The following is a 57,671-nucleotide window of genomic DNA, read 5'->3' as shown; positions in this document are numbered from 1 at the left end:
TATCATTAAAATATTTTGGACCATAAGTTTGAGAAGAAATCACCAACGGAACGCATTGTTAATACGAACCAATTTGCTTTTTCTACTTCTTCTGTCGTTTTTGCAGCAACTTTCATACTTTTATTTCCATCTAAAAATCCGTATTTATCAGTTGGTTCTAAAACGATGGAACCGACCTTTGCATCTTTCTTAATAGGAGCAACTAAATGTCCATCTTCAGCGAGTGACTTATCCGCTTCAGTAGAAATTTTATAAGGTGCTTTGTTACCTTTTGCAGTAACTACTGTCACTTCTTTTTCTGGTGCAACTGTTACGTAGTCTTCTTTACCTTTTACTACAGAAATTTTGTTATTTTTATCTACTTTTAATTTCTGTTTTTCGAAGTTATTAAACCCATATTCAATTAATGCACGAGATTCTGTGAAACGCTCATCCATTGATTTTGTTTTAATAATAACTGAAATAAGGCGTAAATCACCACGTTTTGCTGTAATAGTGAATCCATATCCAGCAGTATCAGAACTTCCTGTTTTTAAACCATCTGATCCTTCATAAGCAAAAGCAGCACCTGGTAACATCCAGTTCCAGTTTTCCATACGAATTGGTTTCGGATGATTATCTGGGAAGTTTCTAAATCTTTGCTTTGTATCCTCTAGCATTTCTGGATACTTTGTAATAATTGTTTTTGAAAGAATACCCATATCACGAGCTGACATAGAGTTTTCTCCATTCGGATCCGTTCCTTCAGGATGTTTCCCTTTTAAATCAGCGTTATTCAACCCAGTAGCGTTTACAAATTTATATTTCTTTAACCCTAGTTTTTTTGCATGTTCATTGGCAAGATTTAAGAAGTTTTTCTCACTGCCTGCAAGTAATTCTGCTAAAGCAATACTAGATCCATTCGCAGAGAAGATAACGATAGAATGATATAATTCTCTTACAGTATATTGGCGTCCCTTTTCGAACGGTACGTTAGAGAATTCATTATTACGTGAAACTTCATAAGCGTAATCAGAAATGTTTACTTTCGTATCCCAAGTAATTTTTCCTTCTTTAATTGCTTCTAATACGGCATAAACAACAATTAATTTTGACATACTAGCGATAGCTAGTAATTCATCTGGATTTTGTTCATGCAGTATTTTTCCTGTATCTGCATCAAATAGAAGTGCAGCAGCTGCCTCTATATGTATTTGTTCTTCTGCATGGGATGTTATTACTCCTGAGGAAGAAATTGACAATAGAAACGCTAGTAAAATAGACAAGATTTTCTTCATATACATTATCACCTTCGCATCGTTATTAGCATATAGCTCGTACCATTTTAGCATAAATTTGGATGTGAAAAGGTTACAATCTTACAAGAAATTTGAAAAGGATTTGTCGATTTTTGTTCAAATTTGCGGAGAAAAGAAGTTTTTTGATAAGAAATATAGAGGATAATAAAAAAAGGAACGAAATTCGTTCCTTTTTTACTATTATATGTGTAAAAATTTCTCTACTTTTTCGTCTGGTAAAATGTTCCCAACGAAGAATGTACCGAATTCACCGTAACGAGCACTTACTTCATCGAAGCGCATTTCATATATAAGCTTCTTAAATTGAAGAACATCGTCAGCGAATAATGTTACGCCCCACTCGAAATCGTCGAATCCGACTGATCCTGAAATTACTTGGCGTACTTTCCCTGCGTATTGGCGACCGATTTTACTGTGACTGTACATCATTTTTTTACGTTCTTCCATAGGAAGCATGTACCAGTTGTCATCACCTTGGCGACGCTTGTCCATTGGGTAGAAGCAAATATGATTTGCTTTTGGTAACTCAGGATATAAGCGAGCTAAGATTTGTGGGTTTTGGTATGGATCTTCATCAGCTGGAAGGTAGTTGCTTAGTTCAACAACAGATACGTAAGAATATGCAGGAACTAAATATTCAGCTAATGTTGTTTTATTTAATTCTGTTTCGATTTCATTTAATTCTTCCATTGTTGGACGTAAGATCATAAGCATAATATCTGCTTTTTGACCAACAACTGTATACATTGCATGACTGCCTTTTTTCGCAGCAGCTACTTCGTTCCATTTTTCAACGACATTTAAAAATTCAGACACTGCTTGTCCGCGTTCGTCACTAGATAATGTTTTCCATGCTGCCCAATCAATAGAACGTAAATCATGTAAACAATACCAGCCATCTAACGTTGTTGTTGCTTCACTCATTCTATTCACCTCAGTTAATGATATTTTACACGTTAACTATAGCATATATAGGGTTAAAAACATCTACATAAAGTTTCGGCGCATAAAATTGTCACATTTAAATTTACTTGAAAATAGGAGGAGATAAGGCTTAAAGGGGCTTTATTTCTATGCTGAATTTTATGAAAATATAATCATTTTCATTTTATCTATTTTTTGGGAGCTATAAGTTTAAAATATAGAGGAAAAGCAGTATTCTTAAAGATAGAGTTTTTTAACATATGTAGGAGGGTTTATTCGTGAGCAACTTATTTACAACAGTAAAAGAAAAAGTTCAAGGAAAAGGCATTACTATCGTACTTCCTGAAGGAACTGATGAAAGAATTTTAGGCGCTGCAGAGCGTTTAGCAAAAGAAGAGTTAGTAAAACCAATCTTAGTTGGTAATAAAGAAGAAATTAGCGCAAAAGCTGCTAGCATGAACTTAACATTAGCAGGCGTTGATATTTATGACCCAGCTACATACGAAGAAATGGATGCAATGGTAGCATCTTTCGTTGAACGCCGTAAAGGTAAAGCAACAGAAGAAGATGCTCGCAAAATCCTTAAAGACGAAAACTACTTCGGTACAATGCTTGTATACATGGGCAAAGCACAAGGTTTAGTAAGTGGTGCAGCTCACTCTACAGCTGATACAGTTCGTCCAGCACTTCAAATTATTAAAACAAAACCAGGCGTTACAAAAACTTCAGGCGTATTCATCATGGTACGTGAAGAAGAGAAGTATGTATTCGCTGATTGCGCAATTAACATTGCACCAAACAGCCAAGATTTAGCTGAGATTGGTATCGAAAGTGCGAAAACTGCTGAACTATTCGGCATTGACCCACGCGTTGCTATGTTAAGCTTCTCTACAAAAGGTTCTGCGAAATCTCCAGAAACAGAAAAAGTTGTAGAAGCAACTCGCATTGCGAAAGAAATGGCTCCTGAATTAACTTTAGATGGAGAATTCCAATTCGATGCTGCATTCGTACCATCTGTAGCTGAGAAGAAAGCTCCAGGTTCTACAATTAAAGGTGATGCTAACGTATTCGTATTCCCAAGCCTAGAAGCTGGTAATATCGGCTACAAAATCGCTCAACGCTTAGGTAACTTCGAAGCAGTAGGACCAATCTTACAAGGTTTAAACATGCCTGTAAATGACCTATCTCGTGGATGTAACGAAGAAGAAGTGTACAAGTTAGCTTTAATTACAGCAGCTCAAGCACTTTAATTCTATAACGAATTGAAATAAAGACCGTCGCTATAATAGCGACGGTCTTTATTGTTCTAAGCCAAGTGCTTTATTGTTACGATCAATAATACGTTGTAAATTCGTCTCATATAAAGGTATTTCATCTATTGTTAATTGAGATGGTGTTAGCTTTGGAGCGAATTGTTGTAATGTTTTTAAAAGGCGCATCATTAAATCTTGTACTGTAATCGTTTCGCCAAGTAATTCAGAGAGTGAAGCCATCGTACTCGGTACAATTTCAGGGTACGTAAATCGCGTTTCTTCTCCTTGAATTGCTACGTTGTAGAAATCACGAACGAGTGCGGCACGCTCAGAACCGCTTCCTGTCGCACATAAGTAAATTTGTACAGCAACGCCTCCGCGAATACGACGCTGAGAAATACCAGCAAATTTTTGATCACGAATGCTCAAATCATAGCTACCAGGACAATAAGAACCAACAATCTCTTTTGCCTCGATAGTAACGTCGTAATCTTTTAACATTTCCTTAATTAAATGCCACATCGTATCGTATCCAAGATCAATATCGATACCCTTTTCTGTTTCTTGGAATAAAAGTGATACGTTTAAAACACCTTCATCAAGTACGACCGCAAGTCCACCGGAATTACGAACGATAACATTGAAGTTGTTTTCTTTTAAAAAGGAAATACCTTCTTCTAAATGTGGTAGGCGCGAATCTTGAATGCCAAGAACAATTGTATTGTGATGAACCCAAGAACGCATTGTTGCAGCTGATTTACCATTTCCGATACTTGTGCATAATGTGTCATCCATTGCGAATGACTGAAGTGCATGGAATGTTGGTCCTAAACTAGACTGATCTACAATACGCCACTCTGGCTGAGATAAAATTGAACGGGAACTGCTCATATAACTAACCCCTTATTTATAAAATGACAACCTCTATTATAGCAAAAAATGAAGAAAGGGGTTTTCTCGGATATAAAGTGAAAGAATAAAAAGGATGCATGCAATGCATCCTTTTTATTCTGCAATTTTTTCTAAGTTACCGTTTCGATCCATGCGGAAAGATGTTTGTGAGCGTTCCTCATCATCCATTACTGCTAATTTACGAGCACGGTTCATAATATTCATAAGTGTTTCGTAATCCTCTTGTACAGTATGAGATTGTTGTTCTAATTTTTCTAGTTTCTTTTCTAGTTCTTCATTTCGGAGTATTTGCGCTTTAATTTCTTGTTTCAATCTCGTATTCTCGTTTTCAAGAGCTGTTACTTTTATATTTGAAGATCCGACTGTTTGTAAGAAGTAAATAACATCTTGCATTGTTATTGAACTTTTTGAAGCGGGAACAGTCGGTTCTTGATATGGACTAGCTTCTTTATATTGGACAGCTGTTTCGTGTGGCACTAGTTCCTCGTAATCAGTTATTGCTCCTGAGGTTGTTGGTGTATAAAGTAAACGTTTTTTCGCTTGTTCACCGCTCGCAGCACGCATTTTATCTTTACGGTGTTTTTTTGCTAGTTGAAGAGCCTGCTCATAACTATAACGAACGACAGCGTTCCAGCGGAAACCACAAGCAGCAGATGTGCGGTTTAACTGATCTCCTACTTCTTCAAATGCATTTAATTGAGTACTTCCTTCTCGAACATGGCGAAGCACCGTTTCAGCAAGTAATAAATCGTCCTCGTCTGTCCAAGCATCTTGTCTTACTTTCATAGATTCAACTCCCTTTCTTTTTATGAACTTCCTATTTTTATAATGGGCAAAAAAAAAAGCTTTTATACAAAGCTTTTAAAAATATGGTAGATTTCGATGAAGAGAAGAAACTTTTGCTATGAATGGTGGAAGCTTTTGAAGGAGAAAATATAAAAAATAGGTAGCCTTATATAGGAATAGAGCTATGCCTGGAGACTTGCAACAAGCTTCAAAGAGCGGTAAAATACCATTTAGTGTTTATTTTTAAATGTACTTGTGAAAAGTTTAAAATAGAGGAAGTGTTATATATAATGGGAAACGAATTTCGTGTGTGCGATGATTGTCAGGCGACGAACGTTAAAACGCTGATTCCGAAGTTGAAAAAAGTAGATTCATGTGCAACGATTGAGGTTGCATGTCAGTCTTACTGTGGCCCTGGTCGTAAAAAATCATTCGCGTTTGTAAATAATCGTCCAGTTGCGGCTCCAACAGAAGACGAATTAATTGTAAAAATTGAAGCAAAGTTAAATAAGTAAGAAAAAGAAGAGTGAACAGATTACTCTTCTTTTTTATGTCCATAAGATAGCGTTTTGTATGAATTCGTATTTCAAAATAATGGTTGACAGCCTTTTGAAGCGGTAGGTAAAATAGAAAGTGTCTGATTCTGAGAATCATTATCAGGAAAATATCAATTCATCTAATTTTTTTATTACTATTTGAGAATAAATTTCATTTTATTAAATATATGTTGTTGGTTAGGATGGTTGAGGGATGGAAGCGAGCGCAAGGAGTATAGAACAGCAAGATGTGAATGTTAAAGAGATTAAGAGCAGACCGCTCGTTGCCTCTATTATTTTAATAGCAGGCACAATTTTGTTAGCTTTAAGCATGGCAGTTTCTATTTCGTTTGGTGCTGCAGATATTAGTTTAAAGACCGTTTGGCAAGCTGTATTTCAGTTTGACGGGTCTATAACGCATCATAACGTAATTCAAGAACTTCGCATGCCTAGAGCAATAGGGGGCGTAGTTGCAGGTGCCTTTTTAGCGGTATCAGGAGCAATTATGCAAGGGATGACACGGAATCCACTTGCATCACCATCGTTAATGGGGATTACAGATGGTGCGGTATTCGGGATTGCAATTATGTATGCATTCTTCCCTAATTCACCTTATTTAATGTTTGTTATCGCATCTTTTATTGGAGCTGCGTTTGGAGCGAGCATTGTATATGGTATTGGGTCTTCTTCACCAGGTGGATTAACGCCTGTGAAATTAGCTTTAGCTGGAGCTGCAATTAGTGCTTTATTAGGGGCAATTTCATCCGGAATTGCATTGTATTTCAATCTTGCCCAAGAGGTGAGTATGTGGAATGCAGGCGGCGTTGCTGGAGTGAAATGGCAAAGTATTAATATGTTAGTACCGATTGGTCTTGTTTGTCTCATTATAGCAATTATGATGTCGAGATATATTACCATTTTAAGCTTTGGTGAAGAAATTGCGATTGGGCTAGGTCAAAATACTACATTAATTAAATTCATTGGAACAGTACTTGTTCTTGTATTAACGGGTTCTGCGGTTTCTATGGCAGGATCAGTTGGATTTGTTGGTCTTGTAATTCCACATATGACTCGTTTCCTTGTAGGCTCAGATTATAGATGGGTTATTCCATGTTCTGCGGTCTTAGGTGGATTGTTAATTGAATGTGCAGATATGTTATCTCGCGTTATTAATCCACCATTTGAAACACCAATTGGAGCAATTACAGCGCTAATTGGAGTTCCATTCTTCCTCTACTTAGCACGTAACGAAGGGAGAGGAAAAATGTGAGGACGAGCGTCTTAACAAAAAAGAACGTTTCTATTTTAACGATTTTAGTAGGATTAATCGTTGCTGTATTTTTAGTAAGCTTAAATACAGGAACATTTAAGATACCTCCAATGGATGTATTAAAGTCATTGGTTGGATTAGGTGCAGAAGATCAATCTGTTATTTTATTTGAATTTCGTATGCCACGTATGGTTATTGCTATATTAGTTGGTTCTGCATTAGCTATGTCAGGAGCAATTTTGCAAGGGTTATCACGAAACCCACTGGCTGATCCAGGTATTATCGGCATTAACGCTGGAGCGGGATTAACGGTTGTTGTATTCGTCTACTTTTTCTTCGGAAAAGTTGGAACAGGTACATTTTTATCTGTATTTATCCTTCCATTCTTCGCGCTAGTTGGTGCGATATTGGCAGCGGTTATAATTTATTTACTAGCATGGAAAGACGGCGTTTCATCAACTCGATTAATTCTTGTTGGTATCGCTGTTGCAGCCGGATTTGGTGCTGTTAGTTTAATTTTTTCTATGAAGATGACATCTAACGATTTCCGTTTTGCAACGATTTGGTTGGCAGGAAGTTTATGGGGAACAGATTGGAAGTTTGTACTAAGTGTACTCCCATGGATGGTTATTTTCTTACCACTTGCCATTAGTAAAGCACACATATTAAATGTAATGAATTTAGGCGACTCTACAGCAGTTGGCCTTGGTGTAAACGTAGAAAAGGAAAGACGTAAATTATTATTTATTGCAGTTTGTTTAGCTGGTGCATCTGTTGCTGTTGCGGGCGGCATTGGTTTTATCGGTTTAATGGCTCCTCATTTAGCGAGACGCCTCGTTGGTGGTAAACATCAAATTATGTTACCAACGGCTGCGTTAATAGGAACGTTCTTACTTTTATTTGCAGATGTAATTTCAAGAAGTGTGTTACCAACTTCAGAAATACCGGTCGGTCTTGTTATTTCTGTAATTGGCGCACCATATTTCATATATTTACTTATGAGGACAAAATAAAGGGAGGCTTTTTGTATGGCAACTTTAGCAGTTGATGCGGTATCTGTTGGTTATAATGAAGGGTTAATTATAGATGGATTAACAGTTGAAATTCCGGAAGGGCAAATTACAACGATTATTGGACCAAATGGTTGTGGGAAATCCACATTATTAAAAACGGCTTCTCGTATTTTGAAAGCAAAACGAGGTACTGTTTATCTTGATGGAAAAGCAATTGAGAAACAGCCAACGAAAGAAATCGCAAAGAAAATGGCGATTTTACCACAAACTGCAGAAGTGCCAACAGGCCTTACTGTGTTTGAACTTGTTTCATATGGACGTTTTCCTCACCAAAAAGGATTTGGAACATTGAAAGAAGAGGATTATCGCTACATTCATTGGGCACTTGAAGTGACGGGGATGACAGAATTCGCAAATCGTCCAGCAGAAGCTTTATCAGGTGGGCAGCGTCAACGTGTATGGATTGCGATGGCTCTTGCACAAGGAACAGATTTACTTGTGTTAGATGAACCAACAACATACTTAGATATGGCTCATCAACTTGAGGTATTAAACTTACTGAAGAAGTTAAACAAAGAAGAAGGCAGAACGATTGTTATGGTTATTCACGATTTAAATCATGCTTCTCGTTTCTCTGATCATATGATTGCATTAAAAGCAGGTAAGTTAATGAAACAAGGAACGCCAGATGAAGTTATGACGAGTGAAACACTTCGTAACGTATTTGAGATTGAAGCGCAAATCGTTCCATGTCCAGTAAACTGTAAACCGATTTGTTTAACATACGATTTAGCGATGATTAATAATCAATTGCGTAAAAAAGCATAAGTAGAACCCCCCTCGTAAAGAGGGGGACTTCTAATGGACGTTGAGCTTCTTACTTACAAATGGGAAGTTGAACGCCCGTTAGAATGGGTCATTAACAACGGTTAATAAATATATATTAATTAGTTGTTATTTTCGTTTCTTATAGTTCATTGTAACTTATAAGATAAATACAGCCAGAAGGAGTGGGAACATGAAGAATTTTAAAATGGCACTATTAGCAATGGTACTAGTTGTTACTTCTGTACTATTTGCAGCTTGCTCTAACAAAGAAGAAGAGAAGAAAGCAGATGCGAAGGTTGAAGAGCGCACTGTACAGCATGCAAAAGGGGAAATTAAAATTCCTGCAAATCCAAAGAAAATTGCTGACCTTAGTGGTTCAACAGAAGAATTATTAATTTTCGGTATGAAACCGATTATTACTGCAAATACAACACAAGAAAAAATTGATGGACATATTGCGAAGAAATTAGAAGGTGTAAAACCAGTTGGTTCTGCTTGGGGAGATAAAATTAACATTGAAGCAGTAGCTGCTGCAAAACCAGATTTAATTATTGTAAACAATCGTCAAGAAAAGATTTATGATCAATTATCTAAAATTGCACCAACAGTTATGTTAAAAACTCCATTAGACCAATGGCGTCCAAAATTCGAAGAAGTAGGTCAAATCTTCGGTAAAGAGAAAGAAACAAAAGAATGGTTCAAAAAGTACGATGAAAAAGCAAGCAAATTACATGATAAAATCGTTGCTAAAACTGGTGATGCAACATTCATGAAAATGGCTGCATATCCAAATGCTTTCCGCGTATATGGTGACTACGGTTACGGTAGCGTAATCTTTAATGACTTAAAGTTACCAGCAGTTAAAGGTACACCAACTGATAAACCGCTAGTACAAGTACAAAAAGAAGCTTTAATCGATTACAATCCAGATTACTTATTCGTATTTACAACTGGTGACGGTTCTCAGCGTCTAAAAGAATTCCAAGAAGAATCAATTTGGAAAAACATGAACGCTGTTAAAAACAATCACGTATTCACAATTAGCAATGAAGACCTAAACAAAGGATACTTCCCACTAGGTAAAGAAATGATCTTAGACGAAGTTGCTGAGTTTGTTTTAGGAAAATAATATATAAAGAAAAATCACTTTTACGTCGGTAAAAGTGATTTTTCTTTATATAACAGGAATTAATATAGTCTTTCATTTCTTTCTGTTTCTTATTTCGTTTATAATATAAAGTAAGAATGTAGTAAAGGAAGGAGGATGTCGGAAGGTGGTATATTTAAACGACAAACTCAGCGAAACAAAAGTGTTTAAAGACCCAGTACATAAATATGTGCACGTGCGTGATCGCGTTATTTGGGATTTAATCGGAACGAAAGAATTTCAACGCTTGCGCCGTATTAAGCAGCTTGGAACGACATTTTTTACATTTCACGGTGCAGAGCATAGTCGCTTTACTCATTCGTTAGGTGTATATGAAATTATTCGTCGTATGATTGATGATGTGTTTGATGGCAGACCGAACTGGAATGCTGAAGATAGATTATTATGTTTATGTGCGGCATTACTTCATGATGTCGGTCACGGTCCATTTTCTCACTCGTTTGAAAAAGTATTTTCGTTAGATCATGAGAAATTTACGCAAAAGATTATCGTTGGTGATACGGAAATTAATCGTGTGTTAAGCCGTGTTGATAAGGATTTCCCGCAAAAGGTAGCAGATGTCATTGCGAAAACATCTACTAATAAATTAGCGATTAGTATGATTTCAAGCCAAATTGATGCCGATCGTATGGATTATTTATTAAGAGATGCATATTTTACTGGTGTAAAGTATGGGAACTTTGACATGGAGCGCATACTGCGTGTCATGCGCCCATACGGTAATCAAGTTGTCATTAAAAATAGTGGTATGCATGCTGTAGAGCATTATATTATGAGCCGTTATCAAATGTATTGGCAAGTATATTTCCATCCGGTAACACGTAGTGCAGAAGTTATTTTAACGAAGATTTTACACCGAGCAAAATCACTGCATGAGAAGTATTATGCGTTTAAAAATCATCCTGTTCATTTCTATTCTTTATTTGAAGAAGAAGTAACAGTAGAGGATTATTTAAAGCTAGACGAGAACGTAATGTATTATTACTTCCAAGTGTGGCAAGACGAAGAAGATCAAATTTTAAGTGATTTATGCCGCCGCTTTATGAACAGAAATCTATTTAAATATGTAGAGTTTACTGATAAGCACGGTTTAGATAATTGGATGGAATTAAGTAGCTTATTTAAAAAGATTGGACTCGATCCAGAGTATTATTTAGTTGTTGATTCAACATCAGACTTACCGTATGACTTTTATCGTGCAGGAGAAGAAGAAGAACGTCTACCAATCTTACTTCTTATGCCGAATGGGGAACTTAGAGAGCTTTCGCGTGAATCGGATATTGTTGAGGCGATTACAGGTAAGAAGCGAACGGATCAAAAACTATTCTATCCGCATGATTTAATCTATGAAGATGGAAGAAGAGGAAAATATAAAGAGAGAATTATCGAGTTGTTAGAGGGAAAGAAATAAGAAGCAGCTAAGAGCTGCTTCTTATGAAAAAATTTGAGATTATTTGTCGCTTAAGCGTTTTCCGCCAACTGCATAATGGTTTTTAGACATTTCTTCGATGAAAACAACGATGTTTTCTTCAGGAGCACCAGTTGTTTCGCTTACTGCTGCTGTTACTTTCTCAGCAAGAGCTTTCTTTTGTTCTTCTGTGCGTCCTTCTAGCATTTTCACTGTTACGTATGGCATGTACAATCGCTCCTTTTATGTAAGTTACACTCTTATTATAGCGGATTATGGGGAAGAACAATCGAAAAAACAAATAATTTCTTTTTTTGACATATTGAAGAGGAGTTGGAGTATGGATCAGTTATTTAGATACCCGTTGCAACAAATTCCATTGGTAGCAATGGCGATTATTATCGCGCTATCTGTGCATGAATTTGCACATGCGTATGTTGCGTATAAATTTGGGGACGATACAGCGAAAAAGCAAGGACGGTTAACGTTATCACCGATGGCTCATTTAGATCCTATCGGGATGATTGCTGTATTAATTCTTGGATTCGGTTGGGCAAGGCCGGTGCCTGTTAACCCGTATAACTTTAAAAAACCGCGTCTTGCGGGAATATTAGTTTCTATTGCGGGACCGATAAGTAATCTTATCTTAAGTGCAATTGGTTTAATTATTTGGTATAGCTTAATAACGTTTGGTGTGTTAGATGCGATTCCACCTGCAGTAGCAGATACGCTGGGTCAGTTCTTCCAGATTTTTATTATGCTTAATATTGTTTTACTTGTATTTAACTTATTACCAATCCCACCACTTGATGGTTATCGCGTTGTGGAAGATTTAGCACCAGCAAATATTCGTGCGAAAATGACACAGTATGAAAAGTATGGAGCAATTGCGTTATTAATTCTTGTTATTACACCGCTTAGCAATTACACAATTCAGCCTATTTTCAATGTTGTTATCCCATATGTATTAGTATTTTTACAAAGTATCATTGCGCCTATTTTCGGGCTTTTATAATCATTAAGCGAGGAGGAATTTACATATGACAGAGAAAAAGAAAAAAATCGGTTTTAATATCGTGAAAAATGATTCAACAGATGGACATGGTGGTTTTGGTGTTGGGGCATTAAGCTTAGAAAATATTTCTCCTGTATTTGTTGATGTATTAGAGAAAACTGCGTTCGTTGATATCGGTGCGATGCATGCGCGTAGTACAGTAGAAAAAGGTATTAAATTTTTAACAAATAAAGATGAAGTTCCAAACGGAAAACCATTTTGGCTTGTTTGGGTAACCATTGAAAGAACACCAAATGGTGCTTATTACGCAGGTGTAACTGCTTGTGAAATGACAGTTGACCGTGAAATTCGCCGCGGATATAAATCACTTCCAGAGCATGTAAACAAAATGGATAAATCATTAAAGCGCCACATCATGATTGATCATATGGATGAATCATCTAAGAAAGTACTTGGTACATTCTTAAAAGAGCATAATGAAGCAATTTGGAACGAGTCTAGTGAAGAATTGCGTCATGCATTATTAGGTGAATAAAAATAGCTGACGGATTTCCGTCAGCTATTTTTTTTACCACGGGAGATATTTTTTCCACCAACCCGTCTTTTTCTTCTCTTCACTAACCTTTTCGAACTCTTCTTTATCATCAACGTGATCCATACAATACTCTGTTGGCTCTGTGCCCTTTGCGAAATACATTTTCACAGAAATGGGACAATTTTTTGTAGCGATCTTACCGTTTTCAGGGTTAACATCGACTGCAACAACATCTGTTGGTCGTTTGAACTCTTTTTTTGGCTGTCCATCCAATCCCTTTTCCATTGTATCCGTCCATATTTTTTTCGCGTATCCTTGTTCTGCTACATTTGAAATGGATTTAGGTTGATCGTATCCAATCCAAACCCCTGTTACAAGTTGCGGAGTAAATCCAATCATCCAACTATCTGTTTCAGTAGAACCAGATTTTCCGGCATACGTTCTTGATAGTTTGGATAACATCGATTGTCCGGTCACAGCGGCATAACTGCTTAGTTTTTTATTAAACATACCTGTCATCATTTCTTCCATTACAAACGTTTTGCTCTTATCAAGAACTTGCTTACTCTCCAAATGAGCATCGTATAACATATTTCCTTCATGATCCATAATGCGGCGAATAAACATCGGTTTTACTTCTTTTCCGCCGTTTGCGAACATGCTATAAGCGTTAACCATTTCAATTGGTTTTACAGGAGATGTACCGAGAGCGAGAGACGGAACATCTTTTAATGCGGTAGTAATACCGAATTGCTTCGCTGTTTTTGTAAGAATGTCTTCGCCTAAAAATAAATTGGTCTTCACGGCATATACGTTATCAGAGACCGCAAGAGCTTGCGCCATTGTTACAAAATCGTCTGCATAATAGTCTTTATAGTTTTTCGGTTTATACTTTGAAACACCGTCACCTAAAGTGAACACAGTGTATTCGCTTTTTAAGCGCGTAGCAGGGGTGAATCCTCGTTCTAATGCCGCATAATATAGGAATGGCTTAAATGTAGAGCCAGGCTGGCGAGCGGCTTGTGTAGCTCTGTTAAATTGACTTGTATTATAATCAGTTCCACCGACAAGGGCAGCTACTTCACCTGTTTTTGGATTCATGGAGACGAGAGCAGTTTGTATGTTTGTTGTGTCAGGTATGTAATCTTTTACAGCTTGTTCAGCAACCGATTGTAATTTAGGGTCTAGCGTTGTATAAATACGCAAGCCACCCTTTTGTAAGGCTTGCTCATCTAATCCGATATCACGAAGAAGAGAAGCTTGTACAGCATCTTGGAAATAAGGTGCAATCTCTGCGACTTTTTTCGTATCTAATGAGGCGAAAGTTAGTAGCTCTTTTTTTGCTGAAGTTGCTTGTTGCTTCGTAATATAACCTTGTTCTACCATTTCATCTAATATGAGAGATTGACGTCCTTTAGCGCGATCCTCTTTTAAAAAGGGAGAGTAGACACTAGGTCCTTTCGGGATACCTGCGAGCATACTAGCTTCCGCTAATGTTAATTCTTTTGCTGTTTTATCGAAATATAGACGAGATGCAGCTTCGATTCCGTAAGCACCATGCCCGTAATAAATTGTATTTAAATATCCTTCTAAAATATGATTTTTATTATAGTTCACTTCAAGGCGGATTGTGTACATTGCTTCTAATAGTTTACGTTTCCACGTTTTATCATGATCCAAGTATAGGTTACGAGCATACTGTTGTGTAATCGTACTAGCACCTTGGACTTTTGCCATCGCTTTTAAGTCGGCAACAATGGCACCAGCAATACGCTTCATATCAAAGCCATGATGTTTGTAGAATCTTTGATCTTCGATAGATAGTGTCGCCTTTTTTACATAAGGAGAAATTTCATTGAGAGATACATTGTAGCGTTTTTGCATTTCGTTACTTTGTCCGATAACAGTGTCATCATTAGCGTAAAAGACACTCGTCTGGGGGACAGCAACAGGAGGAGGTCCCATAATTTTTGCAACTATAATAATAACAAAAAAGGAAAAAACGAAAAAAAGAACAGAAGAAAACATTACGGTGAAGAAAAGACGTTTATATTTTTTAAGTTTCGGATTCATAGTTTGATCCATCTTTTTTCAGCCCCTCATTCATACAAACATTATTGTATTAGTATTGAGGGTTTTCGGTTATTTTAAACAATGAAATTTCGAAAACAAAAAGCTCCTTCAATTAAGAAAGGAGCTCAAAGGCACGTGCTGGCCAATCAGTAATAATGACGTCTACACCGTAATCAATCATAGTTTGTAAATCTTTATCTTCATTAATTGTGTAAGGGCGGAAAACATACCCTTGTTTTTGTGCAAATTGAACAAATTCTTTTGTTAGTAATTGAAAGTTTGGGTGTAAACCAGTTGCTTCTCTATTTTTTGCCTCAGCAATAGGGTCAGCAAGTGGTGTATCATATAAAATCGCCCTTGGGATTTCAGGGGCTATCTCTGCTAATAATGAAACAGAGTCATGGTTAAATGATGAGAATACAATTTGATTAGATAGATGGTATTCTCGAACAAGAGCAACAACTTTCTCTTCAATATTAGGATAGTGAATCACATCTGTTTTTAATTCAATGTTGAGCTGTAAATTTGTTGTAGATAGCCAAATGAACACTTCGCGTAACGTAGGAATTTTGGCTTCATGGAAAGAAGGGTCTTTATGGCTACCAGCATCTAAAGCTTGTAATTCCGCTACTGTTTTTTCAGAAACAAGTCCGATGCCATTTGTTGTACGATCCACTGTTTCATCATGGATTACGACAAGTTCACCATCTTTTGATAAATGAACATCAAGTTCAATCCCATGAGCGCCAATGCGCTCAGCTTCTTGGAAGGCAATCATCGTATTTTCAGGATGTGTTCCTTTTACCCCGCGGTGGGCGAAAATAAGTGGTTTATTCATACGGAAATCTCCTTATCGTTTCTTTTCTTTCATTATGAAACTGCTTTTGGAAAAATACAATTGAATAGGATAAACATTTACAAAAGTCTAACAGTTGCACAAAAGTTAACGTTAACGTAAAATGTAATAATTAAGTGAAGGGAGGAATAACATGTATAAAATTGATGAAGTCACAAAGCAAGTTGGTTTAACAAAACGTACACTTCGTTATTATGAGGAAATTGGTTTAATTCATCCCCCAGAACGTAGTGAAGGGAACATTCGCCTGTATACAGACGAGGACATCGCCAGAATTAAACGGATTGTGGAAGCAAAAGAAGTGTTAGGAATTACGCTTCAAGAAATGCAACATTTCTTATCGTTAAAAGAAAGAATGGAACAAAGAAGAAATAGCGAGAATCCTCGTGATCGCGAAGTGATTCAAGAAATTAAAGAGATGCTTGAAAAACAAGTGCAAACGCTAGACGAGAAAATGGAGCAAATGCAGCGTGTAAAGGCTGAACTCGAAGATAGCTTACATCGTGCAGTGACATTTTTAGAGAGTACAAAAGGAGAATGATCAAAAATGGAGAGCAAACAAAAATTAGGGAGATTGATTACAGTGGTGGCTACCTTCCTTGCCTTTTCGGGTATAGGGGTAGTCGACCCAATCTTACCAAGTATTGCTGAACAAATTGGTGCATCGCATTGGCAAGTAGAGATGCTATTTACAGCATATATTTTAACGATGGCAATTATGATGTTACCAGCTGGAATATTTGCATCAAGATTTGGTGATAAACGAATGATGACGATTGGTCTTGCGATTGTGACTGTATTTGCGTTTATATGCGGTATATCGCAAACGATTGCTCAATTATCTCTTTTCCGCGCTGGGTGGGGATTAGGAAATGCGATGTTCTTTGCAACGGCGATGACATTATTAATTGCATTAAGTAAAGAAGTTCATGAAGCAGTAGGATTATATGAAGCAGCTATCGGTTTAGGGATGGCAGGTGGACCTTTATTAGGCGGGATATTAGGTGGACATTCTTGGCGTTACCCATTTTTTGCGACGAGTATTTTAATTTTCTTAGCATTTATTTTAGTTTTCTTTTTTGTAAAAGAACCGGAGCGAAAAGTGAAGCGTAAAGCGGCAGGCGTAGGAGAATTACTTAATCTGGTGAAGTATAAACCGTTTATGCAAGGTGCTATTTCGGGAATGTTATACTACTACGGATTTTTCGTCGTGTTAGCATATTCACCACTGATTATGCATTTATCTGCTATTCAATTGGGATTTGTATTTTGTGGATGGGGATTAGCATTAGCTTACGGATCAGCAATTTTAGCGCATAAGTTAGAAGGTAAATATGAACCAAAAACATTGTTAAAAGGTAGTTTACTCGTATTTGCGATTTTCTTAATTGCACTATTCTTCGTTAAAGTCATGTGGTTACAAATCGTGTTAATCGTTCTATCAGGATTAGCATCAGGATTAAATAACGCGTTATTTACAAGTTATGTAATGGATATTTCACCTTATGAAAGATCTGTTACATCAGGTGTTTATAACTTCGTTCGTTGGTTAGGTGGCGCAATTGCTCCAATTTTATCAGGAATCATCGGCCATACAGTTTCACCACAAAGTCCGTTTTTAGTCGGTGGAATTGTTGTGTTAGTCGGTTGCGTAATGCTTTTAATTCCAATTCGTAAACCGGTAGAAGTAGAGACAAAAGCCCTTTCTTAAGAAAGGGTTTTCTTTCCTATTACAGGTCAATCCTTTTTCACATATATGTTAGAACCCTCTGACTAAAATATATTTTCGGTATTTTTGTACTTTTAGCTATACTTTTTGGATGTTTTGTTTTATTTTTGTTAGGGGACATTAATGATGTCCCCTATTATAAATTTGCATTGAAAGGCGTGATTGTACGATGGAACTATGGTTCACTGAAAAACAAACAAAACATTTTGGAATTACGGCGCGTATTAACCGCACATTACATACGGAGCAAACAGAATTCCAAAAACTTGATATGGTTGAAACGGAAGAGTTCGGGAACATGCTTATTTTAGATGGCATGGTTATGACAACAGAAAAGGACGAGTTCGTTTATCATGAAATGGTAGCGCACGTACCTTTATTTACACATCCAAACCCTGAAAACGTATTAGTTGTAGGTGGTGGCGATGGCGGTGTTATTCGTGAAGTGTTAAAACACCCAAGCGTAAAGAAAGCAACTCTTGTTGAAATCGATGGAAAAGTAATTGAGTACTCTAAACAATACTTACCATCAATTGCAGGCGCATTAGATAATGAGCGTGTAGAAGTAAAAGTAGGAGACGGTTTCCTACACATCGCAGAAAGCGAAAATGAATATGACGTAATTATGGTAGATTCTACTGAGCCAGTAGGCCCAGCAGTAAACCTATTTACAAAAGGCTTCTACGCTGGAATTTCTAAAGCGTTAAAAGAAGATGGTATTTTCGTTGCTCAAACGGACAACCCTTGGTTCACACCAGAACTAATTACAACTGTGTTTAAAGACGTAAAAGAGATTTTCCCAATTACTCGTTTATACACAGCGAACATTCCAACTTACCCAAGTGGACTTTGGACATTCACAATTGGATCTAAAAAACATGATCCACTAGAAGTAAGTGAAGAGCGTTTCCACGAAATCGAAACGAAATACTACACAAAAGAATTACACAATGCAGCATTCGCATTACCGAAATTTGTTGGCGATTTAATTAAGTAAGAAATCGAGTTTGAACAAATAAAGTGTAAGTAGCTCATTTAAGGTGTTTGTCCAGAAGACTTGAGCATGCTAGCTACTTACACTTCTGTAAAGAAAATTGTCTTCTTATCGTTAAAAAAGAAGACCCCGGTAAATCGAGAAAGAGGAGCAATGCGCTCCAAATTTGAGAAATAGTGAAAGGTTGGGATACCTTAAGTTCCACATAAGGAGGAAAAGAATATGCGTTTTGATGAAGCTTATTCAGGTAAAGTATTTATTAAAAGTCATCCAAGTTTTGAAGAGTCAGAGGCAGTTATTTACGGGATGCCTATGGATTGGACAGTAAGTTTCCGTCCAGGATCTCGCTTTGGCCCTGCACGTATTCGTGAAGTATCAATCGGTCTTGAAGAATATAGTCCGTATTTAGATCGTGAACTAGAAGAGGTAAAATATTTTGATGCGGGTGATATCCCATTACCATTCGGAAATGCACAACGCAGCTTAGACATGATTGAAGAGTATGTATCAAAACTTTTAGATGCCGGTAAGTTTCCACTAGGTCTCGGCGGTGAGCACTTAGTGTCTTGGCCAATTTTTAAGGCAATGGCAAAAAAATATCCGGATTTAGCAATCATCCATATGGATGCCCATACTGACTTACGTGAGTCATATGAGGGAGAGCCTTTATCCCACTCTACACCAATTCGTAAAGTGTGCGATTTAATTGGTCCGGAAAACGTATATTCTTTCGGTATTCGTTCTGGAATGAAGGAAGAATTCGAATGGGCAAAAGAAGTAGGTATGAACTTATACAAATTTGACGTATTAGAACCGTTAAAAGAAGTATTACCGAAACTTGCAGGACGCCCAGTCTATGTCACAATTGACATTGACGTATTAGACCCAGCTCACGCTCCTGGAACAGGAACGTTAGAGGCTGGAGGTATCACATCTAAAGAGCTATTAGATTCCATCGTAGCAATTGCAAATTCAAATATAAATGTAGTTGGAGCAGATTTAGTAGAAGTAGCTCCAGTCTACGACCATAGTGATCAAACACCAGTTGCAGCAAGCAAATTCGTGCGGGAAATGCTGCTCGGCTGGATAAAGTAAAAGCGGAAACGGCTCGTTCAGAATGTGAGGGGGATGGAGCTTCAGACGTAGAGGCGCTTTTTGCCTCGAAGGAAGAAGTGAAGCCACCGATCATTCTAGCCGTTGTAGCTGGATAAAGTAAAAGTAAAGGCCTCCTAAGTCTAGGAGGCCTTTATTTTTGTCGTTATGTGTTGGTAAGTCGATATTCTTTGTCGAATCACCGATATAATTTCACTTAACGTCATTTGACATAAAAAAAGAGCTATTCTCATCATTTGAGAATGGCTCTTTTTTCTTATGCAACTTTCTCTTCCGAAGTAATTCCGCGAATTTCATCAGCAGGACGGATTGGATATTTGCGGAATACAATTGATCCAATGTATCCAACAATAGTGGTAACGATTCCGCATAATACGGCAGCGAGCGTTACTTTTATTACATCATTGAATCCGAACAAGACGAGAAGTCCTGGAATTGGTGATGCTGTCCCTGGTGCATTATTAACGAGCTGGAATAGCGACGTAATAATACCGGCAAGCGCACCGCCAACAAAGTTGGTCATATAGATAGGGATTGGGTTTGCTGAGACAACATCGGCTTGTGTTAACGGCTCGATTGCTACAGCAATTGTATCTTTCTTTGAACAAATTTTTAGTCGTTTAAAGAAAATAAAGTTCATCGGGGCTGAGGCCGCAACGGCAAGACTGCCAATTGCCATTGGTAAACCTGTTAATCCAAGCATTGCAGTTAGTGCCATAGAACTTAATGGAGATGTAGAAATAACTGTTATTAATCCACCAAGCATAATACCCATAATGATAGGACTTTCTGTAGTTGCAACTGAAATCATAGAACCGATTTTACCGAGTGTTGCGTTAACGAGTGGATCCATAAGCATGGCCATTCCACGTGAAATTGGTGCAGCGATAAATAGGATTGCTAAAAACTCTACACCAGCTGGTAATTTCTTTTCGAGAAACTTCACGACGAAGGCACAAACGTATCCGGCGAAAAATCCTGGTAAAATACCGAATCCGCTAGTAGCGATACCGATTAAAACAGCGTATACGGGCGAGACACCGATTGCTAATGCGACTAAAATTGCCGCTGCGACACCGCTCATACTACCAGAAGCTTCTCCTACTGATTGTAAAAAGTCATTATGAAACATTTCTCCACCAATATAACGGTGAAATGCTTCAATAAGAAAACTTGCGATTGCTGCATTAGCTAAAGCGCCCATTGCTTTCATTCCGTAAGGCGCACGGTAACTAAAAAGTGTAAATAGACAAAGTACAACAAGTAATAGTGCTAAACCTTGCAAGATAGCCATTTGAAAACTGTCTCCTTTGATTTTTGTAATAAAAATTTGTATCATTCAATAATAATATAAAAGTTTGTTAAACGGAAAAATTTTTTATTGGGAAATTGCTGTAAGGTGAAAAACTCTTACAATAATGTAAGGAAAGTGTAAGGCATTTCGATAGAGTATAGTATGCTTTTTTTCGTATAATACAGGTATAGACATACGGTTAGTGAGAAAGAAGTGCAAACAGGAGGCGCATTTATGAAATTGGTAATTAAAGTTTTAGCTGTGTTCGCCATTATTTTAGGTGGAACAGCGTACTATTTAAACACAAAAACAGAAGGTGTGCATGCCTTTGTAGACAACTTCTTTTCCAATAAAGAAATCCAAGATTATTATGCTGTTATAGATAAAAGTGAGAAAAAAGACGATGAATATTTGTATACATTTAAAGGGTATACAGAAGACGGAAAGCTACAAGTTATTAAAAGAATGGTGAACCGTGAATTGCATACGGGTGCTTTTATAAAAATTTATGCAAAAGGTATGCAGGGAAAAGGATGGGCTGAAATTCCAAAAGAATCAATCCCGCAAAAAGCGTTGCAAAAAATAGAAAAAACATAAAAGGAGCGAATCGTTCGCTCCTTTTTTACTGCGTTACAATTGTAATGGATGTGTTCTTTTTATTAGAAGTGATTTTTGCTCTTCCGCCAATTGGGAAAGTAAAAATAGGAGTTGTATGTCCGAAACTTGCGTTTGCAATGATAGGTATATGTGTAAGTTCAGGCTTTGAAGCAATCATTTCTTGAATGTCTTCTATCGTACATTCTGCTCCTTTTTGCATTCTTCCTATAACGATGCCTTTTGCATGTTTAAAGTCAGGTTGCTGCATAAGAGAATGTAAATATCGATCAAAAGTTTTAAGGGTAGCTTTTCCGGTTAAACTATCCTCTTCAAGAAATAAAATTTTGCCCTGTAAGCTTGGCATATATGGTGTACCTTGCAGTAAATTAAATGTGCTCATATTACCACCAATAATATCTCCCGTCGCTTCCCCTTCTTGAATTGAAACATACCCTTCATTTTTAATAAATTCTCGATCTTTTTGATCTATATACCAAGAATCATCGCTCCACGTTTCAGATGGAAGGACTTCAATAGGCTCCTTAGAAGTTAAGCATTTTAAAAAGTAATCAGTCGTATACTCGAGGCCTTTCTCCATTCCAAATGAAGAGAAATGGGGACCTGAATATGTAACGAGTCCTGTTTTTGCGTAAATGGCATTATTTAAAGCGGTAATATCAGAATAGCCACAGAAAAACTTCGGATTTTCTCGAATTAAATCATAATCGAGATGTTTTAATAAACCGTTAGAGTTGTATCCTCCAAGTGTCGTCAAAATTGCTTTTACATTAGGGTCTTTAAATGCTTCATGAAAATCTTGAACGCGTGAAGAAATAGAAGAGGAAGCAAATTGATCTATCTCATCAGCATATTTTGAGAATGTAACTTGAAAGCCCATGTCGGTTAATCTTTTTACAGCAAGCTTTCTGTTTTCAGTGGAGACAATACTTAAACTACAAGATGGTGAAATAACTCTAAGTTCATCACCTTTTTTCAATTTTGTTGGTAGCACCAAATTCACCCCTTGAAAAGAAAGAATATTTAGATTTAAAAAACATTTTATCATATGAAATAAAGTGAAGGTGAATTATTTTTTGAAAAAGAGTTTTCCTGATTTTTCAGCAGACAGACAGCGTCTTTTTTTGATATGATAGGAAAAGTGATTTATTATAAGTAGTATTTAATATCTATAACATTTGAAGGGTGTGCAAGACGTGAAGAAACAACTTGCAGGCTTGCCGGTACACGTTCATTTCGTAACAGAAATCCGTGAAGGGGCGAGGAAGGAAACCGTTGCTTTTGAAGCAAATGGTCAATACTATGTAAAAGGTCAAGGTACATATATAACATTCCAGGAGCCGAACGAACAAGGCGAAGTGAAAACAATTATTAAAATTCAAGATGAACAAGTTCTCATTATGCGTTCAGGTGCTATCTCTATGCGTCAGACGCATGTGAAAGGTGAATGGACAACTGGTACGTATACGAGTGGACTTGGTACGTTTGCGTTGCAAACGAAAACTGATAACGTTCTTTTTAAATGGTCGGATGAAAAGAAAAAAGGACAACTCTTCTTAACGTACGCATTGCTTCTAAGTGAACAGGAAGCTGGCAGATATACAATTACAATTAATTTGAAGGAGGCAAAATAATGAATTCTTTAGAACAAGTAAAAGGATTGATTAAAGAAGAAATTCAAGCTGCTGTATTAAAGGCAGAATTAGCAACAGAAGAACAGATTCCAAACGTTATATTAGAATCTCCAAAAGATAAAACAAATGGTGATTTCTCTACAAATATGGCAATGCAACTTGCACGCGTTGCGAAAAAAGCACCTCGTATGATTGCAGAAGAATTAGTTGCAAACTTCGATAAAGCAAAAGCTTCTATTGAAAAAATTGAAATCGCAGGTCCTGGTTTCATTAACTTCTACATGGATAATAGCTACTTAACAGACTTAATCCCAACAATCGTTAACGCTGGCGAAGCTTACGGTGAAACGAATACTGGTAAAGGTGAAAAAGTACAAATTGAGTTCGTATCTGCGAACCCAACAGGTGACCTTCACTTAGGACATGCACGTGGTGCAGCGGTAGGTGACACTTTGTGTAACGTATTAGCAAAAGCAGGATACGATGTATCTCGTGAGTACTACATTAATGATGCTGGTAACCAAATTCATAACTTAGCTCTTTCTGTTGAAGCTCGTTACATGCAAGCTTTAGGCTTAGAGAAAGAAATGCCAGAAGACGGTTACCATGGTGCGGATATCATTGGAATCGGTAAACGTTTAGCTGAAGAGTTTGGCGATCGTTACGCAAAAGCTGATGCAGAAGAAAGCTATGAGTTCTATCGTTCATACGGTTTAAAATATGAGTTAGCAAAACTTCAAAAAGACTTAGAAAGCTTCCGTGTTAAGTTCGATGTATGGTTCTCAGAAACATCATTATACAAAAACGGAAAAATCGATGCTGCACTTGCAGTATTAAAAGAGCGTGATGAGATCTTTGAAGAAGGCGGAGCAACTTGGTTCCGTTCAATGACTTACGGTGACGACAAAAACCGTGTGTTAATTAAAAATGACGGTTCTTACACATACTTAACGCCAGATATCGCTTACCACCGTGATAAATTAGAGCGTGGTTTTGATAAGCTAATCAACATTTGGGGTGCTGACCACCACGGTTACATTCCTCGTATGAAAGCTGCTATTCAAGCGCTAGGTTACGATAAAGAAACACTTGAAGTAGAAATCATCCAAATGGTACAACTGTACCAAAATGGTGAAAAAATGAAGATGAGTAAGCGTACAGGTAAAGCAGTTACACTTCGTGAGCTTATGGAAGAAGTAGGCGTGGACGCAATGCGTTACTTCTTCGCAATGCGTAGTGGTGATTCTCATTTAGACTTCGATATGGACTTAGCTGTATCAAAATCTAATGAAAATCCAGTATACTATGCACAATATGCTCATGCTCGCGTATGTAGTATCCTTCGTCAAGGTGAAGAGTTAGGATTAGCTACAGGCGGAGACGTGAATTACAAACTTGTTACTTCTGAGAAAGAAGTAGAGTTACTGAAAAAACTTGGTGAATTCCCAGCTGTAGTTGCGGATGCAGCGCAAAAACGTCTGCCACACCGCATTACAAGCTATGCATTTGAATTAGCAGCAGCATTACACAGCTTCTATAATGCAGAAAAGGTATTAAACCAAGATAACTTAGAATTAAGTAAAGCTCGTTACGAATTAATGAAAGCAGTACGCACTACACTTCAAAATGCATTAGCAATCGTAGGAGTATCTGCACCAGAAAAAATGTAATTAAGAAAAGCAGAAGCGGCTCGCTTAGAATAGGAGTTGGATGGAGCTCCTAACAGAGAGGCGTACTTTGCCTCGGAGGAAGGCGCGAAGCCACCGAGTATTCTAGCCGCTGGACATAAAGAAAAGCGGAGCCGATTTTTCGCTTTAAGTAAAAGGCAATCACACGATGTTGTGATTGCCTTTTTATATGGAAATAATAAAAAATAAAATTTTTATCAAACAAAAGGAGAATTTGCATCGTCTTATATAAGTGACAGGAGGTTTACGATGGAAGAAAGGGTAGAAGAATTAATTGATATATATAAGCAGCAAATATATTCCTTATGCTATAAGTTAGCGAAAACGAAAGACAAGGGGAAGGGATAAAAGAGTTGAAGAAGATCTGTGAATCGAAAAAAGGTATTTTTACAGTTACATTAAAGGCAAATGAAAAGTATGTGTTTAATATAAGTGGTGTAATGGTGAAAGATGGATTTGTAAAAGTAAATTGGAAAGAGAAATAAAAGAGGCCCTGTAAAGGACCTCTTTTCTATTGAATAGTATAAGTAACAGAAAAGCTAACAGGACTATAGTAAACGTAAGGTGCATGAAATTGAACGTACATATTTCCATCTGTTTTTGCAGTGAAAATTCGGCCGTAACCATCAGAATAACGCCCAATAAGGTTATGATTTGAGTCATAAACACTGTAACTAGGAGTTTTGCTGTTAGGTTGAATTGTTAGCTCTTGTCCCTTTTGAAGGAAAATAGGTTCTTGTTCAGAACTAGCTCCAGTTTGCAAAGAATAAAATTTTGTAAAGCTTTGTTCTTGAGCGGCAGCAGCGACTTTTGTTTCAGGAATAAACGCGGTAGCGCCAGTAATTCCTGTTAAAGTTAATGCGCCGGCTAAAATCATATTTTTCATAGTAGAAAAGCCTCCTTATTAGTTGTAATCATTTTTGTTACAGTTAATATTGTATACGATAATGAATAGGAAAAAATATGCTTTTATGCATATATATTTTTTCTCAATAAAAGACCACTAATTAAATCAGTGGTCTTTTAAATGATTAAGCAGCTTTCTGTTCAGTTTGGGTAACAGGTTTTTGAAGGGTGTTATAAACACCAGTTCCGATAACTTCTAATGCCATTTTCATACGTTCGGGTGAAATGTTCTCAAATACATTATCTTGAGGCGTGTGATATACCTTTTCGATATGATAGATTAATGGATTCCAACTATTGACACCCATCCAAATAAATAGTGCAGAAGGAATACCCACTTCAGCAAATGGTACGTGATCACTAGAGCCAAATTTTCCTTGAAGAACGAGATCATTATTTAATTGTTTACCTGCTTGTAAGGCAGCATCTGTTACAAGGTTCGTTGATCCATCAGGAGTCATTGCGTATAAATTCTTTGCTTTATCGTAATTTGTTGCAACCATGTCTGCGTTAAAGACACCTAAAATTCGATCGCGTTCTTTTTGGGACAGACTATTAACATAATAATCAGAGCCAAGTAAGCCAGTTTCTTCAGAACCAAAAGCAATAAAACGAATTTCTTTATCAGTTTCTACATTTTGAAAAGCACGAGCTAATTCTAATACTAATCCTGTACCAGAAGCATTATCATTTGCCCCAGGTGCTCCGACGACACTATCATAGTGTGAACTTACAACAACAGCTTTTTCATTACCTGTACTATTTTTTGGTTTCTTTTTAGCGATGACATTTAGGGAGGTTAAATTAGATTCATGTCTCGCTTTTAGGGAAAGCATTGTTGTCTCTTTTTTAGCAATCTCTTCTTTAAACGCATTTCCTTGAGCATAAGCAAGACCAAAGACAGGGATAGACTGCTTTTTAGTTAAGCGAGGGTTGAAGGTTTGTCCGTAGTTTCCACGACCTCCAATTAAGCTATATAAAAGTACACCTTTTGCCCCTTTACTAACAGCATTTTCAACTTGTTTATTATAATCTGCTACTGTTGCACCTCTTTCGAATAAAACAATTTTCCCGTTTACCTCATTTGGAATATCGTCCAACTTTGTACCACCTTGAACAAAGATAAGCGGAGCTGTAACAGCTTCTGTAGAAATCAGTGCATTTGGAGCAGCACCAGCTTGCCAATTACGCTTTGTGGATAATGGTGATTCGATAAATCCAACGTATTGATCCGGCACTTGAAAGGGCTGATATTCTACCTCATATCCCATTGATTTAAGCTTCATACCAACATAGCGAGAAGCCCATTCTTCTGATTTTGTACCACCTGGTCGGGGACCGATTGTTTCGGATAAGAAACGGATATGCTCGATGGCGCGGCTTGCATCAACTTGTTTTGTAATAGATGGAGTTTGTGTAATTTCTGACGTGGAATCAGCTTTTGCTTGTCCGATTGGAGCTAAGCTAACGGCGAGTGATACAGCAAGCAAGGAGCTTACTATTTTTTGTTTCAGCGATTTTTTCATTTTTTCCTCTCCCATTCTTCTATTCTCTCTGACTGACAAAAGAAGACGGATAACGACTTAATTTTAACTTTATATATCTGAATTTTCAATAATTTGATGTTGAGAAATAAAAAACGCTATATGCACATTTGCATATTTTTAGCAGATATATGTATGCTATCATTTTAAATGAAGGATCGCTTTCAGTTCTGAAGGCTCCTACATTGCATGAATCTAGTGTACCCAAACTTTAGATTATGTGGAGAAAAGAGATCTGTCATAGGGTTTCTTTTCTTTTGTTTGAATCATGTGATGATAACTATGTTTCCGCATTTCATAATTATCATCAGTGATATATGTAAGGCATCCATATGAAAATACGAGGCTGTTCAAAGGTTTTCCGTACTTTTGGACAGCCTCACCCCGTTAAAAAGGTGATACTTTGATGTATCACCTTTTTATTTTTATAAGCTTTCTGTTTATGGGGATATTACATAATTAAAAATAATAAAAAACAGCCGCTTTAGTAGAAGGAATCTACAAAACGGCTATTTTTTTATTATAGTTGAGTTAAAATAATTGGCTCGCCACGAGTGACGACAACTGTATGCTCACATTGTGCAACAAGGCTTTTGTCTGGTGTAACGAATGTCCAACCATCATCACCGCGCTCAATGATGTGATCTGCTTTCATTGAGATGAATGGCTCTACAGCGATAACAAGACCGTCTTTTAGAAGTGCATTATCCATTGGATCATAGTAGCTTAAAATGTGGTTTGGAGCTTCGTGTAAACTAAGACCGATGCCGTGACCAGTTAAGTTTTGGATTACGTTATATCCACTTTTATGTGCAAAGTTAGAAACAGCACGACCAATTTGATTTTGTTTTGATCCAGCTTTTACTTTTTTCATTGCTTCCCAAAATGCATCTACTGCAGCTTGGCATAGCTTTTCTTTTTCTTCATCTTCTCCAAGAACAAATGAGATACCTGTATCTGCATAATAGCCGTCAAGTGCTGCCGATACGTCTACGTTTACTAAATCGCCTTCTTTTAATACACGATCGCCTGGAATACCGTGAGCAACTTCCTCGTTTACACTAATGCAAGTTACACCTGGGAATTTATATTCTTTTTCAGGCGCTGAAATAGCACCGTTCTCGTCTAATACTTTTTTACCAATTAAATCAAGCTCTTTCGTTGTCATACCTGGCTTCGCTTGTTTCTTCATTTCTTCGCGTGCAAGTGCAACGATGCGGCCGATTTTTCGTAAACCTTCTAAATCTTGTTCATTACGAATAATCATGAAAACCACTGTCCTTCCTCGAATATATGTCTTACCCGATTGTATCATGTTTGTTTTTGTACTGCTACTCGCGTGCGGTATGCGGGTTGATTCCTCTCATAGAGAATACATGACAATTGTCATATGGATGTCATGACGCATCATACTGTTTCCTAACTTTTCCAGAGCATACAATGTAAATATAAGAAAAGGCGGGGGTGGAGAGATGGAAAAGATTATTGAAGTAAATGGTGTTTCTAAAACATTTAAACATAAAAAAGCAGTAAATAACGTTTCATTTCATGTGAATAAAGGTCAAATAGTAGCATTACTTGGCCCGAATGGTGCGGGGAAAACAACGACAATTTCAATGATGCTCGGGTTAAAAGATCCAACAGAAGGGAATATCTCTATATTTGGAAAGAGTCCGAAGCATAGAGATGTTCGCAATAGCCTCGGTGCGATGCTGCAAGAAGTAAGTGTGATTGATAGCATCACGGTAGAAGAGGCAATCGAGTTATTCCGTAGTTATTATACGAATCCTGTAGAGAAAGAAACATTACTGCAGTTGTCAAACTTAGAATCAGAACGAAAGCAAAGATGTGAGAAATTATCGGGCGGTCAAAAAAGAAGGTTGAATTTTGCGCTGGCACTTGCAGGGAATCCAGACTTGTTATTTTTAGATGAACCAACTGTAGGGATGGACATTACATCTCGAAAAACGTTTTGGGAAACGATTCGAAAATTAGCAAGTGAAGGGAAAACGATTATTTTAACAACACATTATTTAGAAGAAGCGGATGCGTTAGCAGATCGAATTTTATTATTTGCGAATGGAAAGATTATCGCAGATGGCACACCGGATGAGATGAAAGCGACGATTTCTCGAAAAACAATCTCGTTTTATTCGAAAGAGAAAATTCCTAAGAGTTTACTAAAGGAATTACCGCATGTAACAGAAGTACAGTCAAATGAAGGGCGCTTCACTTTAACGACGGAAGATACAGATGCCACTTTACAAGCAATTTATCAGAGGAATCTACCTGTAACAGACGTTTCAGTTGAACGTGGAAGTCTCGATGAAGCATTTGAACAGTTTGTTGCAAATCAGAAGGAGGGAATCGCATGAGAGCATTATGGATGCAATGTAAAATAGAGGTTTTACGTACGTTCCGCAATAAATTATTCATCTTTTTCTCATTATTAATGCCAGTTATGTTTTATTACATCTTTACAAATGTTATTCAAGTCCCGCAAAACGGAGATGCATGGAAAGCACATTATTTAATTTCAATGGCGACTTTCAGTATTGTAGGGACTGCTCTTTTTAGTTTCGGTGTGAGACTTTCTCAGGAAAAAGGGCAAGGATGGACACATTTGTTAAAAATTACACCGCTTCCAGAGGGCGCATATTTAGCAGCTAAAATTATTGCTCAAACAGTAGTGAATGCTTTTTCAATTTTAGTTATTTTTATGGCAGGAATATTAATTAATAATGTTGAGTTAACGATAGGTCAATGGATTGGTGCAGGATTATGGTTATTACTAGGCGTGACACCATTTTTAGCCCTTGGAACAGTAATAGGTTCAATTAAGAAGGCGGATGCAGCTGCTGGCTTAGCGAATATTTTAAATATGAGTCTAGCTGTAATCGGTGGATTATGGATGCCAATTGAAGTATTCCCGAAAATTTTAAGATCTATCGGTGAGTGGACACCAACATATCATTTCGGAAGTGGTGCATGGGATATTGTAGCTGGAAAGTCGATTGGTTGGGAAAATATCGCGGTACTAGGAGGTTATTTCCTTATATTTGTTGTAGTATCAATATATATAAGAAAAAGACAGGAAGCGGTATAAATGATAGAGAATAAAAGATTTGAAGTTTTTCCGAAACAGATGGGTTTCTTCCCGTATATGTGGCTCGTGTATTTATTATTTCCAATCTATAATTTAACGCAAGTATCAGGATGGAAGCTTGTAATAGGGATCGGTATGTTGATAGTCTTCACCGTCACGTACCGGCAGCTTTATTTTGTTAAGAAAACGTTCATTTTGTGGGCGTGTATTCAAATGATGCTCACATTCTCATTTGCTCTATTTTATAACCCCTTCATGATATTGTTTGGATATTTCACGGCGAGTGCGATGGGATTTGCGCCAAGTAAGAAAGCGTTTCGTGTGCTGTTAGGTTTATTAGTTGTAATGCTTGGGGCTTTTATATTTGTAAATGTTAATCAACTAACAATCCCGAGTTTAGTGAATATCGTTCCGATGTTTATTTTAATGCTTCTTACGCCATTTGGAATGCGTAATTTTAATCAGAAAAAGATATTGAAAAATCAACTAAACGAAGCAAACGAACAAATTAAAGACTTAGTAAAACGCGAGGAACGACAGCGCATCGCAAGAGATCTTCATGATACGTTAGGGCATACGTTATCTCTTATTACTTTAAAAAGTCAGCTTGTGGAGAAATTGATTGTGAAGAATCCAGAACGCGCAAGTATAGAGGCGAAGGAGATTACACAAACATCTCGTACTGCTTTAAAACAACTGCGCGAATTAATTTCTGATATGCGTATGATTACAGTGGAAGAAGAACTTGAGCAAATAAAAGCAATTTTACAAGCGGCTAATATTGAATTAGAAGTAAAACAAGCAGCCAATTCTAGTGCGTTATCACCAATTGAACAAAATATTTTAGGAATGTGTTTACGTGAGGCAGTTACGAATATTGTAAAGCATAGTAGGGCGACGGAGTGCATTGTATCTGTATTAGAATCGCAAGGTGAACTGATTTTGAAAGTAGAGGATAATGGCGTAGGTTTGGAAAATCAAAATCATGATGGAAACGGTATTCGCGGCATGAAGGAGCGGATTGCTCTTATTGATGGAGTAGTTGAACTGGATACGATTAACCCAGGAACGTTGTTAACGGTGAAAGTTCCGATTGTAATTAGAACAGGAAAAGATGAGGTGAGGGCATGATTCGAATTATTATTGCAGAAGATCAACGAATGCTTCGTGGTGCATTAGGAGCCCTACTTGATCTAGAAGATGATATTGAAGTAGTTGGGCAGGCTGCGAATGGAGAAGAGGCGTTAAAATTAATCGAATCGCTAAAGCCTGATATAAGTATTATGGATATTGAAATGCCGATTCAAAGTGGTTTAGATGTTGCTGAAGCGCTGAAGAAGGAAAAGTCACCTTGTAAAGTAATGATTTTAACAACATTTGCACGACCAGGTTATTTTGAACGGGCAATGAAAACTGGTGTTCACGGGTATTTATTAAAGGATAGCCCAAGCGAGGACTTAGCTTCAGCAATTCGAAATGTCATGAAAGGGAAGCGAGAAATTTCGCAGGAGCTAATGTTTGGCTTATGGCAGGAACAAAATCCGCTATCAGATCGTGAAAAAGAAGTGCTGGTACTTGCGAAAGAAGGAAAGACTACAAATGAAATTGCTAAGATGCTCTATCTTTCGCCTGGTACAGTGCGTAATTATATTTCGGAAGTATTAGCGAAACTGGAAGCGAAAAATAGAATTGAGGCAATTACAATTGCAGAAGAAAAGGGATGGATATGAAAAGAAGTTTACCTACGAGTGGTAAACTTCTTTTTTCTTATAAACAAGTATTTCAATAGAGAGTTTCGTCGCAGTCGCATCGCTCAGAATTTGAAGTATATCGCGTAATTTAGATTTTACTTCATTTTTCGACAAAAAGTTTGTTATAGTAAGATTAGGTTGTTGGTCTAAATTTTGGACAACTTTACCACTAACAGTTGTAATTACTCCATTTTTATCTACTTTTACAATAAGATCTTGGCCATATACTTTATAATTTTCGTAAGTTTGTGCAAGGCGAGCTTCGGTTTGCTTTTCTTTTGTTTCTTTATTTGTAGGTTGGGAATCTACATTCATTTCAGTTGTCACTCACTCTTGTTGAGCTTTAGCCTCATTTATCTCACCCTTTAAATACTTTTTCGCCATATATTTTTGTATCATTTTGAGGTTGTGTTAATTTTTAAATCGTTAAACTAGGCTGAGCAATTTCAACGTTTACTTCATTTCTATCTAGTTCTTGGGTGTGAATAGATTCTGCTGATAAAGGATAAAGAAGACCGAATATAACGAAAGCACGGGCAAATTTTCTATAATTTATCTATAAAATTACTAGTCTTATTATATTATGTGAGATGGATTGTATGAAAAATTTGCCGAATTTTATATATATTATGCATTATTTCATATCAAAAATTGTCGAATTCACATTATTGTAGTGGTATGACAACTCAAAAAATTAGATTGTTATAATGGGATGGTGAGTAAGTATGCACGCAGAAAAACTAGGAAGTGAAATTAAGAAAATTAGGGTGATGAGAGGATTAACACAAAAGCAGTTATCCGAGAACATATGTCATCAATCGGAAGTGAGTCGAATTGAATCGGGCGCGGTATACCCAAGTATGGATATATTGCAAGGTATTGCAGCGAAATTACAAGTTCCTATTATTCACTTTTATGAGGTACTTATTTATTCTGATATTGAAAGAAAAAAGTTATTTAAAGATAGAATTCAAATGTTGAGTAAGAAGAAACAATATGCTGAAATTTATAGCATTGTTTCAAATGAATTAAAAAAAGAAAAGTTTCATCCAGAATTTAATCAGTTTCTTCTTTGGTACTATTACTTATCTGCATATGTTTTACAGAAAATTAATTTTGAATATTGCATTTTAGAGTTAAAAAAAATTGTACATCAATCATACGGAGGGATAGATGTATTTCAAAATTTATATATTGAAAATTCTATTGCAAGTATTTGTGCAGAAAATAATCAATTAGATAGGGCAATAACTTCATTTCAAGCTATTTTAGAACGGTTAGAATCGCTACATAATAATGAGGCATTCACAGTTAAAGTTCGATACAATTATGCAAAAGCTTTATATTTGAGTGATCAGTTTGAAGAGGCATTGTATCAAGTAAATGAAGCGATTGAAGCTTCTCGGTATATGGGAAGTATGGAATTAATCGGTCAATTGTATTATCAAAAGGGCGAGTGTCTTGAGAAATTAGAGTATTCATCAGATGATATTAAAGAAGTGTATAAAAAAGCGTCTTTCTTCTTTGATTTATTAGATTTACATTCTTACAAAGAGACGTTATTAAAAAAAAAGAAGTATTTAAATTAAAATGATTTGGAATATGTATAGTGGTATATTTCGTAAGTTACATCTACAAAAAGTAATGAAATATCCAAAAAATGGGTATGCATAATTGCATAAGTTGTGGATAAATTTTCATGATATATTAAAAGAAAACGATGTGGGTGATGGAATATGAAAAAACTACTTATTGGTAGTCTATTAACGTTAGCAATGGCATGGGGTATTTCATTAACAGATACAGCTTTAGAGAAAAGCCAAGTAATTTCTCATAATGATCAAGAGGTACAATTAGCTTCAGATTTGCCATTTGAACATTAAAAAAACAACCGTCTTACTTAGACGGTTGTTTTTTCGTGGAGTAACATCCAAACATCTTGACTAGAAACAGGTTTGCTAAAGAGGAATCCTTGAATGTGGTCACAGTTTTGCTCGTGTAAAAACTTCCATTGTTCTTCTGTTTCTACACCTTCCGCAATAACCTCTAAATTTAATTCTTTCGATAGCTTAATAATGGAAGCGATAATAGCTTCTTCTAAAGGGCTATTTGTAATTCCACAAATAAACTCTCGAGCAATTTTTAATGTATTGATTGGATATTTCGTTAAATAAGCTAAAGAACTGTAACCAGTTCCAAAGTCATCGATTGAAATTTGAATACCGAGATTTTGAAGTTGCTCTAGTTTTGCAACTACAGATTGATTTTGATTAATGGCAATACTTTCTGTAATTTCAATATCCAGTGCTTCCGGTTTTAGTTCTGTTTCTTCTAAAACCTTTGAAATAGTTGGGATTAAATCTGCATGGTTAAATTGAACAACAGATAAATTTACACCAACCTTTAAGTGAGAAAATCCTTGGTTATGCCACTTTTTTGCTTCTAAGCAGGCGGTACGTAAAATCCAATTACCAAGTTCAATAATAAATCCTGTTTCCTCTGCTAGAGGAATAAATTGGGCAGGTGATACAATTCCGAGTTTTGGATGTTTCCAGCGAATTAATGCCTCAAAACCGATAATTTGTTTTGTTTTTGTATTTACTTGCGGTTGATACTCAAGGAAAAATTCATTTTGTTGCAAAGCCTTTGAAAGTTCACCTTCTAGGAAGTGTAGTTCATTTTGCGCAACACTCATTTCTTTTGAGAAGAAAATGAATCTATTTTTCCCATTAGCTTTTGCCCGGTACATAGCCATATCTGCATTTTTCATTAATTCGGTTACATCGGTTCCGTATTCCGGGAACATTGCAATTCCGATACTCGGTGTAACAGAAAGTTCTTCATCCTTAATGAAGTAAGGCTTATTTAAGATGGTTAAAATTTGTTCGGCTATAAAAGCAGCACTTTTTTCAGAGTACATATCGGGTAATAGGATCGTAAATTCATCTCCGCCTTGGCGGGCAACGATATCTTTTGAACGCAAACATCCACGTAATCTTTTTGCTACTTCAATTAATAATAAATCTCCGACATCATGACCGAGTCGATCGTTAATTTTTTTAAATCGATCTAAGTCGAGGAACATGACGGCAACGTCATTAGTGTTGTTTTGCGCTGTATTTAAAATCGTTTTTAAATCTTTTTCGAATTTTCGTCGATTCGGTAGTCCTGTAAGTGCATCATGGAAAGCCAAATGCTCTACTTGTTTTTGTTTTTCATATAAAGTTGTAATATCACGTGCTATACCAAACATCCCAACAACTTCTTTATTTATAAAAATAGGGATGAATGTAATGTGAAGATAATAATAATAGCCTTCTTTTTCTTTTGTTCGAATTTCTAGAGTTTGTGGCCTACCTTCTTTTGTACTTTGTAAAGATTTCTTCAATAATTCATGATCTTGTGGATCGATGAAGTGTAGAAGAGAATAGCTTGTTACTTCACAGTAATAGGCTGTAAATAAACTTTCACAAGCCTTATTAGATTGTTGAAAAATCCCGTTCATATTTAAAGAAAAAACAGCATCAGGATGATCTTCGAATAAAGACTTATAACGCTGTTCACTTTTTGATAGGGCAGATGCACCTTCTTCGACCTTTCCTTCTAGTTGTGTAGTCAACTGTTCGTACGTATCGATTAATACTTGATTATCTTTCCACATGTAAAGTTGTCGTAGGAATAATAAGATTAGTGATAATACTAGACCGATTAGCATGAACTTATCGTCCCAAGGCTGAATGACAATAAAGGAAAAAGTAATGATTATACTAAAATAAGGTAATATAAAGCGTACATAATCGAATCGATAATACTTCATTTTCGTTTCATGTTGCATTGGTTTATCCAAAATGTACAGTATGGACGATAAACCGATTAGTAAAATCGAAGCAGTATGTATTAAATAAGAGACTTCAGAAGAAGTTTCCATTCCTTTGTTTAATTGGAACAGATGTATATATCCGTACACAAGTATGATAGTAAAGCCAATAATTAATGAGATTCTACTAGAAGAATATTGTTCTCTCCTATATAGGCTAATAATGGCGTAAATTACTAATGATTGTGCGATAAAATACCCAATCAAAAGCCATGTGTCCGTCGTCAACATACGAAAGCTAGAAATATCTAAAATAAAGGTTAGGGTAAAATAAATATTCATAATAACAATGAAGATGCTATCGAATGAAAATTGAGCAAGACCTCTAATGGAGTAATGTTTTATAAACTTTATAGCAAAGCCAGAAAAAAGCAAAATATATTGTATGATGAAAAAAGGTAGTGCTTTATATGAGAATATGACTTGATCATAAATAGAAAGTGACTGAAGAAATAAAGTTATTTCCATAATTAGTCCACATATGCAAGTACATAGTAGTAAAACCCAAAATAGTTTGTCACTGCTTTTCATCTTCTTAATTGCTTTATATAAGCAATAGCAAGAAAAGAGTGCCGCAAAGCAAAATAAGAAAAGAATTCCAATTTCTTTTATATTTAAATTCCTAGGGATAAGAAATATCCAAAGAGAAAATATAATTATATACATCATGACAAAGTGTACATATTTTTTTGATTAATCATATTATGACTCCGTTTCAATAAAGTTGAATCACAGGTGGAAAATGCTAATTCCAATCATAGCATATAAAATAGGGTGTTTTTTACTGTAAAAATTACTTTTTTTGAAAAAAATAGCGCAACATTACAATTTACCATTGCAATGTTGCGCTATTTATTCTTTTTATTCCTCTTATAGAGGATAGTTCACATATTAATTGTAGCATTGCTAAATCTTTCTGTTTACTTTCAATCATAATATCGAAATTATGATCAATTTTTTTTGTAATGTGTAAAAAAGGTTTAATAAAGTCTAAATCAATATAACCTGCGTGGGCCCTAAATTCTTTTTCTGATTTAGGAGAAGAAATATGAACTTTAGGAGGGACATTTGTATGTGACCAAGTTTTAAATATCATAGGAAGTAATTCTTCTAGCGGTTCATTACAAAGGTTCGCTATGTGATGATGATAATCGAACACGAAAGGGATTTTTTCTTTTTGGCAAATAGCCAAAGTTTCAGAAGTTGTATATGTTTTATCATCATTTTCAAGAGTCATTTGTTTTTTTATATGGTAAGGAAGTTTCTGTATGTTTTCATGAAAACGTTCGATTGCCTTCTCCTTATTTCCATACGCGCCACCTACATGGATATTAATGTAGGAAGAATCTGCAATTCCCATAGCATGTAACACGTTATAATGATAGGTCATATCTGTAATTGCATTAGTTGTAATATGTGGTTTGTCGCTTGTAAATAGTGTGAATTGATTTGGGTGAAAACTTACGCGTAAATTGTGTTCTTGAATTAATGCTCCTATCTTACGCCATAGTGGAGCGAATAGTTGAATGTAATCAAATTCAACTTCAGGGTGTGTTGCAAGCGGAACGATAGAAGACGATAAACGATATAATGGAATTTCGTGTGCAATATTGTAATGAAGGATGCGTATTGTATGTTCTAGATTTTGTAGTGTGACATTATATAATTTATCTTCACGCTCTTGTTTTTTTAGTTTTTTCCAGCTTGTAAATGTCATTGTTTTGGCAGGCGAACAGTCCCAGAGTGCCATTGCATGCGAGACATATCCAAACCGTATAATCATAAAGGATACACCTCTTTTATTCATCGACTTTCCTATAAGAAGAACGCAAGTATCGTTCCTATCCATTCTTTGCCCCTATCAATAAGGGAAAGCGGGTTGACATCGTCAAAGGAAAGTAATGACGTATTTTTTAGATCTTCATGGAATTTATTTTTAACTTCTTGTATGAAATGTTTATCGTATAAAAGGCAGTTGATTTCATGATTAATATATAAACTTCTCATATCAAAATTAGCAGTTCCGATATCACAAATATGATCGTCTACTATAATGATTTTTGCGTGAAAAAACCCTTGCTGAAAAGCGTAAATATTACAACCAGCCTGTATTAACTTTCGGCAATATGGGAATTTTGCTTCTCGAACGAGGGCGTGATCGGCCTTTTGTGGAACGAGAATAGTTATTTGAACCCCACGTTTTTGTGCGTTTAATAATGCGTTCATAATTTTTTTTCCAGGAATGAAATAGGGTGTACCGATAAAGATTTCTTTTTTCGCGCTTTCGATTAATTGTAAAAATGTATTTTGTAAATAGGCACCATCAGTAGGGATAAAACGATGTAGAACGGTCCCTGGTTGTTGCTTAGGAAAATAAAGAGATGAATCTAATAAATTTTGGCCTGTGTCGTCGAGCCAATCATGTAAAAATTGTTTTTGTAAATCTTGTATCCCTTCTCCTGTAAGACGTAAATGATAATCTCGCCATAATCCTAACTTTTGATTATGTCCTAAATATTCCTCGCCAATATTAAATCCACCAATATAGCCAATTTCCCCGTCAATAACTGTAATTTTTCTATGATTTCTTTGATTTGCAGAAAAGAAAGGAAAAGGAAATTTTACTTTGTGACAAAATGAAAAAGAGACACCATGCTTTTGTAGCGAGTAAATCGCTTCTTTTGATAAATAATGACTGCCAAACCGGTCGAGTAAAAGTCTTACTTCAATCCCTTCTTGTGCTTTATCGATAAGTAACTTTAAAAACTTACGACTTATCTCATCGTTTTTTACAATGAAAAATAAAACGTGTACATGGTGTTTCGCCTGTTTTATATCAGTAAAAAGGGCGTCATACAAATCTTTTCCGTATGTATAAAGGTGAAAATCACTTTGACGTAAAGGGAAAGAACGAGAACGTACACGCTTTAAATGAACAATTCTCCCATAAGAAAGATCGATTGTAATCCAGAGAGCGCTACCTATTAACAAGAGAGATAAGAAGAACATAAGTAAATTCCCTCCTTCACGGTCTTTTCACCATCAGTTTTTTATAAATCCGAATTTCACTTTACCCCGATTGGTGTGGGCTAATAGTCAGTAGGGAATAAAAAGCTCCCTACCGATTAAAGTTTCACTTTACCCCGCATTAACGGGCAGTAAGCCTCCTACCTCAAAATTAGGCTTACTCAAAGGAGTCAGGCGGGAGGCAACAGCCCGTAAAAGCCCGATTGGTGTGGGCTAATAATCAGTAGGGAATAAAAAGCTCCCTACTGATTAAAGTTTCACTTTATAGTTTCACCCAAATAAACAGCTTTATTAAAAAATGTGTTGTTGTATAACAAAAAACTGTTGACTGAATGCTCACTCATTATATAATGGAAATAGGGGATACAATTCAGAAAATTATATATTTTCGAAGATTCTAAAAAAGAAAGAGGGCTTACAAAGAGAGGGGTAGCATAAAAATGAATAGCTTACTAATCATTAATTGGCTGGCTGCCATTGCTGTTATTGCTTATGCGGGATATTTGTTTGTATATCTTATACGAACGAGGATGGCCTACATACAATTAGGAAAAAAGATTGAATTTGACCGTCGTTTTAAAGAGCGTTGGGATCTTCTTAAGGTCAATGTTTTCGGTCAGAAAAAGCTGCTGAAAGATAAAAAGAGCGGCATCATTCACGTTATGTTCTTTTACGGATTTATTCTTGTCCAATTTGGAGCAATTGACTTCGTTTGGAAAGGGCTCGCACCAGGATCACATCTTCCACTTGGACCACTATATCCTGCATTTACATTCTTCCAGGAAATTGTCACACTTGTTATTTTAATCGCAGTCTTTTGGGCTTTTCATAGACGCTATGTTGAAAAGCTTGTTCGTTTAAAACGTAATTTCAAATCAGGTCTTGTTCTTATCTTTATTGGTGGCTTAATGATCTCTGTGCTACTCGGTAACGGGATGGGAATTATATGGCACGGCGAGGAGCTTTCATGGAGTGAACCAATCGCTTCTGCAATCGCTTACGTTTTCTCAGGTATAAATGAAACCGTAGCTATTTCATTGTTCTATTTCTCTTGGTGGGTGCATCTATTAATTTTGTTAACGTTTTTAGTTTATGTACCACAATCAAAACATGCGCATTTAATTGCTGGACCAGTTAACGTATTTTTTGGTCGTCTTTCAAATCCAGGAAAACTTGAAAAAATAGATTTTGAAGATGAAACGCAAGAAACATTCGGTGTTGGTAAAATTGAAGACTTTAGACAAAATCAACTTATCGACTTATATTCTTGTGTCGAATGTGGTCGTTGTACAAATATGTGTCCGGCAACAGGAACGGGGAAAATGTTATCACCGATGGATTTAATTTTAAAACTTCGTGATCATTTAACTGATAAAGGAGCAGCGGTAACATCAAAAGCACCGTGGGTTCCAGTTGTTGCTTTTAATAATACACAAGGAAATCAGTTAGCGATGATGGCAGCTGGAAAAGGACAACAAGAATCAGCAGCTACAGCGTTGGCTTACGATCCGAGCTTAATCGGAGATGTTATTACAGAAGAAGAGATTTGGGCATGTACAACGTGCCGTAACTGTGAAGATCAGTGTCCAGTTATGAATGAACATGTTGATAAAATTATTGATTTACGCCGCTATCTCGTTTTAACAGAAGGGAAAATGGATGCAGAGGCGCAGCGTGCAATGACAAATATCGAGCGTCAAGGTAATCCGTGGGGACTGAACCGTAAAGAGCGTGAAACATGGCGTCAAGGTGATGATGAAGTAACAGTTCCAACTGTAAAAGAGAAATCAAAAGCTGGCGAAGAGTTTGAATACTTATTCTGGGTTGGATCAATGGGTTCGTATGACAACCGCAGTCAGAAGATTGCGATATCATTTGCGAAGCTAATGAACGAAGCAGGTATTTCATTCGCAATTCTTGGTAATAAGGAAAAGAACTCTGGTGATACACCGCGCCGCCTCGGAAACGAATTCGTATTCCAAGAGATGGCAACGAAAAACATTGAAGAATTTGAAAAAGCAGGAGTGAAGAAAATCGTTACGATTGACCCTCATGCTTATAACACTTTTAAAAATGAGTACCCGGACTTTGGCTTACAAGCAGAGGTCTATCATCATACAGAATTACTAGCCCAGTGGGTGAAGGAAGGACGTTTAAAACCTGTCCATTCTATTGAAGAAACAGTTACGTACCATGATTCCTGTTACTTAGGAAGATACAACGAAGTATATGAGGCACCGCGCGATATTCTAAAAGCAATTCCAGGTGTAAACCTTGTAGAAATGGCGCGTAACCGTGAAACGGGAATGTGCTGTGGTGCAGGTGGCGGCTTAATGTGGATGGAAGAAACGGCTGGTTCTCGTATTAACGTTGCTCGTACAGAACAAGCGTTGGCTGTACAACCGTCAATTATCGGCACAGGATGCCCATATTGCTTAACGATGATTAGTGACGGTACGAAAGCGAAAGAAGTTGAAGAAACAGTTCAAACTCTGGACGTAACAGAGATTTTAGAACGCTCAGTTATCGGACAGAAGAAAGAAGCAATCTAGTTTGTAGGAATGCATACAACTTTAGAAAGAGGTGCAATTCTTGCACCTCTTCTAGGCGCAAGAATACCGAGCGAGCGCTCGGCGTTAAAAAAAGAAATGGGGGAAAGAAACATGAGTAAAACAGTTATTTTAAGTGCTGCAAGAACACCGGTTGGAAAATTTGGAGGAACTTTAAAAGACGTGAAAGCAACAGAACTTGGAGGAATCGCAATTAAGGCAGCGCTTGAAAGGGCGAATGTTTCCGCGAATGATGTTGAAGAAGTTATATTTGGAACGGTTATCCAAGGAGGACAAGGACAAATTCCATCACGCCAAGCAGCAAGAGCCGCTGGCATTCCTTGGGAAGTGCAGACGGAAACAGTAAATAAAGTTTGTGCATCAGGGCTTCGCGCAGTTACTTTAGCGGATCAAATTATTCGTACTGGTGACCAATCACTGATTGTAGCTGGTGGAATGGAATCGATGAGTAACAGTCCTTACATTTTACGAGGAGCAAGATGGGGATACAGAATGGGTAACAACGAAGTTATCGATTTAAACGTTGCAGATGGTTTAACATGTGCATTTTCAGGTATACACATGGGTGTTTACGGTGGAGAAGTTGCAAAAGAAGACGGGATCTCTCGCGAAGCACAAGATGAATGGGCATATCGTAGCCATCAACGTGCGGTTTCAGCGCATAAAGAAGGACGTTTTGAAGAGGAAATCGTGCCAGTAACGATTCCGCAAAGAAAAGGCGATCCTATTGTCGTTGCAAAAGATGAGGCGCCACGCGCGGATACAACGATTGAAAAATTAGCGAAATTAAAGCCTGTATTTGATAAGACGTCAGCGGTGACAGCGGGTAATGCTCCTGGACTAAATGATGGCGGTGCGGCGCTTGTATTAATGAGCGAGGACAGAGCGAAGCAAGAGGGAAGAAAGCCATTAGCGACAATTTTGGCGCATACAGCAATTGCGGTAGAATCGAAGGATTTCCCAAGAACGCCAGGTTATGCAATTAATGAATTGCTGAAAAAGACAGGTAAGACAATTGAAGATATCGATTTATTCGAGATTAATGAAGCATTTGCAGCGGTAGCAATTGCAAGTACAGAGATTGCAGGAATTGACCCAGACAAATTGAATGTAAATGGCGGTGCAGTGGCAATGGGACATCCGATTGGAGCAAGTGGCGCGCGTATTATCGTTACACTTATCCACGCACTGAAGCAGCGCGGCGGCGGAATTGGAATTGCTTCTATTTGTAGCGGTGGCGGTCAAGGTGACGCAATTATGATTGAAGTTCGTTAATTTACGTGTAGAGGATTTTGGTTTATTAACAACTTATATTAAGGGGGAAGAAAGAATGGGTGTACAAAAAATAGTTGTAATTGGTGCAGGACAAATGGGTTCAGGTATCGCACAAGTGTGTGCAATGGCAGGTTATGATGTGAAAGTGCAAGATTTAAAGCAAGAGCAATTAGATAGAGGGCTAGCCGTTATTACGAAAAATTTAGCTCGTCAAGTAGAAAAAGGTCGTATGAAGGAAGAAGAGAAAGAAGCGACTTTAAATCGTCTTACATGGACACTCGATTTAAATAGTGTAAAAGAAGCGGATCTTGTTATTGAAGCTGCTGTTGAGAAAATGGATATTAAAAAGAAAATTTTTGCGAATCTAGATGAAATCGCTCCAGAACACGCAATTTTAGCAACGAATACGTCATCGTTACCAATTACGGAAATTGCAGCGGTAACGAAACGTCCTGAGAAAGTAATCGGCATGCACTTTATGAATCCAGTTCCAGTTATGAAACTCGTTGAAATTATTCGTGGTTTGGCTACAGATGATGCAGTGTACGAAACGATTGAGGATATTACGAAAAAAATCGGGAAAGTGCCAGTTGAAGTAAATGATTTCCCAGGGTTTGTATCGAACCGTATTTTATTACCAATGATTAACGAAGCAATCTATACGTTATATGAAGGTGTAGCAACGAAAGAAGCGATTGATGACGTAATGAAGCTTGGTATGAACCATCCGATGGGGCCACTTACATTAGCTGATTTTATCGGTTTAGATACGTGTTTATACATTATGGAAGTGTTGCATGAAGGATTAGGAGATAGTAAATATCGCCCATGTCCATTATTACGCAAGTATGTGAATGCAGGATGGTTAGGACGTAAAACGGGTCGTGGTTTCTACGTTTACGAATAAAGTCCTCCCTTTATTAAAGTAGTGGTCTTACCAGATTGTTAAAAAGATATATAGCAAACGGAGGCGAAGTACATGAATTTTCACTTTACTGAAGAGCAACAAATGATGAGGAAAATGGTTCGAGATTTTGCACAGAAAGAAATAGCTCCCTTTGTTCCTAGTATGGAACAAGGGGTGTTCCCGAAAGAGATTTTGCAAAAGATGGGTGAGCTTGGACTAATGGGTATTCCAGCGCCTGCAAAATATGGCGGGGCAGAAATGGATTTTATTTCTTACATTCTAGCAATTGAGGAAATTTCAAAGGTAAGTGCAACGGTTGGTGTAATTTTAGCTGTACATACGTCAGTTGGAATGAATCCGATTTTATACTTCGGAACAGAAGAACAGAAGCAGAAATATGTTTCTAAATTGGCGACTGGTGAGTATTTAGGCGCATTTGCTTTAACAGAACCAAATGCAGGATCAGATGCAGGTAGTTTGAAATCAAGAGCTGTAAAGAAAGACGATCATTACATTATTAATGGGTCGAAAGTATTTATTACAAATGGCGGTGAAGCAAGTACATACATTGTATTCGCTTCTACAAATCCAGAGGCAGGGAAAAGTGGTATTTCGGCATTTATTGTAGAGAAAGATACACCAGGCTTAATCATCGGAAAAGATGAGCATAAGATGGGGCTTCTTGGTTCTCGTACAGTACAACTTACGTTTGAAGATATGAAAGTGCCGGCCGAGAATTTACTTGGTGAAGAAGGACAAGGATTTAAGGTGGCAATGGCGAATTTAGATGTTGGACGAATTGGGATCGGAGCGCAGGCATTAGGAATCGCGGAAGCGGCACTTGCATGTGCGATTGATTATGCGAAAGAGCGCGAGCAATTCGGCAAGCCAATTGCGGCGCAGCAAGGAATCGGATTCAAACTTGCAGATATGGCGACTAGCGTAGAAGCAGCGCGATTACTTGTATATAGAGCGGCATCGCTAAGAGCGCAAGGATTACCATGCGGCAAAGAAGCTTCTATTGCGAAATTATTTGCTTCTAAGACGGCTGTTGAAGTTGCGATTGAAGCGGTGCAAGTATTTGGCGGTTACGGTTATACGAAAGATTATCCAGTAGAAAGATTTTTCCGTGATGCGAAGATCACGCAAATATATGAAGGAACGAGCGAAATACAAAAGCTTGTAATTAGTCGAGCTTTATAAAAAGACGAGGGGGAGACGGGGATGCATTTTAAATTATCAGAAGAACATGAAATGATAAGAAAAATGGTTCGGGATTTTGCAAGAAATGAAGTAGCACCGACGGCGGCAGAGCGTGATGAGGAAGAGCGATTTGATCGCGCTTTATTTGATCAAATGGCAGAGCTTGGTTTAACCGGCATTCCGTGGCCTGAAGAATACGGCGGAATTGGAAGCGATTACTTAGCGTATGTAATTGCCATTGAAGAATTATCCCGCGTATGTGCTTCTACAGGTGTAACATTGTCTGCACATACTTCACTTGCTGGTTGGCCAATTTTTAAATTTGGAACAGAAGAACAAAAACAAAAGTTTTTACGACCGATGGCAGAGGGAACGAAAATTGGCGCATACGGTTTAACGGAGCCAAGTTCTGGTTCAGATGCTGGAGGAATGAGGACAACTGCGAAACGAGATGGAGACCATTACATTTTAAATGGATCGAAAATCTTTATTACAAATGGTGGCATTGCTGATATTTATGTTGTTTTTGCATTAACAGACCCTGAATCGAAGCAGCGCGGCACGAGTGCATTTATTGTGGAGAGCGATACGCCAGGATTTTCAGTTGGGAAGAAAGAGAGCAAGCTAGGGATTCGCTCTTCGCCGACTACTGAAATTATGTTTGAAGAATGCCGTATTCCTGTAGAGAACCTACTCGGGGAAGAGGGCCAAGGATTTAAAGTTGCGATGCAAACATTAGATGGCGGCCGTAATGGTATTGCCGCGCAAGCAGTCGGTATTGCGCAAGGGGCTTTAGATGCTTCTGTAGAATATGCAAGAGAGCGCCATCAATTTGGGAAACCAATTGCGGCGCAACAAGGAATTGGCTTTAAACTTGCAGATATGGCAACGGATGTAGAGGCGGCGCGTCTTCTAACATACCAAGCGGCTTGGCTTGAATCGGAAGGGCTTCCGTATGGGAAAGAGTCAGCGATGTCAAAAGTATTTGCAGGCGATACAGCGATGAAGGTGACGACTGAAGCGGTACAAGTATTTGGTGGTTACGGTTATACGAAAGATTATCCAGTAGAGCGTTACATGCGCGATGCAAAGATTACACAAATATATGAGGGAACACAAGAGATTCAAAGGCTTGTAATTTCTCGTATGTTAACGAAGTAGGAACGAAAGCGTAGGTATTTTCCTACGCTTTTTCCTTCCAAAAAATAATAGAGAGAGGTGAAGGGGATGGTTAAACATAATGTACATGCATCAGTGAAAGATGAAAAATTAGTTGCGTTAAGGCGTGAACAAATGATTAAAGGTGCGGTGCAACTGTTTAAGCAAAAAGGGTTCCCACGTACAACAACGAGAGAAATTGCGAAGGCGGCTGGGTTTAGTATTGGAACACTTTATGAGTACATTCGTACAAAAGATGATGTTTTATATTTAGTTTGTGATAGTATATATGAACATGTAAAAGAGCGGTTAGAGGAAGTAGTGTGTACGGAAAAGGGAAGTATAGAAAGTTTAAAGATAGCAATAACGAATTATTTTAAAGTGATGGATGAATTGCAAGAAGAAGTATTAATTATGTATCAAGAGGTACGTTTTTTACCGAAAGAATCACTCCCATATGTATTAGAAAAAGAGTTTCAAATGGTAGGAATGTTCGAGAATATTTTAGAACAGTGTACGGAAAATGGAACATTTACATTAAATAAAAAAGAAATACAGCTTCTGGCACATAATATTTTCATACAAGGACAAATGTGGGGATTTAGACGTTGGGCCCTGCAAAAATTGTATACGCTTGAAGAATATACAGAAATGCAAATTAGGTATGTATTGCAAGGGGCGCATATGCTTCCGAAATAAGGAATGGACAAATTATAATTTTATTACCATATTAAAGTTTCCCGTTTTTTTTGTAGCATATTTGTGCGACTTTTGTTTATAATGAATAGTATGGATTTTTTTAAGCAGACCGTTATATATAAGGTTATATTTGAAGAAAGGAAGTGCCGCATAAGTGAATTTTAAGCAATATTCACCAGAAGAGCTAAAAGAATGTTCAATGATTGAAGTTGTACATAGCGTTTTAGGGGATAAAAGACAAGCAACGACATTCAACGAGTTGGTTCAAGAAATCGCTCAAGTGCTGGGACTATCTCAAGAGCAAGTTAATGCGAAACTCGCACAATTTTATACAGATTTAAACATCGATGGACGTTTCATTAATTTAGGAGAAAATCGTTGGGGGCTACGCAGCTGGTACCCATATGAGCAAATTGATGAAGAAATCTTACCTCAGCCAAAACCGAAGAAGAAACGTAAAGTTGAAGAGGACGGTTTTGACGACTACATCGAAGAAGATGAAGACGAATTCGGCGATGCAGAAGGAAATGCAGACGAAGATGACGATGTAGAAGATTTGGACAAGGTTCTTGAAGAAGAAGACGCAGATGACGAAGATGATGATCTTGATGATTTAGAAGAAGATGATGAAGACTTCGCAGAAGAAGAAGAACTTGAGTACGATGAAGCTGAAGAAGAAGAGGAAGAGCTGTAGTTCTTGACTTTTCATTATCGTCCATGTAGAATCATTTTTGGGCTCTTTAAAACAGGACGATAATACTTTTAAAGTGTAAATATAAAAGAAAATTGCTCCCTACTTATTACTTTATGTGATGAGGGGAGCAATTTTCTTTTTTGTTTTTTGTTTAGAAAATAAAAAGAGTCTAACAATAAGATGGATACAGTGTTATCTACATACGTTGCGCTTTGCAACGGTGATTATATAACAGCAAAATAGGAGGGAGCTTTTTCATGACTAAGTATATTTTTGTAACAGGCGGTGTAGTATCGTCTTTAGGAAAAGGTATTACAGCAGCATCTCTTGGACGACTTTTAAAAAATCGTGGTTTAAACGTAACTATTCAAAAGTTTGATCCATACATTAACGTAGACCCAGGGACTATGAGCCCATATCAACACGGTGAGGTATTCGTAACAGATGATGGTGCAGAAACTGACTTAGACCTTGGTCACTATGAGCGTTTCATCGACATCAACTTAAACAAATACAGCAACGTAACAACAGGTAAAATTTACTCTTCAGTTCTTCAAAAAGAGCGTCGTGGTGAATACCTAGGAGGAACAGTTCAGGTTATTCCTCACATTACTAACGAAATTAAAGAGCGTGTATACCGTTCTGGTCGCGAAACAAACGCGGACGTTGTTATTACAGAAATTGGTGGAACTGTTGGTGATATCGAGTCTCTACCATTCTTAGAAGCAATTCGTCAAATTAAGAGCGACATCGGTCGTGACAATGTAATGTACATTCACTGTACGTTAATCCCGTACTTAAAAGCTGCGGGTGAAATGAAAACAAAACCAACGCAACATAGCGTTAAAGAGCTTCGTAGCTTAGGTATTCAACCAAATATTATCGTTGTTCGTACAGAACTACCTGTTTCTCAGGACATGAAAGATAAGCTTGCATTATTCTGTGACATCGATACAAAAGCAGTTATCGAAGCACGCGATGCAGATACTTTATATGCGGTTCCATTATCTCTTCAAGAGCAAAACATGGATCAAATCGTTTGCGATCACTTGAAATTAGACAATCCAGCTGCAGATATGACAGAGTGGACTGCGCTAGTTAATAAAGTACGTAACCTTTCTAAGAAAACAAAAATCGCTCTTGTTGGTAAATACGTAGAACTTCAAGATGCATACATTTCTGTTGTAGAAGCACTTCGTCATGCAGGTTATTCATTCGACACAGATGTAGAAGTAAAATGGGTAAATGCTGAGCACGTAACAGCAGAGAACGTGAAAGAATTAGTTGGCGATACAGATGGTATCCTTGTACCAGGTGGCTTTGGCGATCGTGGTGTAGAAGGTAAAATTGTTGCAATTCAATATGCTCGTGAAAACAAAGTTCCATTCTTAGGAATTTGCCTAGGTATGCAACTTGCATCAATCGAATTCGCACGTAACGTATTAGGATTAGAAGGAGCTAACTCTTCTGAAATTAATCCTGACACACCTTATGCAATCATCGACTTATTACCAGAACAAAAAGATGTAGAAGACTTAGGTGGTACACTTCGTCTTGGTCTATACCCATGTAAGCTTGCTGAAGAAACAAATGCTTACAATGCTTACAATGAGCCGGTTGTATATGAGCGTCATCGTCATCGTTATGAGTTCAACAATCAATTCCGTCCGGATATGGAAAAAGCAGGATTTGTATTCTCTGGTACAAGCCCAGATGGTCGTCTAGTTGAAATCATTGAATTAAAAGACCACCCTTGGTTCGTGGCAGCGCAGTTCCATCCAGAACTTGTATCTCGTCCAAACCGTCCACAACCATTGTTCCATGACTTCGTAAGTGCTTCTATTACGAATAAAGAGAGCAAGTAATAAAAAAAGCGCCTGAAATAGGGCGCTTTTTTTAATATTCGTTTAACATTTCATCAATTGTAAATTTAATTCCGTGATAAGCAAATAAGGCTACAATTAAACTTGGGAAACCATAGCGGTTACCTTCATCATCTGGAATAAGGCCTTTTAACAGTTTTGTATCGATATGTACATCTGTATATTGTTCTAGTGATTCTGTACCTTCTTGAATAGCAGAGATGCCGACAATCGAGTGTCCATCTGCTTGAAGTTTTTTTGCCATTGCTACAACTTCTTCATCTGTTGAAAAACGGCTAATAAGAAGTACACGATCTGCAGAAGTTACTTCTATTTCTGTACCATTTTCAAATAATCGTTTTGCTTGCTTCATTGGTTCAGCACCAAATAGTGCTTCAGCAACAACGCCCTCCATTTCATTTGTACCATGTAAATAAATGAAACCATCGCCAACTAGTGCTTGAGCAAGTAGACGAGCGCTATCTTCTATATTCATTTCCTCTTTTTGAGAAACTCTGGAGAAATAACCACTTAATTGAGTTGAAAAAATTTTTAACATAATGTTACTCCCTTCGTACGTGTTTGCCGGCTTTCATTATAATTTATTTTTTTAGAAAGGTGAAATCGTAGGTAGCATAACAAAATAGGAAACGGTAAAATAAGAAAGAATAGGAAGGAATTTGCCAAAGAATAGCGAAAATAAATCGATAAGATATAAGAAGCTGTAAATCTTGTATTTACACAGAAAGGTTGGGAGTTATGGAAGGGAAAATTTTAATCGTTGATGATCAATATGGCATTCGTGTGTTATTACATGAAGTGTTCCAAAAAGAAGGTTATCAGACGTTCCAAGCAGCGAATGGATTTCAAGCTTTAGATATCGTGAAAAAAGATAATCCAGATTTAGTAGTGTTAGATATGAAAATCCCAGGTATGGATGGTATAGAGATTTTAAAACATGTAAAAGAAATTGATGAGAGTATTAAAGTGATTTTAATGACTGCTTATGGAGAATTGGATATGATTCAAGAAGCGAAAGATTTAGGAGCTTTAATGCACTTTGCTAAACCGTTTGATATTGATGAGATTCGTCAAGCAGTGAGAGATCAGCTTGCTGTAGAGGCGTAAAAAATGAATTTTTTATAAAAAATATGGAAAAAAGCGTTTACATGGACTATTGAGCAGGTGAATACAGTTGAGTTTTTGAGTACAAGTTGTTATCCTATTGAGTGTAGAAAAAAGTCCGGTATGTAAATATACATAATTTACCTTATCCTGGTCATACTACCAGCGATAAGAATTTATCGGATACAAAAAACGTTTTTTAGGAGGATTCACCATGCCTTTAGTTTCTATGAAAGAAATGCTAAACACAGCACTAGAAGGAAAATACGCAGTTGGTCAATTCAACATGAACAACTTAGAGTGGACTCAAGCTATCTTAGCTGCTGCGGAAGAAGAAAAATCTCCTGTAATCCTAGGTGTATCTGAGGGTGCAGCTCGTCATATGACTGGTTTCAAAACAGTTGTAGCTATGGTTAAAGCTTTAATCGAAGAAATGAACATCACTGTTCCTGTAGCGATTCACCTTGACCATGGTTCAAGCTTCGAAAAATGTAAAGAAGCAATCGATGCAGGTTTCACATCTGTAATGATCGACGCTTCTCACCACCCATTCGAAGAAAACGTTGAAACTACTAAAAAAGTGGTAGAATACGCACACGCTCGTAACGTATCTGTTGAAGCTGAGCTTGGAACAGTTGGCGGACAAGAAGACGATATCATCGCTGAAGGCGTAATTTACGCTGATCCAGCAGAGTGTAAGCACCTTGTTGAAGCAACAGGTATCGATTGCCTAGCTCCAGCTTTAGGTTCTGTACACGGTCCTTACAAAGGTGAGCCTAACTTAGGATTCGCTGAAATGGAACAAGTTCGTGACTTCACTGGCGTACCTTTAGTATTACACGGTGGTACTGGTATCCCAACTGCTGATATCGTAAAAGCTATTTCTTTAGGTACTTCAAAAATTAACGTAAACACTGAGAACCAAATTGAGTTTACAAAAGCTGTTCGTGAAGCATTAAGCAAAGACCAAGAAGTTTACGATCCTCGTAAATATATTGGACCTGGCCGCGACGCTATCAAAGCAACTGTTGCTGGTAAAATGCGTGAGTTCGGTTCTAACGGTAAAGCGTAAGAATAAAATTCCGTTTTGGAAACCGTCTAGTCTTTTAGACGGTTTCCTTTCGTTGTATAATGAAAGCGTGAACAAGTCTAAAGATTTTATAAAGTGAATTTTTAGTTTGCGAATATAGAAAATAATGTGCATAGTCCTATTAATAAATGTGATAAGTATCTGAATTGAGAAATTTGATTCGATGAATAGTTAATCTTCATCTATTTGTATAGCGGGGGAGCTACAGGTGATGGTTTTCTACTTATTGAGTTTTAGGGTGGAAAGAGTGATTGAGATTCTTAAGGGGAACCTTCTACTTCTTTTTATAAAGCAGTAGAAGATAAATACATTCACGAGAAGGGAGCTCAATATGGAAAAGTTGCTAATTGAAGGCGGAAGAGCTTTAAATGGAACAATTCGTGTGAGTGGTGCAAAGAATAGTGCTGTTGCATTAATTCCAGCGACAATTTTAGCAGATACTCCAGTAACTATCGGTGGCGTTCCTAATATTTCGGACGTGAAAATGTTAGGAGACTTACTAGAGGAAATTGGAGGAAAAGTAACTTATGGGCAGGAAGAAGAGATGGTAGTCGATCCTTCTAACATGGTTGCGATGCCTTTACCAAATGGAAAAGTGAAAAAGTTGCGCGCCTCTTATTATTTAATGGGTGCAATGCTTGGCCGTTTTAAAAAAGCTGTTATTGGGCTTCCAGGTGGATGTCATTTAGGGCCACGACCGATTGATCAGCATATTAAAGGGTTTGAAGCACTAGGTGCACATGTTACAAATGAACAAGGTGCCATTTATTTAAGAGCAGATGAGCTACGCGGAGCACGTATTTATTTAGATGTTGTTAGTGTAGGAGCTACAATCAATATTATGCTAGCGGCTGTACGAGCGAAAGGTAGAACTGTTATTGAAAATGCAGCGAAAGAACCAGAGATTATTGATGTAGCCACATTATTAACAAGTATGGGAGCACGCATTAAAGGTGCTGGTACAGATGTAATCCGAATTGATGGTGTAGACTCCCTGCATGGTTGTCACCATACTATCATTCCAGATCGTATTGAAGCTGGTACGTATATGATTTTAGGAGCTGCATCAGGAGGAGAAGTAACAGTTGATAATGTTATTCCTCAGCATTTAGAGTCAGTAACTGCGAAGCTAAGAGAAGCTGGTGTCCAAGTTGAAACGAACGATGACCAAATTACAGTGAACGGTAATAGAAGGTTAAAAGTAGTTGATATAAAAACGCTTGTATATCCGGGTTTCCCAACGGATTTACAACAGCCGTTTACGACGCTTTTAACAAAGGCGCACGGGACGGGAGTTGTCACGGATACAATTTACGGCGCGCGTTTCAAACATATTGATGAATTGCGTCGTATGAATGCGCAAATTAAAGTAGAAGGTCGTTCGGCAATTGTAACTGGTCCTGTTTTATTGCAAGGTGCAAAAGTGAAGGCGAGTGACTTACGAGCTGGGGCTTCCCTTGTTATTGCAGGGTTAATGGCGGATGGAATTACAGAAGTAACCGGACTTGATCATATTGATCGAGGCTATGAAAATATAGTAGACAAGCTTAGAGGGCTTGGTGCAAACATTTGGCGAGAACAAATGACAAAGCAAGAGATTGAAGAAATGAAGAACGCTTAAAGTGATGATACTTCCGCAAGTGGGGGAGCGAAGAATCACCACTTGCGGAAGTACACTTTATGGAAAAACACGGTTCACAAAATACGGCAGAAATATAAAGACTTAAAGGAGAGGGATTATCGTGGAAAGAAGTTTATCTATGGAGTTAGTACGTGTAACAGAGGCTGCAGCATTATCATCGGCGCGTTGGATGGGGCGCGGGAAAAAAGATGAGGCAGACGGTGCAGCAACATCAGCTATGCGTGATGTATTTGATACAGTTCCGATGAAAGGTACAGTTGTAATTGGTGAAGGTGAAATGGATGAAGCACCAATGCTGTATATCGGAGAGAAATTAGGTACAGGATATGGCCCACGCGTAGACGTTGCAGTTGATCCTTTAGAGGGGACGAACATCGTAGCAGCTGGCGGATGGAATGCACTTGCTGTTATTGCAATTGCAGATCATGGTAATTTGTTACATGCTCCTGACATGTACATGGATAAAATTGCGGTTGGCCCAGAAGCAGTTGGGGCAGTTGATATTAACGCACCTATTATCGATAACCTACGTGCCGTTGCGAAAGCGAAGAATAAAGATATTGAAGATGTTGTAGCGACAGTTTTAAATCGTCCACGTCATCAAGCAATTATCGAAGAAATTCGTAAGGCCGGTGCTCGTATTAAGTTAATTAACGATGGAGATGTAGCTGGAGCAATCAATACAGCATTTGACCGTACAGGTGTAGATATTTTATTCGGTTCTGGTGGGGCTCCTGAAGGTGTACTAGCTGCGGTTGCGCTAAAATGCTTAGGTGGAGAAATTCAAGGAAAGCTCTTACCACAAGACGAAGCTGAATTAGCACGTTGTAAAAAAATGGGCATTGAAGATATAAATCGCATCCTTCGTATGGAAGACTTAGTAAAAGGTGACGATGCAATCTTTGCTGCAACAGGTGTAACAGACGGAGAACTATTACGCGGCGTTCAATTTAAAGGTAGCGTAGGAACAACACACTCCCTTGTTATGCGTGCGAAGTCAGGTACAGTACGCTTCGTAGACGGACGTCATAGCTTAAATAAAAAACCGAATTTGGTTATTAAGTAAAAAGTGCAAGCGGCTCGTTCAGAATCGCAGGGCATTGGAACTCCTGACAAAGAGGCGCTTTTTGCCTCGCAGGAAGGGGTGAAATGACCGGAGATTCTAGCCGCTGGAACTGGATTAAGTAAAAGCAGAAATGCCTTATCTATTCTGCCTTAAAATCAGGTGAATAGAAAAAAGTAAGAAATATAAAAGGCGAAGACAAATTTTCTTGTCTTCGCTTCTTGTATTTGTGTTTCAACGTATTGATTAAAACTAGATAAAAGGGTTACAATAGTGAATATTATCCTACTTGAACTTATTGCCTTTCATTATTATTTATTTGCCTTCCGTATTTTTTCCCTTTACCCATGTGAAAAGAGAATAAAGTTAAAGTGTGGTGTCTGAATGAATTTGTCAATTGCAGCATTAGAAAACATGAAATTAAAAGAGTTATACGAGCTTGCGAAAGAATTTAAGATTTCGTATTACAGCAAGTTAACGAAAAAAGAGCTGATTTTCGCCATCTTAAAAGCTCGAGCAGAAAAAGAAGGTTTCTTTTTCATGGAAGGCGTATTAGAAATTATTCAATCAGAAGGATTTGGATTCCTACGTCCTATCAACTACTCTCCAAGCTCAGAAGATATTTATATCTCGGCTTCGCAAATTCGTCGTTTCGATTTACGTAATGGAGATAAGGTTTCTGGTAAAGTACGACCTCCGAAAGAAAATGAACGCTATTTTGGATTATTACAAGTTGAAGCTGTAAACGGAGATGATCCAGACTCAGCAAAAGAGCGTGTGCATTTCCCTGCATTAACACCGTTATACCCAGATCGCCAAATGAAATTGGAAACGGAAACGAAAAAGTTACCGACACGCATCATGGATTTAATCGCACCAGTTGGATTTGGACAACGTGGTTTAATTGTCGCGCCTCCAAAGGCTGGTAAAACAAGTCTGTTAAAAGAAATTGCGCATAGTGTCACAACAAATCATCCGGAAGCAGAATTAATTGTACTTTTAATTGATGAGCGTCCAGAAGAAGTAACAGATATTGAACGTTCTGTTAAAGGTGATGTTGTAAGTTCTACTTTTGATGAAGTACCAGAAAATCATATTAAAGTAGCTGAGCTTGTATTAGAGCGTGCAATGCGTCTTGTAGAGCATAAAAAGGACGTTGTCATTTTAATGGATAGTATTACCCGTTTAGCGCGTGCTTACAACCTTGTTATTCCGCCAAGTGGTAGAACTCTATCAGGTGGTATTGATCCAGCTGCTTTTCATAGACCGAAGCGTTTCTTTGGGGCTGCGCGTAATATCGAAGAGGGCGGTAGCTTAACGATTTTAGCAACAGCACTTGTTGATACAGGATCCCGTATGGATGATGTAATTTATGAGGAGTTTAAAGGAACTGGAAATATGGAACTTCACTTAGATCGCTCATTAGCTGAGCGCCGTATCTTCCCAGCGATTGATATTCGTCGCTCTGGTACGCGTAAAGAAGACCTATTAATTCCGAAAGAACATTTAGACAAGCTGTGGGGTATTCGTAAAACAATGCGTGATACGCCAGACTTTGTTGAAGGCTTCTTACGTAAACTTCGTCAAACAAAGACAAATGAAGAGTTTTTACAAAACATTGTTGCAGACTCAAAAAGGTATGTAACAAATAAGTAAAGGGAAAAGATTGGGACTCGCTTATTTCGTAGTAAGCGAGTTTTTTATGTTTTTTAAGGGAATATTAGAGAGAGTAATATATGGAAATAATTGTGTTTTTTGAGATGAAAATCATATTTTGTGTTAGAGCTGGGCGAGTCACCTCCACTTTTAAGGTAATATCCAGCTCCAGCGGCTAGAATCTCTGGTCATTTCACTCTCTCACTCGAAGCAAAAAGCGCTTCAAGGTCGAGGGTTCCAATGTCCTGCGATTCTAAACGAGTCACTTGTGCTTTTAATTGATATCCAGTTCCGGCGGCTAGCTCTTCATGTCTAAGAACCTCCTCCACTTTTAATTTTAAAAAGACAAAAACAGGTAGTTGCAAAATGGAGTTAGCCTTGTTATAATTTCATCATATGTGTTTCATCAATATAGTTGTGTAAGCAGCTGAAGATGAAAAACTCTGTTTCGAAAATGATTCAGGGCGGAAGGAGATGAAAAGAATGAAAGCAGGAATCCATCCAAATTACAATAAAGTTGTATTTATGGACACGAACACAGGCTTCAAATTCTTAAGCGGGTCTACTAAAGGCTCTAGCGAAACTGTTGAGTGGGAAGATGGTAACACTTATCCATTACTAAAAATTGAGATCAGTTCTGATTCTCACCCATTCTACACTGGACGTCAGAAGTTTGCTACTGCAGACGGACGTGTTGACCGCTTCAATAAGAAATACGGCATCAAGTAATAAAGAACATAAAACAGGCAAGTGTATGTATTCGCTTGTCTGTTTTTTTTGCAAAAATATTAAACCTTTACCCTACTTTGGAATAGGAAAGTAGATGAAAGGAGAGCTCAATGTACTTAATGAATCAAAATGGTTGGATTGAAGTGATTTGCGGGAGTATGTTTTCTGGAAAATCAGAAGAGCTCATCCGCCGTATACGCCGTACGCAATTTGCGAAACAAAATGCGATTGTATTTAAACCATGTATTGATAATCGTTATAGTGAAGAAGATGTTGTATCACATAATGGATTAAAGGTTAAAGCAGTTCCTGTTTCAGCTTCAAAAGATATATTTAACCATGTAACAGAAGAAATGGATGTTATTGCAATCGATGAGGTACAATTTTTTGATGGGGACATTGTGGAAGTGGTGCAAGTATTGGCAAATCGTGGCTATCGTGTCATTGTAGCTGGATTAGACCAAGATTTCCGAGGTCTACCATTTGGACAAGTTCCTCAGCTGATGGCGATTGCTGAACATGTAACTAAATTGCAGGCAGTTTGTTCTGCATGTGGTTCTCCTGCAAGTCGTACGCAACGTTTAATCGATGGAGAACCAGCGGCATTTGATGATCCAATTATTTTAGTTGGGGCTTCAGAATCGTATGAACCACGTTGTCGTCATTGTCATGCAGTACCTACAAAACAAAGATAAATGAAACTCGCTATGTAGAGCGGGTTTTTTTCGAAAATAGATGAAGATTGGTGGCCAGCTCTTCGCACAGCTAAGAACCTTAGCCAGTCAGAGCTGAGAGAGCCGCTTGTGCGTATCTAGTTCCGGTGGCTAGCTCTTCGTATCTAAGAA

Annotated in this window: 53 protein-coding genes and 3 pseudogenes; 39 read left to right on the top strand and 17 right to left on the bottom strand. The window is 37.4% G+C overall.

Annotated features, from left to right (window positions below):
* Window positions 1-5 precede the first annotated feature (5 nt).
* Window positions 6-1,283: a serine hydrolase gene (locus BAU23_RS15015; protein ID WP_116733298.1), complete on the bottom strand. Its 1,278-nt coding sequence runs from the start codon at window positions 1,281-1,283 to the stop codon at window positions 6-8.
* A 195-nt stretch (window positions 1,284-1,478) separates the two neighbouring features.
* Complete coding sequence (hemQ, locus tag BAU23_RS15010; RefSeq protein ID WP_001287589.1) at window positions 1,479-2,222, bottom strand: hydrogen peroxide-dependent heme synthase; 744 nt, start codon at window positions 2,220-2,222, stop codon at window positions 1,479-1,481.
* Between the two features lie 278 nt (window positions 2,223-2,500).
* On the opposite strand from hemQ, the gene pta reads away from it, so the two are divergent.
* The gene (gene pta, locus BAU23_RS15005; protein ID WP_071734745.1) at window positions 2,501-3,472 is read left to right on the top strand and encodes a phosphate acetyltransferase; all 972 of its coding nucleotides are present in this window, start codon (window positions 2,501-2,503) and stop codon (window positions 3,470-3,472) included.
* Between the two features lie 48 nt (window positions 3,473-3,520).
* Here the strand turns inward: pta and lipL are convergent, their stop codons facing one another.
* Both lipL and BAU23_RS14995 read right to left on the bottom strand, forming a co-directional pair.
* Window positions 3,521-4,366, bottom strand: coding sequence for an octanoyl-[GcvH]:protein N-octanoyltransferase (gene lipL, locus BAU23_RS15000; RefSeq protein ID WP_071734744.1), 846 nt, complete (start codon window positions 4,364-4,366; stop codon window positions 3,521-3,523).
* Between the two features lie 114 nt (window positions 4,367-4,480).
* Window positions 4,481-5,173 carry an RsfA family transcriptional regulator gene (locus BAU23_RS14995; protein WP_000868370.1) on the bottom strand — a complete coding sequence of 231 codons (693 nt, stop codon included), beginning with the start codon at window positions 5,171-5,173 and terminating at the stop codon, window positions 4,481-4,483.
* Between the two features lie 290 nt (window positions 5,174-5,463).
* Between BAU23_RS14995 and BAU23_RS14990 the strand changes: the two genes are divergently transcribed.
* From BAU23_RS14990 to BAU23_RS14965, 6 genes are all read left to right on the top strand, one after another.
* Window positions 5,464-5,688, top strand: coding sequence for a YuzB family protein (locus BAU23_RS14990; RefSeq protein WP_000526075.1), 225 nt, complete (start codon window positions 5,464-5,466; stop codon window positions 5,686-5,688).
* Between the two features lie 235 nt (window positions 5,689-5,923).
* Entirely contained in the window at window positions 5,924-6,979 is a 1,056-nt protein-coding gene (locus BAU23_RS14985; RefSeq protein ID WP_000388282.1) for a FecCD family ABC transporter permease, read from the top strand.
* Window positions 6,976-7,992, top strand: coding sequence for a FecCD family ABC transporter permease (locus BAU23_RS14980; protein ID WP_071734743.1), 1,017 nt, complete (start codon window positions 6,976-6,978; stop codon window positions 7,990-7,992). Before BAU23_RS14985 ends, BAU23_RS14980 begins: the two co-directional genes overlap by 4 nt.
* Before the next feature lie 15 nt (window positions 7,993-8,007).
* Window positions 8,008-8,820 carry an ABC transporter ATP-binding protein gene (locus tag BAU23_RS14975; protein ID WP_000212073.1) on the top strand — a complete coding sequence of 271 codons (813 nt, stop codon included), beginning with the start codon at window positions 8,008-8,010 and terminating at the stop codon, window positions 8,818-8,820.
* A 190-nt stretch (window positions 8,821-9,010) separates the two neighbouring features.
* Window positions 9,011-9,949: an ABC transporter substrate-binding protein gene (locus tag BAU23_RS14970; protein ID WP_071734742.1), complete on the top strand. Its 939-nt coding sequence runs from the start codon at window positions 9,011-9,013 to the stop codon at window positions 9,947-9,949.
* Window positions 9,950-10,094: 145 nt separating this feature from the next.
* Entirely contained in the window at window positions 10,095-11,399 is a 1,305-nt protein-coding gene (locus BAU23_RS14965; RefSeq protein WP_000262736.1) for an HD domain-containing protein, read from the top strand.
* Between the two features lie 39 nt (window positions 11,400-11,438).
* Here BAU23_RS14965 and BAU23_RS14960 read toward each other — a convergent pair whose 3' ends face one another.
* Window positions 11,439-11,624, bottom strand: coding sequence for a 2-hydroxymuconate tautomerase (locus tag BAU23_RS14960; RefSeq protein WP_001147171.1), 186 nt, complete (start codon window positions 11,622-11,624; stop codon window positions 11,439-11,441).
* Window positions 11,625-11,736: 112 nt separating this feature from the next.
* Between BAU23_RS14960 and BAU23_RS14955 the strand changes: the two genes are divergently transcribed.
* Both BAU23_RS14955 and BAU23_RS14950 read left to right on the top strand, forming a co-directional pair.
* The gene (locus tag BAU23_RS14955) at window positions 11,737-12,411 is read left to right on the top strand and encodes a site-2 protease family protein (RefSeq protein WP_000372467.1); all 675 of its coding nucleotides are present in this window, start codon (window positions 11,737-11,739) and stop codon (window positions 12,409-12,411) included.
* Between the two features lie 25 nt (window positions 12,412-12,436).
* On the top strand, window positions 12,437-12,946 hold the full coding sequence (locus BAU23_RS14950) for a YwhD family protein (RefSeq protein WP_000136685.1): 510 nt from the start codon (window positions 12,437-12,439) through the stop codon (window positions 12,944-12,946).
* A 33-nt stretch (window positions 12,947-12,979) separates the two neighbouring features.
* Here BAU23_RS14950 and BAU23_RS14945 read toward each other — a convergent pair whose 3' ends face one another.
* The gene (locus tag BAU23_RS14945; RefSeq protein ID WP_071734741.1) at window positions 12,980-15,031 is read right to left on the bottom strand and encodes a transglycosylase domain-containing protein; all 2,052 of its coding nucleotides are present in this window, start codon (window positions 15,029-15,031) and stop codon (window positions 12,980-12,982) included.
* Between the two features lie 100 nt (window positions 15,032-15,131).
* Window positions 15,132-15,857, bottom strand: a complete 726-nt coding sequence (locus tag BAU23_RS14940) for a glycerophosphodiester phosphodiesterase (protein ID WP_001039757.1) — start codon at window positions 15,855-15,857, stop codon at window positions 15,132-15,134.
* 151 nt (window positions 15,858-16,008) lie between these two features.
* Here BAU23_RS14940 and BAU23_RS14935 point away from each other — a divergent pair, with 151 nt between their 5' ends.
* The 4 genes from BAU23_RS14935 (at window position 16,009) to speB (ending at window position 19,693) form a co-directional block, all read left to right on the top strand.
* On the top strand, window positions 16,009-16,416 hold the full coding sequence (locus BAU23_RS14935) for a MerR family transcriptional regulator (RefSeq protein ID WP_000276567.1): 408 nt from the start codon (window positions 16,009-16,011) through the stop codon (window positions 16,414-16,416).
* A 6-nt stretch (window positions 16,417-16,422) separates the two neighbouring features.
* Window positions 16,423-17,586: an MFS transporter gene (locus tag BAU23_RS14930; RefSeq protein WP_071734740.1), complete on the top strand. Its 1,164-nt coding sequence runs from the start codon at window positions 16,423-16,425 to the stop codon at window positions 17,584-17,586.
* A 187-nt stretch (window positions 17,587-17,773) separates the two neighbouring features.
* Entirely contained in the window at window positions 17,774-18,601 is an 828-nt protein-coding gene (gene speE, locus BAU23_RS14925; RefSeq protein WP_000424696.1) for a polyamine aminopropyltransferase, read from the top strand.
* Window positions 18,602-18,820: 219 nt separating this feature from the next.
* On the top strand, window positions 18,821-19,693 hold the full coding sequence (gene speB, locus BAU23_RS14920) for an agmatinase (RefSeq protein ID WP_044737348.1): 873 nt from the start codon (window positions 18,821-18,823) through the stop codon (window positions 19,691-19,693).
* Window positions 19,694-19,967: 274 nt separating this feature from the next.
* On the opposite strand, the gene BAU23_RS14915 is transcribed toward speB, so the two are convergent.
* Window positions 19,968-21,005, bottom strand: a complete 1,038-nt coding sequence (locus BAU23_RS14915) for a PTS sugar transporter subunit IIC (RefSeq protein ID WP_071734739.1) — start codon at window positions 21,003-21,005, stop codon at window positions 19,968-19,970.
* A 234-nt stretch (window positions 21,006-21,239) separates the two neighbouring features.
* Here BAU23_RS14915 and BAU23_RS14910 point away from each other — a divergent pair, with 234 nt between their 5' ends.
* Complete coding sequence (locus BAU23_RS14910) at window positions 21,240-21,602, top strand: YxeA family protein (RefSeq protein ID WP_000779926.1); 363 nt, start codon at window positions 21,240-21,242, stop codon at window positions 21,600-21,602.
* Between the two features lie 25 nt (window positions 21,603-21,627).
* Here BAU23_RS14910 and BAU23_RS14905 read toward each other — a convergent pair whose 3' ends face one another.
* Complete coding sequence (locus BAU23_RS14905; RefSeq protein WP_116733297.1) at window positions 21,628-22,668, bottom strand: S66 family peptidase; 1,041 nt, start codon at window positions 22,666-22,668, stop codon at window positions 21,628-21,630.
* 148 nt (window positions 22,669-22,816) lie between these two features.
* Between BAU23_RS14905 and BAU23_RS14900 the strand changes: the two genes are divergently transcribed.
* From BAU23_RS14900 to BAU23_RS14885, 4 genes and pseudogenes are all read left to right on the top strand, one after another.
* On the top strand, window positions 22,817-23,254 hold the full coding sequence (locus BAU23_RS14900; RefSeq protein WP_071734737.1) for a YwiB family protein: 438 nt from the start codon (window positions 22,817-22,819) through the stop codon (window positions 23,252-23,254).
* The gene (argS, locus tag BAU23_RS14895; protein WP_001086435.1) at window positions 23,254-24,924 is read left to right on the top strand and encodes an arginine--tRNA ligase; all 1,671 of its coding nucleotides are present in this window, start codon (window positions 23,254-23,256) and stop codon (window positions 24,922-24,924) included. Before BAU23_RS14900 ends, argS begins: the two co-directional genes overlap by 1 nt.
* A gap of 246 nt (window positions 24,925-25,170) precedes the next feature.
* Window positions 25,171-25,275, top strand: a pseudogene (locus BAU23_RS30930) (RNA polymerase sigma factor); the annotation flags it as partial.
* A pseudogene (locus BAU23_RS14885) lies at window positions 25,269-25,427 on the top strand (anti-sigma factor); the annotation flags it as partial. The pseudogenes BAU23_RS30930 and BAU23_RS14885, both read left to right, overlap by 7 nt.
* A 26-nt stretch (window positions 25,428-25,453) precedes the next feature.
* Here BAU23_RS14885 and BAU23_RS14880 read toward each other — a convergent pair.
* From BAU23_RS14880 to map, 3 genes are all read right to left on the bottom strand, one after another.
* On the bottom strand, window positions 25,454-25,828 hold the full coding sequence (locus BAU23_RS14880; RefSeq protein ID WP_000794128.1) for a hypothetical protein: 375 nt from the start codon (window positions 25,826-25,828) through the stop codon (window positions 25,454-25,456).
* A 145-nt stretch (window positions 25,829-25,973) separates the two neighbouring features.
* Window positions 25,974-27,374 (bottom strand): M28 family metallopeptidase, encoded by a 1,401-nt coding sequence (locus tag BAU23_RS14875; protein WP_071734775.1) that lies wholly within the window; start codon window positions 27,372-27,374, stop codon window positions 25,974-25,976.
* A gap of 538 nt (window positions 27,375-27,912) precedes the next feature.
* Window positions 27,913-28,707: a type I methionyl aminopeptidase gene (gene map, locus BAU23_RS14870; protein ID WP_116733296.1), complete on the bottom strand. Its 795-nt coding sequence runs from the start codon at window positions 28,705-28,707 to the stop codon at window positions 27,913-27,915.
* A 157-nt stretch (window positions 28,708-28,864) separates the two neighbouring features.
* Here map and BAU23_RS14865 point away from each other — a divergent pair, with 157 nt between their 5' ends.
* From BAU23_RS14865 to BAU23_RS14850, 4 genes are read left to right on the top strand one after another with little or no spacing between them, the layout of a single operon-like run.
* Window positions 28,865-29,767 carry an ABC transporter ATP-binding protein gene (locus BAU23_RS14865; protein ID WP_000411119.1) on the top strand — a complete coding sequence of 301 codons (903 nt, stop codon included), beginning with the start codon at window positions 28,865-28,867 and terminating at the stop codon, window positions 29,765-29,767.
* Entirely contained in the window at window positions 29,764-30,498 is a 735-nt protein-coding gene (locus BAU23_RS14860; protein ID WP_001202437.1) for an ABC transporter permease, read from the top strand. Before BAU23_RS14865 ends, BAU23_RS14860 begins: the two co-directional genes overlap by 4 nt.
* Window positions 30,499-31,629, top strand: coding sequence for a sensor histidine kinase (locus BAU23_RS14855; RefSeq protein WP_071734736.1), 1,131 nt, complete (start codon window positions 30,499-30,501; stop codon window positions 31,627-31,629). It abuts the gene before it with no gap.
* Window positions 31,626-32,228 (top strand): response regulator transcription factor, encoded by a 603-nt coding sequence (locus BAU23_RS14850; RefSeq protein WP_000619272.1) that lies wholly within the window; start codon window positions 31,626-31,628, stop codon window positions 32,226-32,228. Before BAU23_RS14855 ends, BAU23_RS14850 begins: the two co-directional genes overlap by 4 nt.
* A 12-nt stretch (window positions 32,229-32,240) precedes the next feature.
* Here the strand turns inward: BAU23_RS14850 and BAU23_RS14845 are convergent, their stop codons facing one another.
* Window positions 32,241-32,564, bottom strand: coding sequence for a bacillolysin (locus BAU23_RS14845; RefSeq protein WP_071734773.1), 324 nt, complete (start codon window positions 32,562-32,564; stop codon window positions 32,241-32,243).
* Window positions 32,565-32,974: 410 nt separating this feature from the next.
* Between BAU23_RS14845 and BAU23_RS14835 the strand changes: the two genes are divergently transcribed.
* Complete coding sequence (locus BAU23_RS14835; RefSeq protein WP_000542918.1) at window positions 32,975-33,838, top strand: helix-turn-helix domain-containing protein; 864 nt, start codon at window positions 32,975-32,977, stop codon at window positions 33,836-33,838.
* A gap of 147 nt (window positions 33,839-33,985) precedes the next feature.
* Window positions 33,986-34,132, top strand: coding sequence for a quorum-sensing peptide PapR (papR, locus tag BAU23_RS14830; protein WP_000734740.1), 147 nt, complete (start codon window positions 33,986-33,988; stop codon window positions 34,130-34,132).
* Between the two features lie 17 nt (window positions 34,133-34,149).
* On the opposite strand, the pseudogene BAU23_RS14825 reads toward papR, so the two are convergent.
* The 3 genes and pseudogenes from BAU23_RS14825 to cls form a co-directional block, all read right to left on the bottom strand.
* Window positions 34,150-36,816: pseudogene (locus BAU23_RS14825) on the bottom strand (DUF4084 domain-containing protein); the annotation flags it as partial.
* 139 nt (window positions 36,817-36,955) lie between these two features.
* Window positions 36,956-37,909, bottom strand: a complete 954-nt coding sequence (gene uvsE, locus BAU23_RS14820; protein ID WP_000586779.1) for a UV DNA damage repair endonuclease UvsE — start codon at window positions 37,907-37,909, stop codon at window positions 36,956-36,958.
* A gap of 32 nt (window positions 37,910-37,941) precedes the next feature.
* Entirely contained in the window at window positions 37,942-39,135 is a 1,194-nt protein-coding gene (gene cls / locus BAU23_RS14815; RefSeq protein WP_071734734.1) for a cardiolipin synthase, read from the bottom strand.
* A 458-nt stretch (window positions 39,136-39,593) separates the two neighbouring features.
* Here cls and BAU23_RS14810 point away from each other — a divergent pair, with 458 nt between their 5' ends.
* The 8 genes from BAU23_RS14810 (at window position 39,594) to pyrG (ending at window position 49,524) form a co-directional block, all read left to right on the top strand.
* Window positions 39,594-41,705, top strand: a complete 2,112-nt coding sequence (locus BAU23_RS14810) for a (Fe-S)-binding protein (protein WP_001086766.1) — start codon at window positions 39,594-39,596, stop codon at window positions 41,703-41,705.
* A 9-nt stretch (window positions 41,706-41,714) separates the two neighbouring features.
* On the top strand, window positions 41,715-42,998 hold the full coding sequence (locus BAU23_RS14805; protein ID WP_116733295.1) for an acetyl-CoA C-acetyltransferase: 1,284 nt from the start codon (window positions 41,715-41,717) through the stop codon (window positions 42,996-42,998).
* Between the two features lie 55 nt (window positions 42,999-43,053).
* Entirely contained in the window at window positions 43,054-43,905 is an 852-nt protein-coding gene (locus BAU23_RS14800; protein ID WP_002078025.1) for a 3-hydroxybutyryl-CoA dehydrogenase, read from the top strand.
* 72 nt (window positions 43,906-43,977) lie between these two features.
* On the top strand, window positions 43,978-45,108 hold the full coding sequence (locus BAU23_RS14795; protein ID WP_001009064.1) for an acyl-CoA dehydrogenase: 1,131 nt from the start codon (window positions 43,978-43,980) through the stop codon (window positions 45,106-45,108).
* A gap of 21 nt (window positions 45,109-45,129) precedes the next feature.
* Window positions 45,130-46,269 (top strand): acyl-CoA dehydrogenase AcdA, encoded by a 1,140-nt coding sequence (gene acdA, locus BAU23_RS14790; RefSeq protein ID WP_000545558.1) that lies wholly within the window; start codon window positions 45,130-45,132, stop codon window positions 46,267-46,269.
* Between the two features lie 66 nt (window positions 46,270-46,335).
* Window positions 46,336-46,965, top strand: coding sequence for a TetR/AcrR family transcriptional regulator (locus BAU23_RS14785; RefSeq protein WP_000238599.1), 630 nt, complete (start codon window positions 46,336-46,338; stop codon window positions 46,963-46,965).
* A gap of 154 nt (window positions 46,966-47,119) precedes the next feature.
* Complete coding sequence (gene rpoE / locus BAU23_RS14780; protein ID WP_001009777.1) at window positions 47,120-47,659, top strand: DNA-directed RNA polymerase subunit delta; 540 nt, start codon at window positions 47,120-47,122, stop codon at window positions 47,657-47,659.
* Window positions 47,660-47,916: 257 nt separating this feature from the next.
* Entirely contained in the window at window positions 47,917-49,524 is a 1,608-nt protein-coding gene (gene pyrG / locus BAU23_RS14775; protein WP_000170445.1) for a CTP synthase, read from the top strand.
* A gap of 31 nt (window positions 49,525-49,555) precedes the next feature.
* Here pyrG and BAU23_RS14770 read toward each other — a convergent pair whose 3' ends face one another.
* Window positions 49,556-50,080, bottom strand: a complete 525-nt coding sequence (locus BAU23_RS14770; RefSeq protein ID WP_071734733.1) for a DUF2529 domain-containing protein — start codon at window positions 50,078-50,080, stop codon at window positions 49,556-49,558.
* 200 nt (window positions 50,081-50,280) lie between these two features.
* Here BAU23_RS14770 and spo0F point away from each other — a divergent pair, with 200 nt between their 5' ends.
* The 7 genes from spo0F to BAU23_RS14735 all read left to right on the top strand — a co-directional run bounded on the left by spo0F (window position 50,281) and on the right by BAU23_RS14735 (window position 57,521).
* Entirely contained in the window at window positions 50,281-50,649 is a 369-nt protein-coding gene (gene spo0F, locus BAU23_RS14765; RefSeq protein ID WP_000398592.1) for a sporulation initiation phosphotransferase Spo0F, read from the top strand.
* A 211-nt stretch (window positions 50,650-50,860) separates the two neighbouring features.
* Window positions 50,861-51,718: a class II fructose-bisphosphate aldolase gene (locus tag BAU23_RS14760; RefSeq protein WP_001131858.1), complete on the top strand. Its 858-nt coding sequence runs from the start codon at window positions 50,861-50,863 to the stop codon at window positions 51,716-51,718.
* A gap of 349 nt (window positions 51,719-52,067) precedes the next feature.
* Complete coding sequence (gene murA / locus BAU23_RS14755; RefSeq protein WP_000413256.1) at window positions 52,068-53,357, top strand: UDP-N-acetylglucosamine 1-carboxyvinyltransferase; 1,290 nt, start codon at window positions 52,068-52,070, stop codon at window positions 53,355-53,357.
* Between the two features lie 121 nt (window positions 53,358-53,478).
* Window positions 53,479-54,444, top strand: a complete 966-nt coding sequence (gene glpX / locus BAU23_RS14750; protein ID WP_000442343.1) for a class II fructose-bisphosphatase — start codon at window positions 53,479-53,481, stop codon at window positions 54,442-54,444.
* Window positions 54,445-54,825: 381 nt separating this feature from the next.
* Window positions 54,826-56,097 carry a transcription termination factor Rho gene (rho, locus tag BAU23_RS14745; RefSeq protein WP_001053894.1) on the top strand — a complete coding sequence of 424 codons (1,272 nt, stop codon included), beginning with the start codon at window positions 54,826-54,828 and terminating at the stop codon, window positions 56,095-56,097.
* A 483-nt stretch (window positions 56,098-56,580) separates the two neighbouring features.
* A complete protein-coding gene (locus tag BAU23_RS14740; protein WP_000643447.1) occupies window positions 56,581-56,826 on the top strand; it encodes a type B 50S ribosomal protein L31 in 246 nt (81 codons plus the stop codon).
* 110 nt (window positions 56,827-56,936) lie between these two features.
* Window positions 56,937-57,521, top strand: a complete 585-nt coding sequence (locus BAU23_RS14735) for a thymidine kinase (RefSeq protein WP_000281088.1) — start codon at window positions 56,937-56,939, stop codon at window positions 57,519-57,521.
* Window positions 57,522-57,671: the final 150 nt, after the last annotated feature.

The organism is Bacillus nitratireducens (assembly GCF_001884135.1).
Classification (GTDB): Bacteria; Bacillota; Bacilli; order Bacillales; family Bacillaceae_G; genus Bacillus_A; species Bacillus_A nitratireducens.
Note: the sequence above shows the minus strand (reverse complement) of the source record. Positions and strands in the feature narration are given on the sequence as shown.

Coding starts and splice junctions, on each gene's coding strand:
- BAU23_RS14800 (WP_002078025.1), top strand. CDS start 43,054: ATGGGTGTACAAAAAATAGTTGTAATTGGTGCAGGACAAATGGGTTCA.
- BAU23_RS14950 (WP_000136685.1), top strand. CDS start 12,437: ATGACAGAGAAAAAGAAAAAAATCGGTTTTAATATCGTGAAAAATGAT.
- BAU23_RS14770 (WP_071734733.1), bottom strand. CDS start 50,080: ATGTTAAAAATTTTTTCAACTCAATTAAGTGGTTATTTCTCCAGAGTT.
- uvsE (WP_000586779.1), bottom strand. CDS start 37,909: ATGATTATACGGTTTGGATATGTCTCGCATGCAATGGCACTCTGGGAC.
- BAU23_RS15015 (WP_116733298.1), bottom strand. CDS start 1,283: ATGTATATGAAGAAAATCTTGTCTATTTTACTAGCGTTTCTATTGTCA.
- BAU23_RS14810 (WP_001086766.1), top strand. CDS start 39,594: ATGAATAGCTTACTAATCATTAATTGGCTGGCTGCCATTGCTGTTATT.
- BAU23_RS14835 (WP_000542918.1), top strand. CDS start 32,975: ATGCACGCAGAAAAACTAGGAAGTGAAATTAAGAAAATTAGGGTGATG.
- pyrG (WP_000170445.1), top strand. CDS start 47,917: ATGACTAAGTATATTTTTGTAACAGGCGGTGTAGTATCGTCTTTAGGA.
- BAU23_RS14795 (WP_001009064.1), top strand. CDS start 43,978: ATGAATTTTCACTTTACTGAAGAGCAACAAATGATGAGGAAAATGGTT.
- BAU23_RS14875 (WP_071734775.1), bottom strand. CDS start 27,374: ATGAAAAAATCGCTGAAACAAAAAATAGTAAGCTCCTTGCTTGCTGTA.
- BAU23_RS14845 (WP_071734773.1), bottom strand. CDS start 32,564: ATGAATGTAGATTCCCAACCTACAAATAAAGAAACAAAAGAAAAGCAA.
- BAU23_RS14955 (WP_000372467.1), top strand. CDS start 11,737: ATGGATCAGTTATTTAGATACCCGTTGCAACAAATTCCATTGGTAGCA.
- BAU23_RS14915 (WP_071734739.1), bottom strand. CDS start 21,005: ATGGCTATCTTGCAAGGTTTAGCACTATTACTTGTTGTACTTTGTCTA.
- speE (WP_000424696.1), top strand. CDS start 17,774: ATGGAACTATGGTTCACTGAAAAACAAACAAAACATTTTGGAATTACG.
- murA (WP_000413256.1), top strand. CDS start 52,068: ATGGAAAAGTTGCTAATTGAAGGCGGAAGAGCTTTAAATGGAACAATT.
- BAU23_RS14805 (WP_116733295.1), top strand. CDS start 41,715: ATGCATACAACTTTAGAAAGAGGTGCAATTCTTGCACCTCTTCTAGGC.
- BAU23_RS14740 (WP_000643447.1), top strand. CDS start 56,581: ATGAAAGCAGGAATCCATCCAAATTACAATAAAGTTGTATTTATGGAC.
- BAU23_RS14850 (WP_000619272.1), top strand. CDS start 31,626: ATGATTCGAATTATTATTGCAGAAGATCAACGAATGCTTCGTGGTGCA.
- BAU23_RS14735 (WP_000281088.1), top strand. CDS start 56,937: ATGTACTTAATGAATCAAAATGGTTGGATTGAAGTGATTTGCGGGAGT.
- map (WP_116733296.1), bottom strand. CDS start 28,707: ATGATACAATCGGGTAAGACATATATTCGAGGAAGGACAGTGGTTTTC.
- BAU23_RS14865 (WP_000411119.1), top strand. CDS start 28,865: ATGGAAAAGATTATTGAAGTAAATGGTGTTTCTAAAACATTTAAACAT.
- acdA (WP_000545558.1), top strand. CDS start 45,130: ATGCATTTTAAATTATCAGAAGAACATGAAATGATAAGAAAAATGGTT.
- BAU23_RS14990 (WP_000526075.1), top strand. CDS start 5,464: ATGGGAAACGAATTTCGTGTGTGCGATGATTGTCAGGCGACGAACGTT.
- rho (WP_001053894.1), top strand. CDS start 54,826: ATGAATTTGTCAATTGCAGCATTAGAAAACATGAAATTAAAAGAGTTA.
- BAU23_RS14860 (WP_001202437.1), top strand. CDS start 29,764: ATGAGAGCATTATGGATGCAATGTAAAATAGAGGTTTTACGTACGTTC.
- BAU23_RS14945 (WP_071734741.1), bottom strand. CDS start 15,031: ATGGATCAAACTATGAATCCGAAACTTAAAAAATATAAACGTCTTTTC.
- BAU23_RS14930 (WP_071734740.1), top strand. CDS start 16,423: ATGGAGAGCAAACAAAAATTAGGGAGATTGATTACAGTGGTGGCTACC.
- BAU23_RS14975 (WP_000212073.1), top strand. CDS start 8,008: ATGGCAACTTTAGCAGTTGATGCGGTATCTGTTGGTTATAATGAAGGG.
- BAU23_RS14995 (WP_000868370.1), bottom strand. CDS start 5,173: ATGAAAGTAAGACAAGATGCTTGGACAGACGAGGACGATTTATTACTT.
- spo0F (WP_000398592.1), top strand. CDS start 50,281: ATGGAAGGGAAAATTTTAATCGTTGATGATCAATATGGCATTCGTGTG.
- BAU23_RS14960 (WP_001147171.1), bottom strand. CDS start 11,624: ATGCCATACGTAACAGTGAAAATGCTAGAAGGACGCACAGAAGAACAA.
- BAU23_RS14855 (WP_071734736.1), top strand. CDS start 30,499: ATGATAGAGAATAAAAGATTTGAAGTTTTTCCGAAACAGATGGGTTTC.
- lipL (WP_071734744.1), bottom strand. CDS start 4,366: ATGAGCAGTTCCCGTTCAATTTTATCTCAGCCAGAGTGGCGTATTGTA.
- BAU23_RS14985 (WP_000388282.1), top strand. CDS start 5,924: ATGGAAGCGAGCGCAAGGAGTATAGAACAGCAAGATGTGAATGTTAAA.
- speB (WP_044737348.1), top strand. CDS start 18,821: ATGCGTTTTGATGAAGCTTATTCAGGTAAAGTATTTATTAAAAGTCAT.
- BAU23_RS14910 (WP_000779926.1), top strand. CDS start 21,240: ATGAAATTGGTAATTAAAGTTTTAGCTGTGTTCGCCATTATTTTAGGT.
- BAU23_RS14970 (WP_071734742.1), top strand. CDS start 9,011: ATGAAGAATTTTAAAATGGCACTATTAGCAATGGTACTAGTTGTTACT.
- BAU23_RS14760 (WP_001131858.1), top strand. CDS start 50,861: ATGCCTTTAGTTTCTATGAAAGAAATGCTAAACACAGCACTAGAAGGA.
- BAU23_RS14905 (WP_116733297.1), bottom strand. CDS start 22,668: ATGATAAAATGTTTTTTAAATCTAAATATTCTTTCTTTTCAAGGGGTG.
- BAU23_RS14935 (WP_000276567.1), top strand. CDS start 16,009: ATGTATAAAATTGATGAAGTCACAAAGCAAGTTGGTTTAACAAAACGT.
- hemQ (WP_001287589.1), bottom strand. CDS start 2,222: ATGAGTGAAGCAACAACAACGTTAGATGGCTGGTATTGTTTACATGAT.
- cls (WP_071734734.1), bottom strand. CDS start 39,135: ATGTTCTTCTTATCTCTCTTGTTAATAGGTAGCGCTCTCTGGATTACA.
- papR (WP_000734740.1), top strand. CDS start 33,986: ATGAAAAAACTACTTATTGGTAGTCTATTAACGTTAGCAATGGCATGG.
- BAU23_RS14940 (WP_001039757.1), bottom strand. CDS start 15,857: ATGAATAAACCACTTATTTTCGCCCACCGCGGGGTAAAAGGAACACAT.
- BAU23_RS14785 (WP_000238599.1), top strand. CDS start 46,336: ATGGTTAAACATAATGTACATGCATCAGTGAAAGATGAAAAATTAGTT.
- BAU23_RS14880 (WP_000794128.1), bottom strand. CDS start 25,828: ATGAAAAATATGATTTTAGCCGGCGCATTAACTTTAACAGGAATTACT.
- argS (WP_001086435.1), top strand. CDS start 23,254: ATGAATTCTTTAGAACAAGTAAAAGGATTGATTAAAGAAGAAATTCAA.